56 protein-coding genes (2 of these 56 only partly in view) are annotated in these 54,788 nt (G+C 64.8%); 35 read left to right on the forward strand and 21 right to left on the reverse strand.

Going from position 1 to position 54,788, the window contains the following annotated elements:
- Positions 1–750: the start of a non-ribosomal peptide synthetase gene (locus CT676_RS24140; RefSeq protein ID WP_135215551.1), read on the reverse strand. Its footprint begins 5,694 nt before the window's first position; the window shows 750 of its 6,444 coding nt (coding positions 1–750); it begins with the start codon at positions 748–750; the stop codon falls past the left edge of the window.
- 135 nt (positions 751–885) lie between these two features.
- On the opposite strand from CT676_RS24140, the gene CT676_RS24145 reads away from it, so the two are divergent.
- The 3 genes from CT676_RS24145 (at position 886) to CT676_RS24155 (ending at position 6,196) form a co-directional block, all read left to right on the forward strand.
- The gene (locus CT676_RS24145) at positions 886–4,356 is read left to right on the forward strand and encodes an AAA family ATPase (RefSeq protein WP_085403248.1); all 3,471 of its coding nucleotides are present in this window, start codon (positions 886–888) and stop codon (positions 4,354–4,356) included.
- The gene (locus CT676_RS24150; protein ID WP_085403249.1) at positions 4,353–5,147 is read left to right on the forward strand and encodes an rRNA adenine N-6-methyltransferase family protein; all 795 of its coding nucleotides are present in this window, start codon (positions 4,353–4,355) and stop codon (positions 5,145–5,147) included. Before CT676_RS24145 ends, CT676_RS24150 begins: the two co-directional genes overlap by 4 nt.
- 95 nt (positions 5,148–5,242) lie before the next feature.
- Complete coding sequence (locus tag CT676_RS24155) at positions 5,243–6,196, forward strand: DUF6492 family protein (protein ID WP_085403321.1); 954 nt, start codon at positions 5,243–5,245, stop codon at positions 6,194–6,196.
- 9 nt (positions 6,197–6,205) lie between these two features.
- On the opposite strand, the gene CT676_RS24160 is transcribed toward CT676_RS24155, so the two are convergent.
- Entirely contained in the window at positions 6,206–7,273 is a 1,068-nt protein-coding gene (locus CT676_RS24160) for an endo-1,4-beta-xylanase (RefSeq protein ID WP_085403322.1), read from the reverse strand.
- A 353-nt stretch (positions 7,274–7,626) separates the two neighbouring features.
- Between CT676_RS24160 and CT676_RS24165 the strand changes: the two genes are divergently transcribed.
- Complete coding sequence (locus tag CT676_RS24165; protein ID WP_085403250.1) at positions 7,627–9,063, forward strand: oligosaccharide flippase family protein; 1,437 nt, start codon at positions 7,627–7,629, stop codon at positions 9,061–9,063.
- A gap of 9 nt (positions 9,064–9,072) precedes the next feature.
- Here the strand turns inward: CT676_RS24165 and CT676_RS24170 are convergent, their stop codons facing one another.
- Together CT676_RS24170 and CT676_RS24175 are read right to left on the reverse strand one after the other, a co-directional pair.
- Positions 9,073–9,807, reverse strand: coding sequence for an SDR family oxidoreductase (locus tag CT676_RS24170; RefSeq protein ID WP_085403251.1), 735 nt, complete (start codon positions 9,805–9,807; stop codon positions 9,073–9,075).
- A gap of 10 nt (positions 9,808–9,817) precedes the next feature.
- Positions 9,818–10,858 carry a LacI family DNA-binding transcriptional regulator gene (locus CT676_RS24175; protein ID WP_167768138.1) on the reverse strand — a complete coding sequence of 347 codons (1,041 nt, stop codon included), beginning with the start codon at positions 10,856–10,858 and terminating at the stop codon, positions 9,818–9,820.
- 192 nt (positions 10,859–11,050) lie between these two features.
- Here CT676_RS24175 and CT676_RS24180 point away from each other — a divergent pair, with 192 nt between their 5' ends.
- From CT676_RS24180 to CT676_RS24260, 17 genes are all read left to right on the forward strand, one after another.
- Positions 11,051–12,352: a sugar ABC transporter substrate-binding protein gene (locus CT676_RS24180; RefSeq protein WP_085403323.1), complete on the forward strand. Its 1,302-nt coding sequence runs from the start codon at positions 11,051–11,053 to the stop codon at positions 12,350–12,352.
- 61 nt (positions 12,353–12,413) lie between these two features.
- Complete coding sequence (locus CT676_RS24185; protein ID WP_063986668.1) at positions 12,414–13,301, forward strand: sugar ABC transporter permease; 888 nt, start codon at positions 12,414–12,416, stop codon at positions 13,299–13,301.
- A gap of 4 nt (positions 13,302–13,305) precedes the next feature.
- Complete coding sequence (locus tag CT676_RS24190; RefSeq protein WP_085403252.1) at positions 13,306–14,133, forward strand: carbohydrate ABC transporter permease; 828 nt, start codon at positions 13,306–13,308, stop codon at positions 14,131–14,133.
- 8 nt (positions 14,134–14,141) lie between these two features.
- Positions 14,142–15,146 carry a zinc-binding dehydrogenase gene (locus tag CT676_RS24195; RefSeq protein ID WP_085403253.1) on the forward strand — a complete coding sequence of 335 codons (1,005 nt, stop codon included), beginning with the start codon at positions 14,142–14,144 and terminating at the stop codon, positions 15,144–15,146.
- A gap of 6 nt (positions 15,147–15,152) precedes the next feature.
- Positions 15,153–16,226, forward strand: coding sequence for a sn-glycerol-3-phosphate ABC transporter ATP-binding protein UgpC (gene ugpC / locus CT676_RS24200; RefSeq protein ID WP_085403254.1), 1,074 nt, complete (start codon positions 15,153–15,155; stop codon positions 16,224–16,226).
- Positions 16,223–17,182, forward strand: a complete 960-nt coding sequence (locus tag CT676_RS24205) for a sugar kinase (RefSeq protein WP_085403255.1) — start codon at positions 16,223–16,225, stop codon at positions 17,180–17,182. Before ugpC ends, CT676_RS24205 begins: the two co-directional genes overlap by 4 nt.
- A complete protein-coding gene (locus tag CT676_RS24210; RefSeq protein ID WP_085403256.1) occupies positions 17,179–18,216 on the forward strand; it encodes a tagatose 1,6-diphosphate aldolase in 1,038 nt (345 codons plus the stop codon). The genes CT676_RS24205 and CT676_RS24210 overlap by 4 nt, the downstream gene beginning before the upstream one ends.
- Before the next feature lie 48 nt (positions 18,217–18,264).
- Positions 18,265–19,389, forward strand: coding sequence for a mandelate racemase/muconate lactonizing enzyme family protein (locus CT676_RS24215; RefSeq protein WP_085403257.1), 1,125 nt, complete (start codon positions 18,265–18,267; stop codon positions 19,387–19,389).
- A gap of 245 nt (positions 19,390–19,634) precedes the next feature.
- A complete protein-coding gene (locus tag CT676_RS24220; RefSeq protein WP_085403258.1) occupies positions 19,635–20,867 on the forward strand; it encodes a branched-chain amino acid ABC transporter substrate-binding protein in 1,233 nt (410 codons plus the stop codon).
- A 119-nt stretch (positions 20,868–20,986) separates the two neighbouring features.
- Complete coding sequence (locus CT676_RS24225) at positions 20,987–21,934, forward strand: branched-chain amino acid ABC transporter permease (RefSeq protein WP_038936438.1); 948 nt, start codon at positions 20,987–20,989, stop codon at positions 21,932–21,934.
- Positions 21,931–23,211, forward strand: a complete 1,281-nt coding sequence (locus tag CT676_RS24230) for a branched-chain amino acid ABC transporter permease (RefSeq protein ID WP_135215553.1) — start codon at positions 21,931–21,933, stop codon at positions 23,209–23,211. The genes CT676_RS24225 and CT676_RS24230 overlap by 4 nt, the downstream gene beginning before the upstream one ends.
- Positions 23,208–23,999 carry an ABC transporter ATP-binding protein gene (locus CT676_RS24235; RefSeq protein WP_085403260.1) on the forward strand — a complete coding sequence of 264 codons (792 nt, stop codon included), beginning with the start codon at positions 23,208–23,210 and terminating at the stop codon, positions 23,997–23,999. Before CT676_RS24230 ends, CT676_RS24235 begins: the two co-directional genes overlap by 4 nt.
- Entirely contained in the window at positions 23,999–24,694 is a 696-nt protein-coding gene (locus CT676_RS24240; protein WP_063985355.1) for an ABC transporter ATP-binding protein, read from the forward strand. The genes CT676_RS24235 and CT676_RS24240 overlap by 1 nt, the downstream gene beginning before the upstream one ends.
- Positions 24,695–24,929: 235 nt before the next feature.
- The gene (locus tag CT676_RS24245; RefSeq protein WP_167768139.1) at positions 24,930–26,144 is read left to right on the forward strand and encodes an ABC transporter substrate-binding protein; all 1,215 of its coding nucleotides are present in this window, start codon (positions 24,930–24,932) and stop codon (positions 26,142–26,144) included.
- Positions 26,145–26,232: 88 nt separating this feature from the next.
- On the forward strand, positions 26,233–27,426 hold the full coding sequence (locus tag CT676_RS24250) for a CoA transferase (protein WP_085403261.1): 1,194 nt from the start codon (positions 26,233–26,235) through the stop codon (positions 27,424–27,426).
- A 102-nt stretch (positions 27,427–27,528) separates the two neighbouring features.
- A complete protein-coding gene (locus CT676_RS24255; protein ID WP_085403262.1) occupies positions 27,529–27,747 on the forward strand; it encodes a hypothetical protein in 219 nt (72 codons plus the stop codon).
- 220 nt (positions 27,748–27,967) lie between these two features.
- Complete coding sequence (locus CT676_RS24260; protein ID WP_085403263.1) at positions 27,968–29,530, forward strand: L,D-transpeptidase; 1,563 nt, start codon at positions 27,968–27,970, stop codon at positions 29,528–29,530.
- A 93-nt stretch (positions 29,531–29,623) separates the two neighbouring features.
- Here the strand turns inward: CT676_RS24260 and CT676_RS24265 are convergent, their stop codons facing one another.
- Both CT676_RS24265 and CT676_RS24270 read right to left on the reverse strand, forming a co-directional pair.
- Entirely contained in the window at positions 29,624–30,028 is a 405-nt protein-coding gene (locus CT676_RS24265) for a hypothetical protein (RefSeq protein ID WP_063985350.1), read from the reverse strand.
- Positions 30,029–30,179: 151 nt separating this feature from the next.
- A complete protein-coding gene (locus tag CT676_RS24270) occupies positions 30,180–30,473 on the reverse strand; it encodes a hypothetical protein (RefSeq protein WP_135215554.1) in 294 nt (97 codons plus the stop codon).
- A 265-nt stretch (positions 30,474–30,738) separates the two neighbouring features.
- Between CT676_RS24270 and CT676_RS24275 the strand changes: the two genes are divergently transcribed.
- Positions 30,739–31,704: a helix-turn-helix domain-containing protein gene (locus tag CT676_RS24275; protein ID WP_135215555.1), complete on the forward strand. Its 966-nt coding sequence runs from the start codon at positions 30,739–30,741 to the stop codon at positions 31,702–31,704.
- Positions 31,705–31,714: 10 nt separating this feature from the next.
- Here the strand turns inward: CT676_RS24275 and CT676_RS24280 are convergent, their stop codons facing one another.
- The 5 genes from CT676_RS24280 to CT676_RS24300 form a co-directional block, all read right to left on the reverse strand.
- The gene (locus tag CT676_RS24280) at positions 31,715–32,527 is read right to left on the reverse strand and encodes a class I SAM-dependent methyltransferase (RefSeq protein ID WP_085403265.1); all 813 of its coding nucleotides are present in this window, start codon (positions 32,525–32,527) and stop codon (positions 31,715–31,717) included.
- A gap of 100 nt (positions 32,528–32,627) precedes the next feature.
- Positions 32,628–33,167, reverse strand: a complete 540-nt coding sequence (locus CT676_RS24285) for a VOC family protein (RefSeq protein ID WP_135215556.1) — start codon at positions 33,165–33,167, stop codon at positions 32,628–32,630.
- Between the two features lie 31 nt (positions 33,168–33,198).
- On the reverse strand, positions 33,199–34,167 hold the full coding sequence (locus tag CT676_RS24290) for a tripartite tricarboxylate transporter substrate binding protein (RefSeq protein WP_167768140.1): 969 nt from the start codon (positions 34,165–34,167) through the stop codon (positions 33,199–33,201).
- Positions 34,168–34,178: 11 nt separating this feature from the next.
- A complete protein-coding gene (locus CT676_RS24295; protein ID WP_085403268.1) occupies positions 34,179–35,072 on the reverse strand; it encodes an MBL fold metallo-hydrolase in 894 nt (297 codons plus the stop codon).
- 4 nt (positions 35,073–35,076) lie between these two features.
- Positions 35,077–36,288 carry an ABC transporter substrate-binding protein gene (locus tag CT676_RS24300; RefSeq protein ID WP_085403269.1) on the reverse strand — a complete coding sequence of 404 codons (1,212 nt, stop codon included), beginning with the start codon at positions 36,286–36,288 and terminating at the stop codon, positions 35,077–35,079.
- Between the two features lie 168 nt (positions 36,289–36,456).
- Here CT676_RS24300 and CT676_RS24305 point away from each other — a divergent pair, with 168 nt between their 5' ends.
- The 3 genes from CT676_RS24305 to CT676_RS24315 are packed head-to-tail and all read left to right on the forward strand — an operon-like array spanning position 36,457 to position 38,540.
- Positions 36,457–37,155: a TetR/AcrR family transcriptional regulator gene (locus CT676_RS24305; protein WP_085403270.1), complete on the forward strand. Its 699-nt coding sequence runs from the start codon at positions 36,457–36,459 to the stop codon at positions 37,153–37,155.
- On the forward strand, positions 37,133–37,684 hold the full coding sequence (locus tag CT676_RS24310) for a carboxymuconolactone decarboxylase family protein (protein ID WP_085403271.1): 552 nt from the start codon (positions 37,133–37,135) through the stop codon (positions 37,682–37,684). Before CT676_RS24305 ends, CT676_RS24310 begins: the two co-directional genes overlap by 23 nt.
- Before the next feature lie 10 nt (positions 37,685–37,694).
- On the forward strand, positions 37,695–38,540 hold the full coding sequence (locus tag CT676_RS24315) for an SDR family oxidoreductase (protein ID WP_085403272.1): 846 nt from the start codon (positions 37,695–37,697) through the stop codon (positions 38,538–38,540).
- A 57-nt stretch (positions 38,541–38,597) separates the two neighbouring features.
- Here the strand turns inward: CT676_RS24315 and CT676_RS24320 are convergent, their stop codons facing one another.
- A complete protein-coding gene (locus tag CT676_RS24320) occupies positions 38,598–38,897 on the reverse strand; it encodes a hypothetical protein (RefSeq protein ID WP_085403273.1) in 300 nt (99 codons plus the stop codon).
- A gap of 800 nt (positions 38,898–39,697) precedes the next feature.
- Between CT676_RS24320 and CT676_RS24325 the strand changes: the two genes are divergently transcribed.
- The 7 genes from CT676_RS24325 to CT676_RS24360 all read left to right on the forward strand — a co-directional run bounded on the left by CT676_RS24325 (position 39,698) and on the right by CT676_RS24360 (position 44,505).
- Positions 39,698–40,219 carry a hypothetical protein gene (locus CT676_RS24325; protein WP_135215557.1) on the forward strand — a complete coding sequence of 174 codons (522 nt, stop codon included), beginning with the start codon at positions 39,698–39,700 and terminating at the stop codon, positions 40,217–40,219.
- A gap of 101 nt (positions 40,220–40,320) precedes the next feature.
- Entirely contained in the window at positions 40,321–40,905 is a 585-nt protein-coding gene (locus CT676_RS24330) for a HutD family protein (protein WP_085403276.1), read from the forward strand.
- 126 nt (positions 40,906–41,031) lie between these two features.
- Positions 41,032–42,225, forward strand: a complete 1,194-nt coding sequence (locus CT676_RS24335; protein ID WP_085403326.1) for an adenylate/guanylate cyclase domain-containing protein — start codon at positions 41,032–41,034, stop codon at positions 42,223–42,225.
- A gap of 704 nt (positions 42,226–42,929) precedes the next feature.
- A complete protein-coding gene (locus tag CT676_RS24345) occupies positions 42,930–43,142 on the forward strand; it encodes a hypothetical protein (RefSeq protein WP_063985337.1) in 213 nt (70 codons plus the stop codon).
- Between the two features lie 79 nt (positions 43,143–43,221).
- The gene (locus CT676_RS24350) at positions 43,222–43,407 is read left to right on the forward strand and encodes a hypothetical protein (RefSeq protein WP_085403277.1); all 186 of its coding nucleotides are present in this window, start codon (positions 43,222–43,224) and stop codon (positions 43,405–43,407) included.
- 1 nt (position 43,408) lies between these two features.
- Positions 43,409–43,621: a hypothetical protein gene (locus CT676_RS24355; protein WP_014497603.1), complete on the forward strand. Its 213-nt coding sequence runs from the start codon at positions 43,409–43,411 to the stop codon at positions 43,619–43,621.
- An 86-nt stretch (positions 43,622–43,707) separates the two neighbouring features.
- A complete protein-coding gene (locus tag CT676_RS24360) occupies positions 43,708–44,505 on the forward strand; it encodes an adenylate/guanylate cyclase domain-containing protein (RefSeq protein WP_085403327.1) in 798 nt (265 codons plus the stop codon).
- A 53-nt stretch (positions 44,506–44,558) separates the two neighbouring features.
- On the opposite strand, the gene CT676_RS24365 is transcribed toward CT676_RS24360, so the two are convergent.
- The 6 genes from CT676_RS24365 to CT676_RS24390 all read right to left on the reverse strand — a co-directional run bounded on the left by CT676_RS24365 (position 44,559) and on the right by CT676_RS24390 (position 49,576).
- Positions 44,559–45,317 carry an amino acid ABC transporter ATP-binding protein gene (locus CT676_RS24365; protein ID WP_085403328.1) on the reverse strand — a complete coding sequence of 253 codons (759 nt, stop codon included), beginning with the start codon at positions 45,315–45,317 and terminating at the stop codon, positions 44,559–44,561.
- Between the two features lie 41 nt (positions 45,318–45,358).
- Positions 45,359–46,201: a transporter substrate-binding domain-containing protein gene (locus CT676_RS24370; protein ID WP_167768141.1), complete on the reverse strand. Its 843-nt coding sequence runs from the start codon at positions 46,199–46,201 to the stop codon at positions 45,359–45,361.
- Positions 46,202–46,223: 22 nt separating this feature from the next.
- On the reverse strand, positions 46,224–46,865 hold the full coding sequence (locus CT676_RS24375; RefSeq protein WP_063985335.1) for an amino acid ABC transporter permease: 642 nt from the start codon (positions 46,863–46,865) through the stop codon (positions 46,224–46,226).
- 9 nt (positions 46,866–46,874) lie between these two features.
- Entirely contained in the window at positions 46,875–47,543 is a 669-nt protein-coding gene (locus CT676_RS24380) for an amino acid ABC transporter permease (protein ID WP_085403278.1), read from the reverse strand.
- A gap of 100 nt (positions 47,544–47,643) precedes the next feature.
- Positions 47,644–48,723, reverse strand: a complete 1,080-nt coding sequence (locus CT676_RS24385; protein WP_094184291.1) for a Gfo/Idh/MocA family oxidoreductase — start codon at positions 48,721–48,723, stop codon at positions 47,644–47,646.
- Positions 48,724–48,784: 61 nt separating this feature from the next.
- Positions 48,785–49,576: a TIM barrel protein gene (locus CT676_RS24390; RefSeq protein WP_135215558.1), complete on the reverse strand. Its 792-nt coding sequence runs from the start codon at positions 49,574–49,576 to the stop codon at positions 48,785–48,787.
- Between the two features lie 204 nt (positions 49,577–49,780).
- Here CT676_RS24390 and CT676_RS24395 point away from each other — a divergent pair, with 204 nt between their 5' ends.
- Positions 49,781–50,464: a TetR/AcrR family transcriptional regulator gene (locus CT676_RS24395; protein WP_085403281.1), complete on the forward strand. Its 684-nt coding sequence runs from the start codon at positions 49,781–49,783 to the stop codon at positions 50,462–50,464.
- A gap of 43 nt (positions 50,465–50,507) precedes the next feature.
- Here the strand turns inward: CT676_RS24395 and CT676_RS24400 are convergent, their stop codons facing one another.
- The 3 genes from CT676_RS24400 to CT676_RS24410 all read right to left on the reverse strand — a co-directional run bounded on the left by CT676_RS24400 (position 50,508) and on the right by CT676_RS24410 (position 53,373).
- Positions 50,508–51,005 (reverse strand): DoxX family protein, encoded by a 498-nt coding sequence (locus CT676_RS24400; RefSeq protein ID WP_167768142.1) that lies wholly within the window; start codon positions 51,003–51,005, stop codon positions 50,508–50,510.
- 26 nt (positions 51,006–51,031) lie between these two features.
- On the reverse strand, positions 51,032–51,769 hold the full coding sequence (locus tag CT676_RS24405; protein ID WP_135215559.1) for an SDR family oxidoreductase: 738 nt from the start codon (positions 51,767–51,769) through the stop codon (positions 51,032–51,034).
- A gap of 197 nt (positions 51,770–51,966) precedes the next feature.
- Entirely contained in the window at positions 51,967–53,373 is a 1,407-nt protein-coding gene (locus CT676_RS24410) for a DHA2 family efflux MFS transporter permease subunit (RefSeq protein WP_085403282.1), read from the reverse strand.
- Between the two features lie 263 nt (positions 53,374–53,636).
- On the opposite strand from CT676_RS24410, the gene CT676_RS24415 reads away from it, so the two are divergent.
- Complete coding sequence (locus CT676_RS24415) at positions 53,637–53,945, forward strand: hypothetical protein (protein ID WP_071917696.1); 309 nt, start codon at positions 53,637–53,639, stop codon at positions 53,943–53,945.
- A gap of 20 nt (positions 53,946–53,965) precedes the next feature.
- A protein-coding gene (locus tag CT676_RS24420) for an RNA polymerase sigma factor (RefSeq protein ID WP_085403283.1) crosses the window boundary here: on the forward strand, positions 53,966–54,788 show its 5' portion. Its footprint extends 68 nt past the window's final position; 823 of the gene's 891 nt are visible here — the first part of the coding sequence; the start codon lies at positions 53,966–53,968; its stop codon lies off the right edge, out of view.

Here is a 54,788-nt window from a genome sequence, read left to right on the forward strand (position 1 = left end):
CACGCTGGAGCCCGCGGCAAGTGCCGTCAGCAGGCCGGAGATCAGACCATGGGCGTGAAACAGCGGCAGGGCATTGAGCAGGCGATCGTGGGCTGCGAGCGACAGCACGCGGCCGGCATTGTATGCGGACAGGCACACATTGCGCTGCGTCAGCGGCACCATTTTCGGCCGCGCCGCCGTGCCCGACGTCAACAGGATGAAGGCGTCATCGTCGCCGCGCGAGGCGCCGCTCGTGCTGGCGGGCCCGACTGCCGGGCCGATGAACGCGCAGCCGCCGAGATTGTCGTTCGGCCCCGGCACGAAATCGATCACCGCGATATCGAGCGCCTTGGCAACGTCACGACTTGGTGAATTCATGTCGGCCCGGGTGACGAGCGCGGTCAGCTTCAATTCGCTGAAATAGCGTTGCAGCTCGTCGGCCGTCAGATCGGGATTGACCGGGACGCAGGCGCCGGCCGAGGCGACCGCGATCAGCGCCAGCGCGCTGTCGGCGCCGCGCGGCAGCGCAACGGCGATCCGGTCGGCAGGCGCAATGCCGAGCCCCCGCAGGGTGCGGACCAGTTGCTGGACCAACTCACCCAGCTTGCCGTAGGTGAGGGCCGGCCGGCCCGGCGCGAGGAGAGCCGGTGCCGACGGCGTCTTGCGCGCATAAAAGTCGAGAAGGCCGCCGATATCGGCAAACGTCCTGGTTTCGGCGCCTGCGCTGTCCGAATCCTCTCCCGCCACGGATGCAATGTGGGACAATGCCATTCCCTTTTGATCTAATTGAGCTATTCTTCCCAAGACTTAGGGAGCGCGTCCAGTCTGAGGTGAAGTTCGGGCCCCAAAATCTGTGGTTGAGGGGCCTAAAGCCCTTCGACGGAGTGAAGGTCGGGCAGAATCACCATGCTGGAGAATGAGCCTGTTACGGGGACTGAAGGCGGGTTGAAGCGCTGGCTCGAAGGCGTCGGTCTTGGACATTACACCGATCTCTTCGCGCAGCACCGCCTCGATCTCGATGTGATGGGGGACCTGACGGAATCCGACCTGGTCGAGCTCGGATTGCCGCTCGGCGATCGCAAGCGGCTTCGGCGCGCGATGTCGGCGCTATTCCAGGCTGAGACCGCAGAGAAGCCCGATGCGGCGGCGCGCCCGCAAGTCCGGGCGGAAGTCGGTGCCGAACGGCGTCAGCTCACCACCATGTTCTGCGACATGGTGGATTCCACCTCGCTGTCGGTGCAGTTCGATCCGGAAGACGTGCGCGACATGATCGCGAGCTTTCGCGAGACCTGCGTCCGGGTGGTGAAGCATTACGAAGGGTTTGCCGCGCGCTTCGTCGGCGACGGTATCCTTGTCTATTTCGGCTATCCGACCGCGCATGAGGACGATGCCGAGCGATCGGTGCGCGCCGGGCTCGAGATCGTGCGGGTGCTGTCGACTGCGCGCGCGATCGAGCCGCGCGGTGCGCTGAGCCACGCCCCCGCCGTCCGCATCGGGATCGCAACCGGCCTCGTCGTGGTCGGCGACCTCGTTGGCCAGGGCACCGAGGAGCGCGATTCCGCGGTCGGAGAAACCGTCAACCTCGCCGCTCGCCTGCAAGGTCTGGCGCCACCCAACGGCGTCGTGATCTCGTCCTCGACACAGTCGCTGCTGAAGGGCAAGTTCGACTACCGCAATCTCGGCGTCCATGCGCTGAAAGGCATCTCGGAGAAGACGCAGGCCTGGCACGTGGTGCGCGCCTCGCGAGCGGAGACCCGCTTCGCCGCTGCCATGGGCGGGCGGTTGACACCGCTCGTCAACCGCGAGGAGGAGATCGCGCTGCTGATGGGACGCTGGCAGCAGGTCAAGGACGGCGACGGCCAGGTCGTGGTGAAGTTCGGCGAGCCCGGCATCGGCAAGTCGCGCATCATCCAGGAGATCTTCGACCGGATCGCGGGCGACCGCCATGGACACGTCTCGTTCCAGTGCTCGCCCTATTACACCTCCACGGCGTTCTATCCATTCTCCGAGCAGCTCAAATTCTCGCTCGGCCTCGACCGCGAGGATCCATCCGCGACCTCGCTGGCGGGTCTGGAGACCGCGATCGCGGCCGCCCATGGCGACATCGAGCAGGTCACGCCGCTGTTTGCCGCGCTGCTGTCGATCCCGACCGGAGACCGCTATCCGCCGCTCGACCTGTCGCCGCAGCAGCAGAAGGATGCGACCGTCGCGGCGCTGGTCAATCATTTCCTCGGCCTTGCGCGCGACATGCCGCTGGTGATCGCGCTTGAGGATCTGCACTGGATCGACCCGACCTCCCGCGAGGTGATCGACCTCCTCGTCGCCCGGGTGCAGAACCAGCCGGTCCTTGTCATCATCACCGCGCGCTCCGAATTCCAGCCGAGCTGGAACGCGCATTCGCACATCACCACGCTGGTGCTGAACCGCCTGAGCCGGCAGCTGCGCACGACGCTGGTCGAGCGCGTCGCGGGCCGCGAGCTTCCCAAGGAGGTGGTCGAGGAGATCATCGTCAAGACCGACGGCGTGCCTCTGTTCCTGGAAGAGCTGACCAAGACCGTTCTCGAATCCAACCTCCTGACCGAGCGGCACGGGCGCTACGTGCTGTCGGGTCCATGGCGGCAGCTCGCGATCCCGGCGACCCTCACCGACTCGCTGATGGCGCGGCTGGACCGGATGGGGCCGTTCAAGCGAATCGCGCAGATCGGCGCCACCATCGGTCGCGAGTTCTCCTACGCGACGCTGCACGCGGTCGCCAACACGCCGGCGGAGCAGATCGAGGCCGCGCTCAATCATCTGGAGGAGGCCGGGTTGATCATGCGCCGCGGCCATCCGCCCGGCGCGCTCTACTCCTTCAAGCACGTGATGATCCAGAACGCCGCGCACGACAGCCTGCTGCACAGCGAGCGGCGCAAGCTGCATTCGCGGATCGCGCAGGTGCTCGCCGAGATGTATCCGGAGAAGACCGAGCGCGAACCGGAGCTGCTGGCCCATCACCTCACCGAATCCGGCCAGAGCGAGGGCGCCGCCAGCTTCTGGCTCAAGGCCGGCAAGCAGGCGGCCAAGAGCGGCGCCAATCTGGAGGCGATCGGGCATTTGCGCCGGGGCTTGAGCGTCGTGCAGGCCAATGCGCGCATGCAGGGCGCCGACGAGATGGAGCTGGAGCTGCGCATCGCGCTCGGCAACGCATTGATTGCCGCCAAGGGCTACGCTGTGCAGGAGGTCGAGGAGAACTACATCCGCGCGCTCGAGCTCGGTCAGCAGCTCGACGACGACGAGAAGGCCTTCGCCGCCACGCGCGGGCTCTGGGTCTGCCATTTCATCCGTGCCGATCTCAGCCGCGCGCACGATCTCAGCGTCGAGCTGTTGAAGTTCGCCAAGCGCGAGCGGCTGAACGAGCGCACCCAGCCGGCACAGCAGACCGGCTATCTGATCGAGGCGCACCGCTCGATCGCGATGACGATGCTCTATCGCGGCCGTTTTGCCGCTTCCCAGCACCATCTGCACCGCTGCATCAACCTCTACAGTCCTGATCTGCACTCCGATCTGATGGAGCGGCACGGCACCGATCCCGGCGTCGTTTCGCTGTCCTATCTCGGCTATCTCCTCTGGTTCCTCGGCCGGCCCGACGCGGCGCGCCAGCACAGCGAGCAGGCGATCGCGAATGCCGAGAAGATCCGCCATCCCTTCACGCTCGCCTTCGCGCTCGTGTTCGGCGCCTATCTGTGCCAGCATTTGCGCGACGTCGAGGGCACGCGCGACCACGCCAACCGCGCCATGATCATCGCCACCGAGCACAATTTCCTGCATTGGAAGCAGCAGGCGGCGATCCTGCGCGGCTGGGCGCTGGCCCAGCTCGGCGACGCCGACGAAGGTCTCAGCCAGATGCGCCTCGGCCTCGACGAATACGAGGCGATGGATTCCTGGCTCGCCGGCTGCTGGTTCCGCTGCCTCCTTGCGGAAGCCTATGCCAAGGTCGGGATGCGCGATGCCGCCTTGCGCGCGCTGGACGGCGCGCTCGCGACCGCGAGACGGACCGGCGATCACTCCTATCTCGCCGAGGTCTATCGCCTGCAGGGCGAGATCACGATGTCGGACGGTGATCCGGCATCGGTGCAGGAGGCGGAGGACCTGTTCGCCCTGTCGCTGGAGACCGCGCGCAAGCAGGGCGCGCTGTCATGGGAGCTTCGGACCGCCGTCAGCCTTGCGCGCCTGTCGCACCAAGCCGGCAAGCGCGAGCACGCAAGCCTCCTGCTTTTGCCGATCGTCGGCAAGTTCAGCGAGGGCTTTTATACCCCGGACCTGAAGCAGGCGATGCAGCTCCTCAGCGAGCTCGGCGGAGACGTGCCCGTCCTTGAACAGGCCGATGCGATGAAATGAGCGATCTTGCCGCCGCGCGTGCGCGCTACGTCGAGTTGATCGCGAAGCGAGAGCGGATCGCCTCGCCACGCCTGCTCGAAGCGCTCGCCGCCATCCCGCGCGAGGATTTTCTGGCGAAGGGACCCTGGCGCATCAAGAGCGAGGCGGCGCGCAGCTACCGGCTGACGCCGGATCCCGATCCCGTTCATCTCTACGACAATGTGCTGGTCGCGATCGATGCGCGCCGCAGGCTCGACACCGGGCTGCCGAGCCTGTGGGCGCACTTCATCGATCTGCTCGACGTCGGGGAGAAGGACCGCGTGGTCCAGATCGGCTGCGGTCTCGGCTATTTTTCGGCGGTGTTGTCGAAGATCGTGGGGCCCAGGGGCAGGGTGCATGCAATCGAATGCGACGGGCGGCTTGCGGCGCGTGCCGCGAACTACCTTCGCCCCTATCGCAATGTCGAGGTCGTGCATGGCGATGGATGTGAGGAGATCGGCGAGCCGGCCGACGTGATCATCGTGCATGCCGGCTTCCCGCACCCGCATCCGCTCTGGCTTCAGTCGCTCCGCCCGCGCGGCCGCCTCCTGGCGCCGCTGACGCAGCGCGACCGCGAGGGCGCCGCCCTCAAGATCACGCGCAAGGGCAGGGGGTTCGAGGCCGAGGCGGTGCAGCAGATCAGGATCTTCCCCGGCCAGGGTCGCGGCGTGACCGCGCTCGACGACCGCGTCGCCGACTGGTGGCAGCGCGCCGCCGCGCTGGCGCCACTGCGTTTTCGCGGCATCGAGCAGGGGCTGCCGTCGGATGGCTAATGCTTCGTTTCGTTTTACCTTGATTCCGTTTGTGAGTTTCCAGCATCTCGCGGTGCGGCTATGAGTGCGGCTTGATGGCCATTCGAGCGCGCTCCATGCATTCCGTTGCCCTGCTGACCGCCAGCTACGCCAAGGATATCGAACGCTTTTCGCTGCTCAGCGAGAGCATCGACACCTGGCTCTCGGGATACACGCGGCATTATGTTCTCGTTAACGATGAGGACGTGCCGCTGTTCGCGCCGTTTGCATCCGACAAGCGCGTCATCGTTCCGGCCTCGAATTATCTGCCGAAATGGCTCTGGGCGCTGCCGCCCTCGCTTCAGTTCCTCAGCAAGCGCCGGGTCTGGCTGTCGCTGCTGTCGTCGCCGGTGCATGGCTGGCACATCCAGCAGATCCTGAAAATCGCCGGCGTGCTCAACGCATCCGAGCAGCGCGTCTGCATCCTGGATTCGGACAATCTGTTCTTCCGCGAATTCGACGCCGGCCAATATGCCGGCGGAGAGAAGACGCCGCTGTTCGTCACCCCGAAGGACATCGGCGCTGACCACCCGTTGCATGGGCTGTGGCTGCGCACAGTCGATCAGTTGCTCGGCATCAAGGACCGGTCCTTCCCCGCCGATGACTATGTCGGCAACGCGCTGGTCTGGGACAAGGACACCGCGCGCGCGATGACCGACGCCATCAAGTCGGCAACGGGATTGAACTGGGTTCTGGCGTTGTGCCGGAAGAAGAAGTTCTCGGAGTATCTGATGTACGGCCATTTCGTCGCGAACTCTCCGGCGCATCTGGCCACCCATCGGGTCACCGAGGACAGCATCGCCGTCTCGCATTGGGATGAGACGCCCCTCGACCGTCCGGCCATCGAAGCGATGATGCGCGCGGCCTCGCCCGAACAGGTCGCGCTCTGCATCCAGTCCTATTCGTCGACCTCGATCGACGACATCCGCGACGTGTTCCGCCTTAGCTCGCGGGATCGACGCAGCCCGAGCCTGTCTCCTGAAGATATGGGTGATGCGGCCGAATTCGAAGTGCCGGCGAAGACGCGCTAAGGCCGCGTCTCAGGCGTCCCTCGTGAACTTGCTGATGACGTCCATGAACGGCTTCGGCTTGAACTCGCCGTCAAGCGGCAAGGGGCGGTTCGGCTGCTTGTCCGCGCGGGCGAAGGTGCCGTTGATCCAGCTATAGCGATCCGAGAGGCCCCAGGTCAGGATCGAGCGCACCGGCCCGCTGGTCGAGATCGCGGTCAGGAGATCGTCGACGCGCTTGGCGACGATGGCGTCGCGCTCTGCCGGATTGCCCGTCAGTTTCTGGTCGTCGACATCGAGCTCGGTGACGAGCACCTCGAGGCCCCAGGAACGCAGCTCGGTGACGAACTCGGCGAGCCCATGCGTGTCGATCTCGAGCTCGGCGTGCAGATGCGATTGCAGGCCCACAGCGTGCAGCGGCACGCCCTGGTCGAGCAGGTCCATGATCAGGTTGCGGTACGCCGCGCGCTTGGCAATGAACGAGTCCTTCGCCGACTCGATGTCATATTCATTGATCGCGAGCTTGACGAAGGGATCGGCCGCGGCCGCCGTGCGGAAGGCCAGCGGAATCCAGCGGTTGCCCAGATGCTGCGTCCAGAACGTGTCGCGCCGGTCGGTGATCTTCTTCGGATTGTCCGGGATCGGCTCGTTGACGACGTCCCACGACGTCAGCTTGTCCTTGTAATAGGACACGACGGTGCCGATGTGGTCGACATAGGCGCGCTCGACGCCCTTGGAATCCTTGATCTGCTTGGTCCAGTCCGGAATGTCGTGATACCAGGCGAGCGCGTGACCGCGCATTGTCAGATCGTTCTCCCTGGCGAAATCCAGGATCGCGTCGGCGCGCTCGAAGTTGAACGTGTGCGCGTTCGGCCGCAGCATCGGCCATTTCAGCTCGAGCACCGGCACCACCTGGGTGCAATAGGTACTGATGGCTTCGCCGAGCCTGGGATCTGCTTGCAGGTCCCAGAGCGTCGCAGCAGCGCCAAAGCCCGGACGGCGCTGCGCGAGTTTTGATGCCGGCGCGGCGGACGCCGCTGCCCCCACCGCGAGTGCTGCGGCGCCGCCAAGGAGAAATTCGCGTCTGTCGAGCCTGGTCACGGTGGGACGTTCCTTTTGGAACCAACGCGCCATCGTACCAAGCGGCGCCTTGCGACGCCGGGGTTTCCTGTCGTTGGGTTAACCTTTGCGGATGTCCGGTGCGCAACGCGCGTGGCGCTGCATCGCTGTTCCAGTCTGGATCAGGGTTTCGTGTCGTGATCGCTCGAACCGCCCCAGGGAAAGGGCAAATTTAACGCTAACGCGCGAAAGCGGCCTCTCAGCCTCATTCGCCGCCCGATCTGCAGACTTATGTGACACTCTTGAGAGATGCTGCGGCGCAGTTCGTTCGCCCCGCCAAGGTCATTGATTAACGGCCGTCACCATCGCAACACCGTTGCCGGTCCTGTGCTCGCATGCTGAACCGCCATTTCTCGATTTATCTCGTCGCCTACATCCTGCCCGCAGCGGTGGGTTTCTTCGCGGTCACGGCCTACACGCGGCTGCTGACGCCGGCCGAGTACGGCGTCTATGTCGTCGGCATCAGCCTCGCCGGCATATTGGGCGCGATCTTCTTCGCCTGGATCAAGCTGTCGGTGTCCCGCTATCAGGCGATGTCGGCGGAGGTGGATTTTCGCGGCACGGCGATGGTCGCCTTCGGGCTGACGGCCGCGGTCCTCTGCGCCACCACGCCGCTGGTCATTCTGTTCCGCAGCGACCTCAGCGTCGAGCTGCTGCTCGCCAGCATGTTCGTCGCGATCATGGCCAATGCTGTCGATGTCGGCCAGGAATTCGAACGCGCCAAACTGCGCCCCTACAGGTTCGCGGCGATCTCGATCGTCCGCAGCGTGTCGAGCGTCGGCTTTGGCCTGCTCGGCATCTGGCTCGGCTGGGGTGGATTGGGACTGCTCGCCGCGTTCGGCCTGGGCTCGCTCACCGGCATCATTCTCAATCTCGTCGGCGACCGCACCAAGATCGCGCGCTTCGAGCGCAGCCAGTTCATGCAGCTGGCGCGCTACGGCCTGCCGCTGACGCTGGCCGGATTGTCCGTTGCGGTCTATTCGGCCTGTGACCGGCTCATCGTCGCTTATCTGCTCGGCAAGGACGCCGCCGGCATTTTCGGCGTCGCCGCCGATCTGCCGCGCCAGTTCATGGTCATGATCGCCTCCAGCGTCGCCGCTGCGACCGTGCCGCTGGTGTTCCGGTCGCTGTCGGAGAAAAACAGCGAGACGACGCGGGAGCGGCTGAGCGAGAGCCTTGAGTTGCTGCTCGTCGTCGTCGCACCCGTCGCCGTCTGGCTCGCGCTCGCGGCCGACCAGGTCGCGGGCACGCTCGTCGGCGTCGATTTTCGCGCCGGCGTATCGGCGCTGTTGCCGACGCTGGTGCTCGCGCGCTTCTTCGGCATCGCCAATCAATTCTATGTGCAGATCAGCTTCCAGCTCGCCGAGCGGCCGTTCATGCTGGCGGCGCAGTCGTTCCTCACGCTCGTTTTGAGCGTGGCACTGATGTTCGCGCTGGTCGCGGGCTACGGCCTTTACGGCGCGGCGCTCGCCACGCTCGCCACCGAAGCGCTCGGCTTCGTCGTCGCCGTCGCCCTGATGCGCCGCGCCCATCCCGTGCCGTTCGACGTCAACCGCCTCGCCGGCGTTGCGGCTTCGGCTGCGGCGATGGCGGGCGCTATCCTCGTTGCGCGGACGCAGGTCGGCGGTACCGGTATCGTGGCGTTGATGGTCGTCAGCTCCGCGGGTGGGGTTGCTTACGCCGCTGCGGCCTGGCTGCTCAACGTCGCGAATGTGCGGACGTTGTCGCTGCGCTTCCTGCGGACGTTCAACCGCAAGGCGCTGGGCGTATAGACCCGCGCGCTACCCCGCCAGAAAGCCGCCATCCACGGCAACGACGGTGCCGGTCGCATATTGCGAAGCCGGCATGCAGAGGAAGGCAACGGCGCCGGCAATGTCCTCCGGCTGTCCCCAGCGCTTGAAGGCGGTGCGATCGGCGATGCGCTGATAATGCGCAAGGTCGCTGCGGCCGGCGGCGTTGATCGCGGTTTCGATATAGCCGGGCGCGACCGCGTTGACGCGGATGCCTTCTTCGGCCCACTTCAAAGCCAGCGCCTTGGTCAGCATCACGACACCACCCTTGCTGGCGCAATAGGCGGGAATCCGCGGCAGCGCCAGCGTCGCGTTCATCGAAGCGATGTTGACGATCGATCCCGTCTGCTCCGCGAGCAGGGAGTGAAAGGCCATGCAGGTGCGGAACGTGCCGGTGAGATTGACGTCGAGCACCTTCATGAAGGTCTCGATCTCAAATTCCTTGTCGCGCGCGAGAATGCCGGCGCAATTGATCAGCGCGTCGACGCGCTTGTGCTTCCGGGCGAAGGACGTGACGGCTTCGTCATCGGTGACATCGAGCGTTGCGAGCGTGAGGCCCGCGCGCGGTTTGAGGAGGGTGCGGGCAAGATCGGCCTCGTTCGCGCCCGTTGCAGACACCGTCGCACCCAGATCGCAGAATTGATTGCTGATGGCGGCACCAATGTCGCCGGCGCCGCCGATCACGACGGCATGGAAGCCGGGGGCGAGGGAAAAGTTCGGATTCATCGGGAGTGTCTCACTTCAGGGATTTCGGAGGCGCAGCCGTCGACTCGCGGACGACTAGCGAGAAGTCGATCTCGCGATGCATGATGGTCTGCTCGCCGGCGAGGCTGCGCACCAGATATTCACCGGCGCGCTGCCAGGTTTCTCCGGTCGGTACGTGGATCGTGGTCAGGCTCGGCCGCAAATGCCGGCTCCAGTCGAGGTCGTCGAAGCCGACCACCGAGAGGTCACGCGGCACCGAAAAACCGCTGCGCTCGGCTTCGAGCAGCACGCCATAGGCGATGACGTCGTTGCCGCACACCACGGCTGTCGGGCGGTCCTCGAGGCTTAGGAGATAGCGCGCCGCCTCGCGCGCGTCGTCCAGCGTATAGGGCACCTCGACATGCCATTGCGAAGGCAATTCGAGCCCGTTCTCCGTCAGCGCGCGGCGAAAGCCGGCGACGCGGGCGCTGGCGCGGTCGTTGTTGCGCTGGAGCGCCGAGACGATCCCGATGCGGCGGTGGCCGAGCTCGATGACATGCGCGGCGGCGCGATGGGCGGCGGCTTCGTTGTCGGTGCCGACGCAAGGATAGGGCCGGTCGGGCTGGTAGATGCCGACATTGATGAACGGTACGGCATTGTCCGCCAGCAGCTTGCGTAATCCGTCGTGATGGCAATCGCCGCGCAGCACCAGGCCGTCGACACCGCGGCTGATCAGATTGCGCGCCTGCTGCAATTCGACGTCGAGATCGTAGCCGCTCGTTGTGAGAAACAGCATGTATCCGACCGACGACAGATATTGCTGCAGCGAGGCGATGCCGCGTGCGAACATCGTGTTGTCGATCGTCGGTACGATTGCGCCAAGCGTGCGCGAGCGTCGTGACGACAGGATGCGCGCCGGCGCGTGCGGGATGTAGCCGAGCGCGTCGATGGCCTGCTCGATGCGCGCCCGTAAGGAAGGGCTCACCGCGTCGGGGTTGTTGAGGGCGCGCGAGACCGATGCCGTCGAGACGCCGGCGCGGGCCGCCACGGCGCGGATGCCCTGTTTCACAGACTTGGCGTTGGTCAGTCTCATGAATGTAACGTTACATCGGGCATAGCGAACCGCATGGTAGCGGCAATGTCGCAAATCTGCCGCAGATTGTGCGGCTTGTCCATCGCTTGACACGGCGAATGCGAGGTCTATTTTGTAACCGTTTTCAAGCGCTGCTCAAACGTGTTCAAAATGGTCCGCCAGCTTAAGGCGGCCAGCCGGGAGGAGAGTTCGATGAAGGCCAGGATGCTCGCGACCCACGTCGCGTTGCCCGTTCTCGCGATTGCTGCGGCGACCGCGCAGGCGCACGCCGCCGATTTCGACTGGATGAAGTTCAAGGGCAAGACCGTCACCTTTCTCGCCAACAACAATCCGGTGTCGCAGGCGCTGCTGACTTACAAGGCCGATTTCGAGAAGCTGACCGGCATGACCCTCAAGGTCGACGGCTATCAGGAACAGCAGATGCGCCAGCGTCTGGTGACCGTCATGAATGCGAACAGCGACGAGGTGGACGTGTTCATGACGCTGCCCTCGCGCGAGGGCGAGCAGTTCGCCGCCGCCGGCTGGTACGGCGATCTCACCGCGATGGCCAAGAACGAGGTGGCCAGGGAATACGACTCCAACGGGTTGAGCCAGGCCCTGCTGAAGGCCGCGACCTTCGGCGGCAAGCTGACCAGCATGCCCATGAACATCGAAGGCCCGATCTTCTATTACCGCACCGACATCTTCAAAAAGTGCGGTCTCGAGGCGCCGAAGACGATCAAGGACGTCGAGGCCGCTGCCGAGAAGATCAAGAGCTGCGACAGCACCGTGACGCCGTTCGTCTCGCGCGGCCTCAAGCCCGCGATTGCCTATACCTTCAGCAACATGCTGCACAATATCGGCGGCAGCTATGTCGCAAACGGCAAGTCGAACCTCTGCTCGGCCAAGGGCAAGGAAGCGCTCGACACCTATAGCCGGCTGCTGCGCGATTTCGGACCGCCTGGCGTCGTCAACTACAGCTTCCAGCAGATTTCGGCGCTCTACCGCAGCGGCCGCGCCGCGATGGCGTTTGAGTCGTCGAATGAGTTGCGCACGGTGATGGAAGGCGGCGCGCGCCTGAAGGACACCGGCCTGCTGCCGTTCCCGGCGGGCGATGCCGGCCAGGTGCCGACCACGATCGGCTGGGGCATGGCAGTGTCCTCGCACAGCAAGCAGCCGGATGCGGCTTGGTACTTCGTGCAATGGGCGACCAGCCCAGAGGTGCAGAAGAAGATGGCGCTTCAGGGCATTGCCCCGCCGCGTCCGTCGGTCGCCAAGGATCCCGAATATCGCAAGTGGATCGACGAGGAGCCGGTCCGCAAGGAATGGCAGGCCGCGCTCGACGTGCTCGCAACGAAGGGCTCCTCCGAGGTCGGCTATCCCATCGTCGCCAATCCGCAATCGCGCGAGTTCATCGGGCAGGCGGTACAGGATCTGATCCTGAAGCAGAAGACCGTCGATCAGGCCTGCGCGGATGCCGACAAGGCGCTGGATGCGCTGATCGCGCTGAACTAACGGCCTCATTCCGGCAGGCTTGCTGCCTGCCGGCACCCAACTCGATCGAGGACACGAACGCATGTCTGATACGGCTGCGACACTCACGCAGGACCGGCAGAAGCTGGAGATGGCGGCCCTCTCGGCGCCGGCCGTGGTCTTCACGGTCGCGATGATCGCGTTTCCGGTCGTCTATACGATCTGGCTCGGCTTCCAGACCTTCTCCTCGACCGGCAAGCAGTCTTTCGCGGGCCTCGCCAATTATTCGAAGCTGATCTCCGATTACGAATTCTGGCACGGGCTGTGGATCACCATTGCGCTGTTCGTGCTGTCCTTGGTGCTGCAGCTCGTCTTCGGCGTCTGGCTGGCGCTGGTGCTGTTCCACGCCAAGCGGCTGCCAGGCATCGTGCGCTCGCTGTTCATCTCGCCCTTCATGATGCCGCCGGTGGTGGCGGGTATGATGTGGCTGGTGATCCTCGATCCGTCGCTCGGTGCTGCCAACTATATCCTTCAGTCGTTCGGCCTGCCGCCGTCGGACTGGCTGGCCTCGCCGACCTGGGTCATTCCGACCGTGGCTCTGATCGACAGCTGGCAGTGGACGCCTTATGTCGCCCTGATCGTGCTGGGCGGCCTGCAATCCCTGCCGCCGAGCGTCTACGAGGCGGCGCAGATCGACGGCGCGTCTCCATTCAGGACTTTCCAGCGCATCACGCTGCCGCTGCTGCTACCGACCATCGTCACCGCGGCGATCCTGCGGAGCGTCGATCTGCTGCGCTTCTTCGACATCATTTACATCACGACCCAGGGCGGCCCGGGCAACGCCTCGAACACGCTCAACATCTACGGCTTCAGGGTCGGCTTCGAATTCTTCAACATCGGCTATGCCAGCGCCCTGATGCTGACGCTGACGGCGATCGTGTTCGGCGCCGTGCTCGCCTTCAACCGCTTGCGCGGCGCAGTGGCCTGGTGATGTCATGAACGATGCCGCCAACACCGACCGCTGGATCCGCTGGCTCAACACGGTGCAGCTCCTGCTCGCCGGCGTGCTCATCATGGCGCCGACGGTCTGGATGGTGCTGTCCTCGTTCAAGCCGTCGTTCGAGGTCACCGCCTATCCGCCGACGCTGAGCTTCTCGCCGACGCTGGAAAACTATGTCGAGCTGACCAGGACCACACCGTTCCTCAGCTACGCGCTCAACAGTCTCATCGTCACCGTTGGCTCGACCGCACTCGGTCTGCTGTTTGGAATTCCTGCTGCCTTCGCCGTCTCCTGGACGCGGATTTCGTGGCCGGCCATCCTGACCCTCGCCGCGCGCATGGCGCCCGGCACGTTGTTCCTGCTGCCGTGGTACGTGATGTTCCGGCAGGTCGGCATGATCGGCTCCTACACCGCGCTGATCCTCAGCCATGCCGTCATCACGCTGCCGATCGTGATCTGGGTTTTGCTGCCGTCCTTCGACGGCATTCCGCGCAGCGTGTTCGAGGCGGCGCAGGTGGATGGGTGCAGCGTCACGCGCATCCTCTGGCGCATCGCGCTGCCGCTGGTGGCATCAGGCGTCGCCGTCTCGGCGATCCTCGCCTTCGTGTTTTCGTGGAACTACTTCCTGTTTGCGCTGGTGCTCTCCAACGGCGACACCAAGACGCTGATCGCGGCGGCCTTCAACTTCATCGGTGAGGGCTCAACGCAATGGGGCGCTCTCATGGCTGCGGCGACGCTGATCGCGTTGCCGCCGCTGGTGCTGGCGGCCCTGGTTCAGCGCTGGCTGGTGTCCGGACTGACGCTCGGTGCGGTGAAAGGCTAGGTATCGAAATGAACGTGTCGCCCCGTCCGAACTCGATCATGCAGGCCGCGGTCTTCCACGGCAATGACCGCATCACCATCGAGCGCGTCGCGATGCCCGATGTCGGCCCAAGTGAAGTGCTCGTCCGCGTCTCGCGCACCGCGCTGTGCGGCTCCGACTTCAAGCTCTGGCACAAGGGCGCCGAGTTCACCGCCGGCCATGAGATCTTTGGTGTCGTCGAACAGCCCGGTCATCGCCTGCATGGCCGCCGCTGCGCCGTCTATATCCCCTTGCACTGCGGCCACTGCCCCGCTTGCAAGCGCGGCGATACCCAGATGTGCCTGGAAGTCTCCAGCCTGATCGGTTGGAACAGGCCCGGCGGCTATGCCGAATATGTGCCGGTGCCGGAAAACTGCCTGCTGCCGGTGCCTGATGATATCGAGGACAGCCTTGCGCCGCTGCTGCTCGACACCATCGGCACCTCAGGCCACGCCGTCCGCTTTGTCAGCCGCGTGGTGCCGCCGAGCGAGGCCGGTCCAGTTCTCGTCATGGGCGCGGGGCCTGTCGGCCTTGGCGTCGTGCTGGCGCTCCGCGCGCTCGGCTACGACGACATCCACGTTGCCGATCCCAACGCGGCACGGCTGAAGATCGCACAGTCTTTTGGCGCAAAGGCGCACCCGGTCGGAGATACCTCGAAGCGCTTCGCCCTCATCATGGAATGCTCCGGCGCCCATGCGGCGCGCAACCTCGGCATCGAGCTGGTCCTGCCGCGCGGTGCGCTGGTGCTGGTCGGCGAGAACGCCGCGCCCTGGACCATCGAGGAAGGCAAGGTCTTCCGCCGCAAGGACTTTTACATGATCCGGACCTTCTATTTCCCGGTCTCGGATTTCGAGCCGAATGTCGAGCTGCTGCGCAAATACAAGGACGAGTACCGCGTCCTGGTCGATGGCGAGTTCGGCCTGTCGGCTCTGCCAGAGAATTTCGCCCGCTTCGCCAAGGGCGAGCTGATCAAGCCCGTGCTGGCACTGGACTGAGCGATCATGGCTTCGATCTCGATCCGCAACCTCACCAAGCGCTACGGCAATTTCACCGTGATCCCCGATCTCAATCTGGAGATCGCGGACCACGAATTCGTCGTGTTCGTCGGCCCGTCCGGCTGCGGCAAGTCGACCTTGCTGCGGATCATCGCGGGCCTCGAGCCGATTTCGTCGGGCGATCTCTACATCGGCGACAGGCGCGTCAACGGCGTCCAGGCTGCGCAACGCGATATCGCGATGGTGTTCCAGGATTACGCGCTCTACCCGCACATGCGGGTCTACGACAACATGTCGTTTGCGCTGGAGCTGAGAGGCACACCGAAGGCCGAGATCGACGCCCGCGTGAGGCGTGCGGCCGCACTGCTGCACATCGAGCCCTATCTCGACCGCAAGCCGAAGGAGTTGTCCGGCGGCCAGCGCCAACGCGTCGCCATGGGCCGCGCCATCGTGCGCAATCCCAAGGCCTTTTTGTTCGACGAGCCGCTCTCCAATCTCGATGCGAAGCTGCGCGGGCAGGTGCGGGCGGAGATCAAGGCGCTGTCGCAGGAGCTGAAGACCACCATGGTCTTCGTGACACATGACCAGATCGAGGCCATGACCATGGCCGACCGGATCGTCGTGCTCCAGAGCGGCACGATCCAGCAATACGATACACCGGAGACGGTTTACGAGCGGCCCGCCAACCAGTTCGTCGCCGGCTTCATCGGCTCGCCCGCGATGAATTTCTTCCCGGTCGAATGGCGTCAGGAGCGCGCGATCCTGTCGCAAGGCGGAACGGTGGTGCCGCTGGACGGCGAGACCGCTGGCTGCCTGAGCAAGGCCGGCAACGCCGTGCTGGGCATTCGCCCCGAACATTTTGCTGTGGCTGCGGATGCCGCTGATGGCATCGCGATCAACGTCAGGCTGGTCGAGCCGCTCGGCTCGGACACGCTGATCCATTTCGATCTCGCCGGCGGCTCCGCCATCGCGCGGGTCGATCCGGCGCTGCGGCCGAAGGTTGGTGATCGCATCAATCTGCGCCCACAGTCGGGCAAGACGCATTTGTTCGCTGCATCCAACGGACAGGTCTTGCGGTGAGTGCGTCGGCAAACATCGGCGATCTCTCGGCGCTGGCGGACCTCGCGTCCGGCACGAAGCCCGTGCACGTGATCTGCCTCGGCCTGTCCGCGCTCGACCAGGTCTGGCGCGTCGATCGGCCGTTCGCGGGTGGAAGCGAGAAGATCAAGGCGGTCGAGTACGGCACGCTCGGCGGCGGCATGGCCGCCAACGCTTCTGTTGCGGTGGCAAAGCTCGGCGCATCCGTCGCGTTCTGGGGGCGGGCAGGGAATGATGCCGCGGGCCATGAGATGAAATCGGCCTTCACCGCTGAAGGCGTCGATGTCGAGAATTTCCGGCTGTTCCCCGATGGCCGCTCGTCGGTCTCCGGGATCATCGTCGATAGCAGCGGCGAGCGGCAGATCGTGAATTTCCGTGGCCTTTACCCAGAGACCGCAGACTGGCTTCCGCTCGAAGCCGTAGCGCGCGCGTCCTCCGTGCTGGCTGATCCGCGCTGGGTCGAAGGCGCCGCGACGTTGTTTCGGGAAGCGCGATCGCGCGGCATTCCGACGGTGCTCGACGGCGACATGGCCGATGCTGAGGTATTCGAGCGGCTGCTGCCCTTAGCCGATCACGCCATCTTCTCCGAGCCCGCGCTCGCCGCCTTTGCCGGCTCGGCCGAAGATAGATCTCTCGCAGCCCTTGCGCGCTTCGGCTGCCGCGTCATCGCCGTTACGCGCGGCGAGGGCGGCGTGAGCTGGTACGAGAACGGCCAGCTGCACCGGCAGGCCGCCTACGCCGTCGACGTCGTCGACACCACGGGCGCGGGCGACGTCTTCCACGGCGCCTATGCGCTCGCGATCGGCGCCGGCCTCGATGTGCGCGCCGCCATGGCGTTTTCGGCGGCGACGGCCGCCATGAAATGCCGCCACGCCGGCGGCCGGAACGGAATCCCCGATATCAACGAGTGTCTTGTATTCATGAGGACGAAGCCATGAGAACGATTGGAAAGAACCGCGGCCTGGCACGGCTTGCTGACGCGGATGGCCATTTTCGCATGGTCGCGCTGGATCAGCGGCCGCCATTGTTCGATGCCATTGCGAAGGCAAAGGGGATCACGCGGGACCAGGTCGAATATTCCGACGTCACGGCGGCCAAGCGTCTCTTGGTCGAGAACCTCGCGCCGCATTGCAGCTCGATGCTGTTCGACCCGAACTTCGCAGTGCCTGCCGCGATCGACCTGCTGCCGCCGCGCTGCGGTCTGATCATGACGCTGGAAGAGCACCGCGTTGAGGAAACCGCGGGCGGCCGCAAGTCGCGCGCGATCACCAATTGGAGCGTGGAGAAGATCCGCGCCATGGGCGGCGACGCCGTCAAGGTGCTGGCCTGGTACCGGCCGGACGCCGATGCCGCGGTGAACGAGCACCAGAAGCGTTTCGTGCGCGAAATCGGCGAAGACTGCGCCCGTCACGATATCCCGTACGTGCTCGAGTTGCTGGTCTACCCGTTCCTCGGCAGCGCCAATCACACGGCCGATTACGTGGAATCGCCCGGCAAGCTCCCGGGCCTCGTCATCGACAGCGTGCGTGAATTCGCAAAGCCTGAATACGGCGTCGATCTTCTCAAGCTGGAGAGCCCGCTTGCAGCCAACAGCCTGCCGGCGCGTGACGGCAGCACGGAAGCAAAGGCGGCGCAGAAGGAGTTCGATGCGATCGGTGATATCTGCCGCGAACGCAGCATCCCCTGGGTGTTGCTGTCGGGCGGCGCTGCGCCTGAAAAGTTCGAGCGCGTGCTCGACTACTCCTATGCCGCAGGCGCAAGCGGTTTCCTGGCGGGCCGTACCATCTGGCTGGATGCCGTCCTGAAGAACTTTCCGGACCGCGCAGCGGTGTCGGCCAGCCTGCGCAAGGATGGCCTCGGGGTGCTGGAACGGCTCAATCAACTGACCACGGCCAAGGGCACGCCGTGGAAGGCGCGCTTCCCGGTGTTCGCTGATATCAAGCAGGAAGGTGACTTCGCGCGCGCCTACTGAGATGGTAACGGTCCCGCGTGGTCTCAACTCGATCGCAGGATCTGCAACATGACTGACAGCTTCACCATCCGCTCGATCGAGGCCTTCTGCTATCGCTATCCCTTGGCGACGCCGGTGGTGACGTCGTTCGGCAAGATGCTCAACCGTCCGGCCGTCTTCGTTCGCGCGCTCGACGAGGACGGTGTCGAGGGGTGGGGCGAAGCCTGGTCCAACTTTCCTGCACCGGGCGCCGAGCACCGCGCCCGGCTTGTCAATGAAGTGCTGGCTCCGGGGCTTGTCGGGCGCAGGTTCGACAGTCCCGCCCAGGCTTTCGAGGTCCTGACGAAGGGGACCGAAGTGCTGGCGCTTCAATGCGGCGAGCCCGGTCCGTTCGCGCAGGCTGTTTCGGGCATCGATCTCGCGCTGTGGGACCTCTCCGCGCGTCGGCGGCGCTTGCCGCTGTGGCGGCTTCTCGGTGGGCAGTCGCGCAGGATCAAGGTCTATGCCAGCGGCATCAATCCGGGCGGCGCCGCGCAGACGGCCGAAGCCGCGCTCGCGCGTGGCCATCGCGCGTTGAAGCTGAAGGTCGGCTTCGGTGCCGAGACCGACCTCGCCAATCTGGCCGCGCTGCGCGCGATCGTCGGTGCAGGCATGCTCGCTGCCGATGCCAATCAGGGCTGGTCGGTCGATCAGGCGCTGGAGATGGTGCCGCGGTTGGCCGCGTTCGATCTGCGATGGCTGGAGGAGCCCATCCGCGCCGACCGGCCGCGCGAGGAATGGCGCCGGCTGCGGGCAGCCGCGAAAATGCCGATTGCCGCGGGCGAGAACATTTCGAGCGTCGAGGGATTCAAGGACGTCCTGGCCGAAGACGTGCTCGGCGTCGTTCAGCCCGACATCGCGAAATGGGGCGGACTGAGCGCATGCGCTGGCGTCGCGCGCGACATTCTGAAGGCGGGCAAGACGTTCTGCCCGCATTATCTCGGCGGCGGCATCGGACTGCTCGCCTCGGCGCATCTGCTGGCGGGCATCGGCGGCGACGGTTGGCTCGAGGTCGATGCCAACGACAATCCGCTGCGCGACCGGTTCTGCGGTGCCGTTGCCAGTGTCACGGATGGTACGATCGTCCTCGGCGAGGAACCGGGGCTCGGATTCACGCCCGACCTGTCGGGAATCGCGAACTATCGCAGCCTGTAGACGGCTGCGACACCTGCGTCGTCAGGCGCCGCGCAGGCCAGTTTCCCCTTGCGTTCTATTCCTCGTCGCGGAAAGCTGCCGGCGAGACGGGTAGCCGCCTTCACATTTCATAACGATGGCCGGAGCCATGTCTCGCCGAGCTTGAAAATCAAAGTTCGTTCTGCTCATTAGGGATCTGCAATTGCGCTGCAACATGCGCAAAAAGCCCATCGACTAAAGTCGATAGCCAGCGAGGAAACGAAAAAATGCGCAAGCTCACTTTGGCCATTGCCGTGATCGCCCCGATGCTCGGTCATGCCGCGTCGGCTGAGGACACCCTCAAGATCGGCTACATCGATCCGCTCTCCGGCGGTGGTGCCAGCGTCGGCGAGGGTGGTCTGAAGACATTCCAGTATCTGGCCGACGAGCTCAACGCCAAGGGCGGCATTCTCGGCCACAAGATCGAGATCGTGCCGCTCGACAACAAGACCAATCCGCAGGAAAGCCTGGTGCAGGCCCAGAAGGCGATCGACGCCGGGGTCCACTACATCACGCAAGGCAACGGCTCGTCCGTCGGCGCGGCGCTGTCGGATTTCGTCACCAAGAACAACACGCGCAATCCCGGCAAGGAAGTGCTGTACTTCAACTACGCCGCCGTCGATCCCAGCCTGACCAACGAGAAGTGCAGCTACTGGCATTTCCGCTGGGATGCGAGCTCCGACATCAAGATGGAGGCGCTCACCAACTACATGAAGGACACCGCCTCGATCAAAAAGGTGTACCTGATCAACCAGGACTATTCGTTCGGTCAGTCCGTCCGCTCCGACGCGCGCAAGATGCTCGGCGCCAAGCGGCCCGACATCCAGATCGTCGGCGACGAGCTGCATCCGCTGCTGAAGGTCACCGATTTCTCGCCCTATATCGCCAAGATCAAGGCGTCCGGCGCCGACAGCGTCGTTACCGGCAACTGGGGCCAGGACTTCGCTCTGCTGCTCAAGGCTGCCGCTGACGCCGGCCTGAAGGTCAACTGGTACACTTATTATGCCGGCGGCGCCGGCGGCCCCACTGCCGTCAAGCAGACCGGTCTCGATCATCAGGTCTTCCAGATCACCGAAGGCTTTGCGAATTCCGGCAACAAGGTTGCGATGGATTACGAGAAGGCGTTCCGCGCCAAGGTCAATCTGTCGCTCTGGTACCCGCGTGCGGTCAACGAGATGCGCATGTTCAAGGCGGCTGCCGAGAAGGCCAACTCGATCGACCCCGTGAAGGTGGCGGCGGCGCTCGAGGACCTGAAGTTCGAGGTTCTGGACGGCGGCACCGGCATCATGCGCAAGGACGACCACCAGTTCCTTCAGCCGATCTACATTTCCTCCTTCGGCAAGCTGACCGAGAATGAGCCCTTCGACGAGGAAAACACCGGCTGGGGCTGGCACCTCGTCTCCAAGGTCGACACGGCGCAGGCCATGGTCCCCACGACCTGCAAGATGGCGCGGCCGTAATCACGACATCCGTCGTTTTCCCGCGGCCGACATCGGTCGCGGGAAGGCGGTGGCCGGACTATTCTTGATTGGGCGATGTTCACCGGGGCCATCAGGCCCCGGACAGAGACGAGTGCGCTGTGCTTGAACTCATTGTCATTTCGACCCTGAACGGCGTGCTGTTCGGCATGCTGCTCTTCCTGCTGTCGAGCGGGCTGACCGTCATCTTCAGCATGATGGGCGTGCTCAACTTCGCGCATGCCAGCTTCTACATGCTCGGCGCCTTCTTCGGCTTCCAGCTCACCAAGTGGATCGGCTTCTGGCCGGCGCTGGTGCTGGCGCCGCTACTGGTCGGCGCCATCGGCATGGCGGTGGAGCGCTACGGCCTGCGCAACACCCACAAGCACGGCCATGTCGCGGAATTGCTGCTGACCTTCGGTCTGGCTTTTGCGATCGAAGAAATCGTGTCGATGATCTGGGGCAAGAGCCCGGTCGACTATCGCGTGCCGGCGCTGCTCGACTTCCCGGCCTTCACGATCTTCTCGACCAACTATCCCGCCTACAAGATCTTCATGCTGGCCGTGTCGGTCGTGATCTTCGTGGCGCTGCTGGTCGTGCTCAAGCGCACCCGCGTCGGCCTGATCGTGCAGGCGGCGCTGACGCATCCGCACATGGTCGGGCATCTCGGCCACAATGTCGGGCGCGTGTTCATGGTGGTGTTCGGCGTCGGCAGCGCGCTCGCCGGCATTGCCGGCGTCATTGCCGGACCGGCCCTGGTGACGCAGTCGGACATGGCCGCAGCACTCGGGCCCATCCTGTTCGTCGTCATCGTGTTCGGTGGCCTCGGCTCCTTGCCCGGCGCTTTCATCGCCTCGCTCGTCATCGGACTGGTGCAGACCTTTGCGGTGGCGCTGAACGGCTCGCTGGCGAGTGCGTTCGGACCGCTCGATCCGTCGACGGGACCGTCGGTCCTCACCGACATCTGGAACGTCACGATCGCGCAGGTCGCGCCGATCGTTCCCTATATGCTGCTGGTGCTCATTCTGATCGTTCGCCCCATGGGCCTGATGGGGACGCGCGAGTCATGACCGCCAAACCGATTTCGACATCGAAGCCCGCCGGCGACGGCCTGCGCTTCTACGGCGTCTGGCTGATCGGCATCGCAGCGCTGATCGTCCTGCCGCTGATCTTCTCCTCCGGCGGCTCGCTGACGTCGTTCAGCCTGATCGGCATCGCGATCGTCTTCGCGCTGTCCTACAACATCCTGCTCGGCCAGACCGGACTGCTGTCGTTCGGTCACGCCGTGCATTACGGCCTCGGCGGCTTCGCGGCCTGCCACATGATGAATGCGGTGGTGTCGCACGGCTGGCCGATCCCGCTGCCGTTCATTCCGCTGTTCGGCGGGATCGGTGGTCTCGTCTTCGCTGTCATCATCGGCTGGGTCATGACCAAGCGCGCCGGCACCGTGTTCGCGATGATCTCGCTCGGCATCGGCGAATTGGTGGCGTCGTCCTCACTGATCCTGCGCTCGGTGTTCGGCGGCGAGGCCGGCATCACCACGGATCGCACGGCGTTGCCCAAGATGTTCGGCTGGTCGTTCGGGCCGCAGCTTCAGGTCTATTATCTGATCGCGTTCTGGCTGGTGCTGTCGGCCATCGTGATGTACGCGCTGACCCGGACGCCCCTGGGACGGATCAGCAATGCCGTCCGCGACAATCCCGAGCGTGTCCAGTTCATCGGCTACGATCCTCACGTCGTTCGCTATCTCGCTTATTGCTTTGCCGGGTTCTTCGCGGGCGTCGCCGGCGGCCTGACCGCGATCAATTTCGAGATCGCGAACTCCGCGCTGCTCGGTGCGATCCAGTCCGGTCTGGTGCTGTTCTCCACCTTCATCGGCGGCATCGCCTATTTCTTCGGGCCGATCCTCGGCGCGATCCTGGTGACCTATCTCCAGCTCGGGCTGACAGGCCTCACCAGCGTCTGGCAGCTCTATTTCGGCATCATCTTCATCGGCATCGTGATGTTCGCGCCGGGCGGTATCGCCGGCCTGTTGATGATGCACCGGCCGCTGGTTCGCGCCGGAACGCTGTGGACGGTGATCCCGTCCTATCTCGTCGCTATTGTGCCGACCCTGGCGCTCGCCTGCGGCGTCATCCTCACCATCGAGACGGTCGCGCGCTATTCCGGCGGCGACCCGATCAACCTGTTCGGCATTCCCTTCAATGCGAAGTCCCCGGTGACGTGGATTTCCGCAGCAGTTCTCGTCGTCGGCGGTGCGTTCGTCGCGCGGCTGAGCTGGCGGAGGATCGCGGACGCGTGGGACAGGGCTGCGACGGTCGCCCGTGACCGGGGGTATCTGGCATGAGCGGAGCGGTATCTGGCACGAGCGGAGCGGTATCTGGAAAGAACGCAGCCATCGAAGTCCGCGCCGTCGAAAAGCGCTTCGGCAATGTCGGCATCATCCGCGACCTCAACCTCAGCGTCGCGAAAGGCGAGCGTCACGCCGTCATCGGCCCGAACGGCGCCGGAAAATCCACGACGTTCAATCTGATCAGCGGCCACATCAAGCCGACCTCGGGCGAGGTGAAGCTGAACGGCGATGTGATCTCCGGCCTGCGGCCGTTCGAGATCAACCGGCGCGGCCTGTCGCGCTCGTTCCAGGTCACCAACGTGTTCGCCCGCATGTCGGTCTGGGAGAACGTCCGCTGTGCCGTGCTGTGGGCGACGGGGCATCGCTACGCCTTCTGGAAGAACGTCGACAGCCTGCCGGAAGTGCGCGAGCGCACGGCCCAGATCCTGGACGACATCCATCTCACCCATCGGCGCGATGTTCCGGCGGGACTTCTGACCTATGCCGAGCAGCGCGAGCTCGAGATCGGCATCACCATCGCGAGCGGGGCCACGGTCGTCATGCTCGACGAGCCGACCGCCGGCATGAGCCACGCCGAAACCGACCGCGCGGTGTCGCTGATCCGGCGACTGACCGAGGGCAAGACCCTGGTCATCGTCGAGCACGACATGAGCGTCGTATTCGGCCTTGCCGACCGCATCTCCGTGCTGGTCTACGGCCACATCATCGCCTCGGGCACGCCGGAAGAGATCCGGCGCGATCCGAAGGTCAAGGAAGCCTATCTCGGCGAGGAAGCGCATTGATGCTCGAGGTCAGGGATCTCCACGCCTATTACGGCAAGAGCCACATCCTCCAGGGCGTCGACCTTGACGTCGCCGCGGGCGAGGTCGTGAGCCTGCTCGGCCGCAACGGTGTCGGCCGCTCGACCACGGTCAAGGCGATCATGGGCGAGGTCGCGCCGCAAGGCACGATCCGCTTCAAGGGCAAGGACATCGCCGGCCTTCCCAGCTACAAGATCGCGCACCTCGGCCTCGGCTATGTGCCCGAGCATCGCGATATCTTCCCGAGCCTGACGGTTCGCCAAAACCTCCTGCTCGGCGTCAAGGACACGCGCCGCCCCGGCAAATGGCGGCTTGAGGACATGCTCGAGATGTTCCCCAATCTCGCCGCGCGTGCCGATACGGCCGCAGGCGTGCTGTCGGGCGGCGAAAAGCAGATGCTCACCACCTGCCGGACGCTGATGGGCGATCCGGACCTGATCATGATCGACGAGCCGACCGAGGGTCTCGCCCCGCTCATCGTGCAGCAGGTCGGCGATCTCATTGCGCGCATCGCGCAGGCCGGCGTCGCAATCCTGCTGGTCGAGCAGAAGCTCTCGATCGCGATGCGGATCTCGAAGCGCGTCTACATCATGGGTCACGGCCGCGTCGTGTTCGAGGGGACGCCGGACGAGCTCAAGGCCAATGCCGCCGTGCGCCAGGAATGGCTTGAAGTCTGACGCATGGCTCGAGGTCTGACGCTCACATTGCCGTGTAACGAGCGCGCAAAATAGAACGGCTGCAAGCCGCGCATACGCATCTGAATTCTTCGCTACATCTCACGCTTCATAATCCTTGTATCGTCGCGCTCGCCGGCATCGCAATCGATGCGGCCGATGATAACCAAGAAGAAAGTGGAGGGCGCCGGCGGCAGCCTGTGAGCTCGCGCGTCGATGCGTCTTGCCTGGGAAGGAGATGCCGAGCATGTCGGGAAGACAACTGGTCCGTGGAGTCGTTGCTCTGCTTGCGGCGCTGGGCGCCGCTTCGGCCGCGACGGCCGGAAACTACGACACCGGCGCGACCGACACGTCGATCAAGCTCGGGCAGACCATGCCCTACTCGGGACCGGCCTCCGCCTATTCCGCGATTGGCCGCGCCGAGATCGCCTATTTCAAGATGCTCAACGACAAGGGCGGCATCAACGGCCGCAAGGTCGAGCTGCTCAGCATGGACGACGGTTATTCGCCGTCGAAGACGGTCGAGCAGATTCGCCGCCTCGCCGAGAGCGACGAGGTGCTGGCGATGTTCTCGATGCTCGGCACCGGTCCCAACATCGCCGCGCAGAAATACCTCAACGCCAAGAAGATCCCGCAGCTGTTCCCGTCGAGCGGCGCCAGCCGCTGGAACGATCCGCAGCATTTTCCCTGGACCACCGGTTCGCAGCCGACCTACCGGACCGAAGGCCGCATCTATGCCAAGTGGATTCTTGCGAACAAGCCGAATGCCAAAATCGCCGTCATCACGCCGAACGAAGATCCCGGGCGCGACTATCTCGCCGGCTTCAAGGAAGGGTTAGGGGAGCACGTCAACCAGATCGTGTCCGAGGCCACCTACGAGACATCGGATCCGACCGTCGACTCCCAGATCGTCAAGTTCAAGGCCGCCGGCGCCGACGTTGTTTTCAACGAGTGCACGCCGAAATTCGCGGCGCAAGCGATCAAGAAGATCGCCGAGCTCGGCTGGAAGCCGCAGATCATCCTTCCCGCCGTTTCCAACTCCGTCGGCTCCGTGCTGGTGCCGGCCGGGCTCGACAATTCCGTCGGCATCGTCACCGGTGCTTTCCAGAAGGATCCCGGTGATCCGCGCTGGGAGAATGATTCCGGCATGAAAGCCTGGCGCGAGTGGATGAAGACGTACAATTCGAGCGCCGATCCGGCCGACGTCTTCAACGTCACCGGCTACACCATGGCGCAGATCATGGAGCTGGTGCTGCAGCGCGCCGGCAACGACCTCACCCGCGCCAATTTGATGAAGCAGACGCAGTCGTTCAAGGACGTCGAATTGCCGATGCTGCTGCCGGGCATCAAGCTCAACACCTCGGCCGAGCAGGTGACGCCGATCCGGCAGTTGCAGATGGCGCGCTTCAACGGCAAGTCCTGGGAGCTGTTCGGCGACGTGATCGGCGAATAGGATCGACGCAGTGTGACGGGCGGGCTGGCACAGCCTTGCCCGCCCGTCTTATCCCACAGTTGCTTCCTCCAACGACAGTGAAACGACGATGACACCGACCGGTCCCCTCAGCGGTATCCGCGTTCTCGATCTGACGAGCGTGCTGTTCGGCCCCTACGCCGCGCAGATGCTCGGCGACTGGGGCGCCGATGTCATCAAGGTCGAGCCGCCCGCGGGCGATACCTGGCGCTACACCGGCGTGTTCCGGAACCGCGGCATGAGCGGCCAGTTCATGGCCGTCAACCGCAACAAGCGCAGCCTCGCGCTCGACCTGAAGCATCCTGACGGCAAGGCCGCGCTGGCAAAACTGATCCCGACGGTCGATGCGCTCGTCACCAATGTGCGACCCGCGGCGATGGCGCGGCTCGGCTTCGGTTACGAGGCCTGCGCAAAGCTCAATCCGCGGCTGATCTATGCCGCGGCGACCGGCTTCGGCCAGGACGGGCCGTGGGCGGCGCGCCCCGCATTCGACGAGATCATCCAGGCGGCTTCAGGCCTTGCGTCATCGATCGGATCGGACGAGGAGCCGGAATTCGTTCCGAGCCTGATCGGCGACAAGATCTGCGCGATGGCGATGGTCGGCGCGGTGTCCGCGGCCTTGTTCCGGCGCGAGCGCAGCGGGCAGGGCCAGATGGTCGAAGTCCCCATGCTGGAAACCATCGCCGGCTTCAACAGCATCGAGATGCTGGGCGGACACGCGTTCGATCCGCCGATCGGCCCGACCGGCTACAAGCGGATGAAGAACCGGCGCCCGGTGCAGACCAAGGACGGCTGGCTGACGATGCTGCCTTACTCCGGAGACAATTGGTGCGCCTTCTTCGAGGCTGTCGGCCGTTCCGAGCTGATCGAGGAACTCGGGGTGCGCGATCCCGTGCTTCGTTCCCAGAACATCGACAAGGTCTATGACCGCATGAGCGAGATCGGGCCGACCCGCACCACCGCGGAGTGGGAGGAATTGCTGCTGCGGCTGGACGTGCCGCACACCGCCTTCGCCCGGCTCACCGAGATCGGCGAGCAGCCGCATCTCGCCGCCGTCGCATTGTTTGCGGATATCGATCATCCGACCGAAGGCCGAATCCGGCAGGCGCGGCCCGCGACGAAATTCTCGGAAAGCCCGGCCGGCATCCATCGCATGGCGCCGCGCCTCGGCGAGCATTCGCGCGAGGTGTTGCGCGAGGCCGGCCTGAGCGATGCGGAAATCCAGGCGGCGGTCGACAGCAAGGCGGTTGGTGTCGCGTCCTGAGCCGGCCGGCGTTCGGGAACCGACTCTCTGTGATGACGGTCACATCCTGCTGTCGCGGGCGGGTCTAGCGTAGGTCTGTTCATCTTCGCCCCGGATGCGGTCATGACCACCGCCGACTTTGCCTTCGTTCTGCGCAGGCTGGGCCTTGCTGCCGCCCTCATCTGCGTCCTCCTGAGCCTGACCGTGTTCGCGGTCCTGCTAATCGTGGAGCACGAACCGGTCGGGCAGGCTGCCGCGCACGCTCTGCCGCTCATGGTGTATGCGCTGTTCGGCCTGTTCGGCGCTGCAATGACCCGGCTGATCGGGCGCCGTACCCACTAACCGGACATTGTGCCGCAGCGATTCGTGACCAGCCCCGGGCCAGCTCCGGCCCCAGCCCATCTTCCGCCCGCGCGAGCCCTCGTATATGAGAGATTTGCCGCCTGATAGGTCCGAATATTGCCGGATACGGAACGCAAGGTGGCTGCGAATTCTTAATTCAAAGATCGCAATCTGACGTGATCGACGTAAGGCGCGGACTGGTACTGGACCGGGGAATGGCATGAAAGACCTGATGACGACGGCGCAATCCACCACGGCGATGCGGCGTTGGCGGCCCCCCGGACTTGTTGCGCTCGCAACGGCCGTTGCCCTGACGGCGCTGAGCGGAAGCGCCGAGGCGGCCAAGCAGGCCCGCCAGCCGGCCGAGGCGGTGGCGCCGCGCGAGGCCGGCGAGCCGATCATGGCGATCGTGTCGATCAAGAGCCAGCAGGTCACCTTCTACGATGCCGACGGCTGGATCCTGCGTGCGCCGGTCTCGACCGGCACGACGGGACGCGAGACGCCGGCCGGCGTCTTTGCCATCGTCGAGAAGGACAAGGACCACCGTTCGACCATGTATGACGATGCCTGGATGCCCAACATGCAGCGCATCACCTGGAACGGCATCGCGCTGCATGGCGGGCCGCTGCCCGGCTATGCCGCTTCGCACGGCTGCGTGCGGATGCCCTTCGGCTTTGCCGAGGGCCTGTTCGACAAAACCAACATCGGCATGCGCGTGATCATCTCGCCGAACGACGCGGCCCCGATCGATTTCACTCATCCCTCGCTGTTCGTGCCGAAGCGCGAGGCCATCGCGGCCGTGCCGAACCGGTCCGACAAGCTCTCCGCTGAAGCCGAGGAGGCGATACAGGCTGCCGCCGAGGCCAAGAAGGCTGCGGCCGCGGCCGCGAAGGAGGCCGCGTCGCTTCCCGCATCGCTGCGCAAGCTGGAACAGCAGAAGGCCAAGGCCGACGCCGAGCTCGCTTTCGCCGACAAGAAGATCGCGGCCGCCAAGACCGATCAGGCGCGGGCGCAGGCCGAGGAACTGAAGCAGAAGGTTGCGACCAAGGCCGCCGACGCTGCGTCGGCGCTCGATGCCGCCAAGGCCACCGCGCAGCCGAAGCGCGACGCCGTTGCCGCCACCAAGGAGGCCGCAAAGGTCGCGGCAACCAGGAAGGCCGATGCCGTGACGGCTGCGACCGACGCCAAGCTCGCGCTTGAGCCGGTGTCCGTTTACATCAGCCGCGCGACGCAGAAGCTCTACGTGCGGCGGAACACGCACAAGCCGGCGCCGGATGGCGGCGGCGAAGTGTTCGACACCAGCATCGAGGTGCCCGTCACCATCCGCAATCCCGACCAGCCGCTCGGCACGCATATCTTCACCGCGATGGCGAAGGCCGATACCGGCCTGCGCTGGAGCGTGGTCACGATCGAGAACGGCGACGACGCCAAGGACGCGCTCGACCGCATCACCATTCCGCAGGACGTCTGGGATCGCATCGGGCCGACGGCATTGCCGCGTTCGTCGATCGTGATTTCGGACGAGCCGCTGAGTGCCGAGACCAACTACCGCACCGAGTTCGTCGCGGTGCTGAGCAATCATCCGCAGGGCGGCTTCATCACCCGCAAGCCGACCGCGCCGCCGCCGATGGAAATGGCAAGCGATGACAGCTGGGGCAATGGCGGCAACGGCTTCGGCTTCTTCTTCCAGCCGCAGCCGAACCCGCAGCCCGTCAATCCGCGCCGCCGCGGCCAGTATCAGTATTATCAGCCGGCGCAGCCGATGCAGCGGGGCTTCTGGTAGGACGGCGCGCCGCGCTGGGCCGCGTCATCGCCTGAGCTGAAGATATTTGTCGTCGGCGACCGCAGCGGCGCCGACGACGGGCATACCGGCTGTCTACTGTGGACCCGTCGACATGCCCTGCAACTGCCGAAGCGGATTGAGCGGGCCAAGCGGGATCAGCTCGAAGCTCATGAGATGAGCCTGCCCCAGGGGCAGCTTTTCGAGCATGTCATGAGCGGCCGCGATATCCGTGACGTTCAGGATGAACGCGACGCCGACACGATTTTGCAGCGAGTACCACTGGTCGATTTTGCCATCGAGATAGAGCTTCACCGTCTCGCGCACTTCCATCGGCAGGATGGCGCGCGCAGCGGCGACATCGGCGCCGGGGTTTACCGTGCCGATCGCGAGAATTCGGGTGGTCGGTGTCGGTGGCGTGGGTGATTGCGCTCGTCCGGGGACGGCGGAGGTCAGGCACAGGGCGAATGCCAGGAGACCGGCAGCGAGTGTAAGCTTCATTTGAAATCCTCCATGTTCCGAGGTTTACGCTCTTCATTTAGTCATGCTTCGCCGGCAGCGATTGCCGCACGTTGCATCGCCGCCGTGGAACGGCGGCGATGCGGGCCGGTTCGGAAGGTTGGTGGAAGCGTCGCGTCGGTCTGACGCGCGGTCACCTGCCCTGGATGAGCATGCCCAGCGGCGCGAGCGGACCGACTTGCATCAGCTCGTAAGTGGCGAAGCCGTGGGTGACGAGCGGCAGTGCTTCCACGGTCGCCTTGGCCTGTTCGAGGGATTCGACGTTCATCAGGAAGATCACGCCGGGCTTGTCCTGGCGAAACCAGAACTGCTCGATCTTCCCGTCGAGACAGAGCTTGAGCGTGGCCGGCACTTCCCTCGGCATGATCTGCTGCCGCTGCTCGGGTGTCGGTGCCTTGCCGATGTTACCGATGGCGATGACTTTCATGTGGGCTCCTTTGGATTGCTGCTTGTCAGTGGACGGTATCGGATCAAGGGCCTCCTGCAATGTTGGCAAAAACGCCATTTTTAGAGGCGTTTACGCCATCGATTCCTCGAGCGAACATCTGGAATAGCTTTGTTTGTTCAGATGATTGCTCTTATCTATCGATCGCGATGAAGGCCTTCGTTCCGGTTGCCGTTGCATCGCAAGCTAGGCTTGCTTCCGTTCGAACGGTAGTGTCGTAAACGACAACTTTGAGAGCGTTTCCGCCATGCGCATTCAATTGCTCGCCCTGGAGGGATTTTGGGACACCGGGCTGACCGTGACGCTCGATGCATTCACCATCGCCAACAATTTCGCAGCCGCTCAAACGGGCGGAGCGCCCCACTTCGATGTCTCAATTGTCGGCGTGCGGAAGAAGGTCCGATCCGGGCAGGGCTTTGCGATCCCCGTCAAATCGGTAACATCCGATCTGAAGCCGGACTGGGTCATCGTGCCGGCGTTGAATACGAGCCGGCCGGAACAGCTGATTCCGGCGCTCGACCGGCGCGATGTCAGAGAGGCAGTGAAACAGCTCCAGTCCTGGTACGCCGAGGGCGCGCGCATCGCCGCGTCCTGCATCGGTACCTTCGTGCTGGCGGAGGCGGGGCTGCTCGATGGACGGGACGCGACCACCACGTGGTGGCTGTCACCCTTGTTTCGCCAACGCTACCCCAATGTTCGTCTCGATGAGGCACGCATGCTGGTGACATCGGACCGCGTCGTCACGGCGGGCGCTGCGATGGGGCATCTCGATCTTGCGCTGTGGTTCATACGCCAGGCGAGCCCCGAGCTCGCGGCCGTCGTGTCGCGCTATCTGCTCGCCGACCTGCGCTCCCTGCAGGCGCCCTTCATCATTCCCAATCACCTCGCGCAGGCCGATCCGCTCATCCAGCGTTTCGAGCGCTGGGCGCGCGAACATCTCAAGCAAGGGTTTTCGCTGCAGGAGGCCGCCAGTGCGCTCGCGACGAGCGCACGCACCTTGCAGCGCCGGTGCGAGTCGGTGCTCGGTAAGTCTCCGCTCTCCTACTTTCAGGATCTGCGAGTCGAGCGCGCGCAGTCACTGCTGCATGGCAGCGGTCTCGACGTCGATGCGATCGCCGCCGAGGTCGGCTATGAGGACGGCGCGACGCTCCGGACGCTCTTGCGGGAACGGCTCGGACGCGGCGTGCGCGAGCTTCGCGCAAACCTGCGCTGAGGGTCCGCACCTACGGCCGAGCCTCGATCACGATCGCCTGAATCTTGCCTTCGACCGCTCCGGACCCATGGCGCGATCGGAGTGCCTCGGCGACGAGGTCGGTCGCAGCCTGAAGCTTGCTGGCATCCCTGGCCTCGATCTCGCTCCGCAGCGGCGTACCCTGGCAGAGCGCGATCGCGACATACTCGGCCGACGGCGCGCGGCTCACCGCAGCAAGCGTTTGGATCGAGATGTGGCGGAAGCCCGCTTGTTCCAGATCGGCTCTGATAATGGCCTTGTCGTGATAGCCATGCGGCGTCCGCACCATGAAACGGGGCGGATCATCGGGAAACATTTTTCCGAGCGCGGCGGTGGCGTCGTCAGCGAACACGTTCTCCTCGATGCGGTCCCAGACGTTGAATACGAACGTGCCTTCCGGTCGCAACACCCGCTTTGCCTCGGCATAGCCTTTGACGCGGTCGGGAAAGAACATGACACCGAACTGGCAGCAGACCGCGTCGAACGCGGCTTCGTCAAAGGGCAGGGCGGTGGCATCCGCCTGACGCCATGTCATGCGCGGGTCCTCACCCTGGCGCTGCGCCGCGATCGCGAGCATCGGCTCGTTGAGATCGGTTGCGACGTAACGGATGCCGGGAGGCAGCGCCGCGGTCACGGCCCGCGTAACGGCGCCGGTACCTGCCGCGGTTTCCAGTATCGTCGACGGGGAAAGAGCCGCGATACGCTTCGCGATGTCGGCGGCGTAGTGGGCAAAGATCAGCGGGACGAGATACTCGTCGTAGATTTTCGGAATCGAGCCGGCGAAAACCTTGTCAGTGTTGGACATGCTTGCCTCGCTGAAGGTTCGGACACGAGGTTCATGCTACCATGGATCGCGGTCGTACCGCATCTGCGGCCTCTTCCGGTCGCAATCCTGCGGTCGGATTTTAAGGTTTCGCTCCGCCGACTTCGCGGATCGGCCGCGTCCCGTCCCAGGTCATCGCCGCCTGCCGGACCTTCTCGAAGAACGGCCCCTTGGTGCCGCTGATGTCGGAGATTTCGATGATGGTTCCTGGATGGGCCTGCGTGTCGAAATAGGCAAAGCGTCCCTTGTCTCCGCCGATCTGGCCTTCATGGCCTATCCTGTAGCCGAGCCCGAGTGCCTTGTCGTAGAGCGCCTGATAGTCGTGGCTCCAGTAGGACATGTGCTGGAGGCCCTCGTGGCCGGCGTCGAGGAATTCCTTGTACAGCGAGGGCGCATCGTTGCGCTGCTGGATCAGCTCGATCTGGAGATCGCCGGAATTGGCCAGCGCAATGCTCATCTCGACCGCGGAGTCCTGGCCGCGATGGCGGAACCAGTCGGTCTTGACGCGGTCCATGTAGTACCAGGGGCCGACGCCCATCACCTCGATCCAATGCTTCATCGCGGCCCGGATGTCCCGCACGACGTATCCGTTCTGGCGCACCGCGCCGAAAATGCGGCTCATGCCCGCGCTCCCTTCTGATCGCTCGCGATCGTCACTTGACTTCGATGCCTGCGTCCCTGGCAACCTGCTTCCAGGCCGCGATGTCGCGGGCGTTGATGTCGCGCTGCTCGTCGCCAGGCACGTATTGCGGCGTGATGCCGAGCCCCAAAAGCTTCTCCTTCACCTCGGCATCGCCCAGCGCGTCCTTCAACGCCGCCGACAATTTCTGTGCGATCGGCGGCGCGAGGCCGGCGGGACCATACATCGCCCAGGACAGGCTGCGGTCGAACGGCACGCCCTGTTCCTTGTAGGTTGCGACGTCAGGCAGGCTCGGCGAGCGCTCGCCGCAGGCGGCCAGCGCCTTGATAGAGCCGTCCTTCACCAGCGGCGTCGCGGTCGCCATGTCGAGCGTCGCGAGCGAGATGTGGCCGCCAAGCAGGTCGCCCGCGAGTTTGGCGATGCCGTTGAACGGCACGTGATCCATCTTGATGCCGGTCTGCTGCATCAGGATTTCCGCACAGAATTGTCCGGTCGAGCCGACGCCCCAGCTGCCGTACTGGATCGGCTCGCCCTTCTTGGAAAGCGCGATCAGGCCCTTGATGTCATTGGCAGCAAAGTCTTTGGTCGCCACCAGCATGATCGAGGACGTCCCGATGCGTCCGATCGTCGTAAAATCCTTGATCGAATCGTAGGGCAGTTTTGGATAGATCGCCGGCGCCAGCACATGCGTGGTCACGCCGCCGACGGTGATGGTGTAGCCGTCGTTCGGCGACGCCGCGACCATCTGCGTGCCGAGTGTGCCGGCAGCACCCGTGTGGTTCTCGATATAGACGCCCTGTCCTAGCGTCTTGCCCATCTTGTCGGCGAGCAAGCGGCCGATCACGTCGCCGCCGCCGCCGGCCGCATAGGGCAGAAGCATTTTGATCTTGTGGGTGGGGTAGGCGGCAGGATCCTCGGCGCGTGCCGGCAGCGCCGCCGACAGCAATGCGAGCAACGACAGCGTGACGGTGCGCAGCATCATGATGGCTTCCCCTAATCCTCGAAATGAAATCTGTAGGCCTCGCCGTGCCGGATCACGCGCCCGGCGGTCGGCGCCGGAAAATGGCCGGTGAGCAGATAGCTCGGCGTGTCCGCGAGCTCCTCCAGCAGCGCCATCCGCGTCGCGACCGCCGCGGCCGGATCGATGTCGGCGGCATTCGACAGCCACGGCGCGGCGCACTGGATGGGATGGTGGATGACGTCGCCCGACATCACCGCATGATCGTGGCCGCCATTGAGGTGGATCTGCATGTTGCCGGCGGTGTGGCCCGGCGCTGGCGCAAAGCGTAAGCCTGCGTCGCGATCGCTGAACACGCGATGATCGGTCTCGACCAGCTCGGCGAGGCCGGCGGCGACGACCGGCAGCACGGAGTCCTCGAAAGAGCCGTGGTTGACCGGGCGTTTCGGCGCGGCATTGTGCGCGGCCTCGAAGTGGCGGTACTCCTCGCGTCCCATCAGATAACGTGCGTTGGGGAAGGTCGGCACCCAGCGGCCGTCGAGGAGCCGCGTGTTCCAGCCGACGTGATCGACATGCAGGTGCGTGCACATCACGAAGTCGACCTCTTCAGGGGCAACGCCCAGCGCCTGCATGTTGTCGAGGTAAGGCCGGTTGAGGTTGTCCCACGCCGGCACGCGCGGCCGCGGCTTGTGATTGCCGCAGCAGGTGTCGACGATGGCGGTCCAGCGCGGCGTGCGCACGAGATAGGAGTGGTGGCTGAGGATGAAGCGTCCGGTCTCCGGTTCGATATAGCGGTGATCGAGCCAGCTCCGGTTCTCCGCGATCACCTCGTCGGTGACGTTGGCGAACAGCCAGGTCTTCTCGAAGGCAAGCGAAGGGATCTCGCTGACGAGATCGATCCGCATGCTGCCGATCCTGACCTGCCGCATGGGCTCAGTTCTTCAGGAGATCGCCGAACGGCACCCAGCGCGTGCCGTCGAAGCGGATGAGCTGGAGGCTCGTCATCGGCGTGTAGTGCTCGGGCGAATTGTTCACCGCGGTGCCGTTGATCAGCATCGGCAGCTTTACGTCCTTGAGCGTCGTGGCCTGCTTCAGCACATTGGCGCGGGTGAGGTCGTTTCCGGACGCCTTCAGCACCGTCACCAGCGTCTGCGCGATAGTGTAGCCGTAGACGTTGAGCCAGTCGTTCTTGTTGGCATCCGGCAAATACTTGTCCATGAACGCCAGCCATTCCTTGTAGCCGGCATCGTCCTTCGATGCGGGATCGGTGGCGTCCTTCAGGTACTGGCTGGAGATCACGCCGGTGGAATTGTCCTTGCCGGCCGGCTCCAGCACGCCGCTGATCGAGGCCGAGACATTGGAGATGATGGTGACAGGCTTCCACCCGATCTCGCCGATCTTGCGGATCGCCTGCGCCGCGAATTTTGGCGTTGCCGCCACCAGCACGATTTCTGCGCCTGCGGTCTTGAGCTGCAGGATTTGCGTATCGACCGTCGGCGCCGAGGTCTCGTAAGCCGCACGCGCGACAATGGCCTCGCCGCTGCCGAGCCCTTCCTCCAACGCCTTCAGATAATCCTTGCCGAGATCGTCGTTCTGGTAGAGCACGCCGATCTTCGCGTTGGCATGGCTCGCCTTGATGTACTTCGCGTAGGCGATCGCCTCGTCGCGATAGGTCGGCTGCCAGCCAACGGTCCACGGAAAGTTCTTGGGATCGTCCCATTTCGCGGCGCCAGAGCCCAGGAAGAGCTGCGGCACCTTGCGGTCGTTGAGATATTTGTGCACGGCGCTGTTGGTCGGCGTGCCGACGCCGCCGAAGATCAGCAGCACCTCCTCGCTCTCGACCAGCCGCCGGGTCTGCTCCACCGTCTTCGGCGGGCTGTAGGCATCATCGGCGATGATCATCTGGATGCGCCGGCCGTTGACGCCGCCGTCGTCGTTCACCTTGCGGAAATAGGCCTCCGCCGATTTCGCGATCTGCGCGAAGGCGGACACTGGCCCGCTCAGCGGCGCGGTGGTGCCGATCTTGATGGTCTTGTCGTCGGCGCCGGGATCGTATTTCGCGCTTTGGGCCTGAACGGCACTGGCTGCGAGCAGCGGCAACAGGATGCAGGCCGCACGAAGGCGAAGGCGGGCAAAGCGCGCCATGAGGTCGTCTCCCCAAAATTGCTCTCCGCCTCTCATTGGAGCGGAGTTGAAACGCGAGAACAGCGCCCGAAGCGGACTTGCGGGGCCGCGACCGCTGCCGCCAGACTGGCGAAACGAACGATCGTTCGTACGGTTGACTAGCGAACGATCGTTCGTTAGTCAAGCCAAATGGCTGTCCACACCTCCAGCGCGGCGGAAGCGGCTGCGCCCACGACCCGCGAGCGCATCCTCTCCGAAGCGCTCAATCTGTTCGCGCAGAGCGGCTATGGCGGCGCCTCGATGCGCGAGCTTGCGCGCCGCGTCGGCATTCGCGAAAGCAGCCTCTACAATCATTTCTCCGGCAAGGCCGCGATCCTCGAAGCGATCGTGGCCGAGCACGGCCCCGCCAGTTCGGCGAGCCGGTTGGAAGAGCCGCGCTACAAGCAGCTGGCGCGCCAGCCGGCCGCGTTCTGCCGTCAGTTCGCGCTTGATCTCGTCGAGCAATGGTCCGACCCGCGCGAGCACCAATTCCAGAAAGTAATCACCGCCGAGCGTAACCGCGTGCCCGGCATCCGCGCCAAATTCGCCGACCATTTTTACGCGCGCGAGCAGAGCATGATGACGGATTACTTTCGCGGTTTTGCGCTCGCCGGCTTGGTCTCGACACCCGATCCGCGCGAGACCGCGCGGCTGTTCGCGGCCGGCCTGATCTACATCCGCCTCGAGCATTACGTGATGGGCGCAGCACCTTCGCCGCGGCCGAAGGTGATCGAGGCGATCGACCGCTATCTCGCCTTTTTCCTGTCGCTGATCGCGGCGGGCAATGGCGAAGACAACAAGAAACGAAAACCCAAGGGAGAAACGCGTGGCAAGGCTGCCCCTGATTGATCCGGAGACGACGAGCGGCGATATCCGCGCCTCGTTCGACCGCATGCCGGTCAAGCTCAACATCTTCCGCATGATGGCCCATGCCGAGGCCAACATGATCCCGGCGATGCGGCTCGGCAATTCGATCCTGCACAAGCAGAAGCTCTCAGCCGTCAACCGCGAGCTTTTGATCTTGCAGGCCGCCCAGCTCGAGGGCGGCGCCTATGAATGGCGCCAGCACGTGCCGATCGCGATCGGGGTCGGCTGCACGCAAGGACAGATCGATGCGGTGGAGCGGGCTGACTACGATGCCGCCGGCTTAAGCGATGCTGAGCGCGCGTTGCTGAAGTTCGGCCGCGAGGTGGTCGAGAATGTTCGGGTGCCCGAGGCGACCTTCGCTGCCGCGCGAAGACACTTCAGCGATCAGGAGATCGTCGAAGCCATCGTCGCGCTCGGCTTCTATATGATGATGGCGCGCCTGACCGAGGCAACCGAAACCGATCTCGATCCCGCGGCCGGCATGAAGGTCTATGACGGCGGCAAGAAGTAGGGCGGCTGAGATGGCGGAAATCGATAGCAAGCCGGAACGTTACGTCCGTCCACCAAGCGCGGAGTCATTGGGCGAAGCGCCGGGCAGGGGACGCCTGAAGGGACGCCGTATCCTGATCGTCGGCGGCGGCCAGCGCGTGTTCGACGCCGCCACCGATCCAATCGGCAATGGCCGCGCCATGAGCATTTTGTGCGCACGTGAGGGCGCGAAGGTGGCGGTGGCAGATCTCAACCGGACGTCCGCACAGCAGACCGTCAAGCACATCACCGACGAAGGCGGCGAGGGTTTTGCCATCACTGCCGACGTCACGTCGGAGCCTGACGTCCAGCGCATGATCGAGGAGGCGCATCGCGCCATGGGCGGCCTCGACGGCATGGTGCTGAACATCGGCACCTTCGGCAAGACCGGCCTCGATGCCGTCAGCCCCGAGGAGTGGAACAGGATCTACGACGTCAACGTTCGCGGTCCCATGCTCTGTTGCCGCGCAGCGATGCCGAAATTCGACAATGGCGGTGCCATCGTCTTCATCTCCTCGATCGCCGCGCTGAAAGCGGGATCGCAGATGGCGGCGTATGATTCTTCAAAAGCCGCGCTCGGCGGCCTGATGCGCAACATCGCCCATCTCGGCTCGCGCCGCGGCATCCGCGCCAATCTCGTCTATCCCGGCCTCGTCGACACCCCCAACGGCCGCGAAGCCGGCGCCGGCCGCCCCAGCCGCGGCAAGGGCCACGTCCCCTTCGGCCGGCAGGCCACCGCCTGGGAGATCGCCTATGCCGTGCTGTTCTTTCTGTCGGATGAAAGCGTCTACGTCACCGCACAGTCGCTCGCGGTGGATAGCGGCCTGAGCGGAATGTAAGACGCCAGTACAATCCGGCGGCGCGGAATTCGATGCCCCGGCGAGCAGAGTCTCTCTTCATTGCGGCGAGGACGCAATCTTCGGCGTTTGCGATTCGCTCATCTGCTCAAGTGCCTCCAGGACGGCCTCGCAGGCCTTCTCGGCTTCGGCGAAGGTACTGAAGGGGGAGCCGCCAAGCTTGATCGCGGACTTGTTTTCTTCGACCGGTCGCCATGAGGCAACCAGGCCCGGCTTTCCGTGAAGGCCAGGACCGGTGCGGTTTTCGTTACTGATCACGAACGAAAATCCGCCGCTGCACGCCATCCAGATTTCAAGTTCATGCACCGGAGTCTCGACGCGCGTAAAGTGCAGGGTCATGTCTCTCTCCAGAGTTTGCTCCGCAGAATGGGCCACGGGCGCAAGCCGTCAGTTGTGCGAATCCCGGATAGCCGCAAGGTCCGAGGTCTCTGATCCCTCGTCTCTCCATGCCGTCAAATCGCCCGGGAGCAGAATGGGATCGCTCTCAACCCGCCTGTTGCGGCTGACCCCTAAGCCAATGAGCCCGCCCAATACCAACGCGGAGCCTGCAATGATCAACCAGTACGGCAAGTCCAACACGGGCATTGCAATTCTCCCACTGAGAGGAGCGCGTTACGCAATTGCCTGGCCGAGGCGCGAGCGGGTTACCTTTGGATAAGTGTCTGTATTATGCGGCGCTTCAAGCTTCGTGCAAGGTACCCAAAAGGGGTAGATTTCTGACCTAAGTTGCCGCCGGCGGGGGCAAGGGGAAGCGATCCGTCCCCCCAAATCTCGTCAAATCCGTCACCGAGAAGATAGGCAAGTTCGACAGCAAGGCTTTTGGTGCGGCCATGAAGGCTGACGGCCAACAATGCCCCTGACAAAGAGTGAGGTGCGCGGCCGGATGGAGCGAAGCGTCATCCGGGAGCACAGCCTCATCGCGCGAGCTGCCCCCGGCACTGCGTTGCGCTTCATCCGGGCTACGAACTGAGGCGCAAGCTCCGCACAATCGCGCGACGGGATGAAACTGCCGGGCAATTTTTGCAGCGTTGTGCGAAGTCCGCGCGCTACGACAAGGAAAGCCGACAGGAATCAACTGCGCTTTCGCTGGCACAAAAATGGCTGAATGTTTCCGCGCAATGATCACAGGAATTCGCGCCGTGACCAACGTCAGCTACACCGTTCCGCCGAACTGGACCGCAGGCTCCGACAAGACAGGCGCGAGCAAGAACAAGAATCCGAACGATCCGAACATGCTGACGACGGGCGCCTATGGCAGCGCGTTCGAACTGTTGCTCGACAATCGAACCAACAGCGACGGCACCACCACGGAGACGCTGACCTACAAGAGCTACAGCGGCAAGACCAACGGCACGTTCTCGGCGACGGCCGAGACGGGGACGGGAGCCGATCTCGGCAGTGCCTCCCAGGCCTTGCTCGCCACGCTTCAAGCCAATGGCGAGATGGACGACAAGACCGCCGCGCAGCTCGACGACGCCATGGGCAAGCTCGATACCCAATCCGAGAGCGGTGCCAAGGATGCCGAAGTGTCCGGCGGCGGCCTGCTGGTGCAGTCCGGCGGCCCGGTCTATTTCAACGGCATCTCGGCCTATCAGAACCAGATCGTGGATTCGCTCGTCAACGAGCTGAGCACCAGGCTGAACCTCGACGCCAAGGCGTGACGGCAGTTCATCGCTGGTGAAACCGGTTGGCAAAGCCGGCCCAACCCGCGCATGATGCGCGGGCGATCTCGGCCACATGCTTTCCCGGATAAATTCAAGACATGAAAACCACGCTGCTGAAGTCCGAAGACTACACCCGCTCGCCCTGGAAGAACGGCGGCGGCATCTTCACCGATATCGCGGATGCCCATCGCGCCGACGCGCCGGCGAAGGATTGGGACAGCCTGCTCTGGCGTTTTGCCTCGACGCCGATCGTGGCGCCCGGGCCCTTCTCCTACATGCCCGGCATCGACCGCCTGCAAATGGTCGTCGGCGGGCGTGGGCTGGTGCTGAAGTCGCCCACGCAGGATTTTGACGAGCGTGAACCTTTTACAACGGTGCGCTTCACCGGAGAGATGGAGATCGTGACCGCGCTCGAGGCGGGTCCCGTCGAGGTCGTCAACCTGATGGCCCGGCGCGGCGCGGCCGAGATCGAGTTGCTGGCACTCAGGGAACCCGGCGATCGGCCTTTGTCCGCCGGCACGCACCTGGTTTACGCGGTTTCCGGCGAATGCAGCATTCGTCTCAATAGCGAGGATATTGTCATTCCCGACGGCAGCACGCTGAAGGTCGAGCTGACCGAGGCGTCCAGATTGGGACTCGTCTCAGGGCTGGCGGTACTGGGCTCGATTCAGCTCGTCGGCTAGATGGCAACCGCCCGGCGGATGCGCATAATCCATGCACCTGGCTAGGTTGACGCAGCGGCGCCGGAACACGATATCTGCCCCGACAATGCCGACCGCCGCGCAAGGCACGATATGAACAGGCAGGGTATGACCGCGCCAGACCAAAATCGCCCCACCACGCTATCCGACGGCGTCGTCGACTGGCTGACCAACGGCACGAGCGACGAGCGCTTCATCGACAACATCTTTGCCGAGATGTGCATCCGCCTCCAGCAGGCGGGCATTCCGCTCAAGCGGTCGACGATGCACGTCCGGATCCAGCATCCGCAATGGCTCGGCGCCGCCTTCATGTGGTTGGATGGCATGCGCGAGGCGAAGATCTCGCGGGTCGACTTCGATGTGCTCGAGCGATCCGAGTTCATCGGCAGCCCTGTCAGCGAAATGCTGGACGGTGCGAGCGAACTCCGCGAGAACCTCGAAGGCGATCCGTCGCTCGGCCGCAGGCACGCGGTCTATGACGAGATGCGCGCGAAAGGTCTGACCGACTACGTCGCCTGGCCGCTCCACCACACACTCGGTAAGCGCCATCTCGTCACCTTCGCGACCGATCGCCCCGGCGGCTTCGACGACGCGCATCTGGTTGCGCTCAAGAACGTGCTGCCGGTGCTGGCGCTGGTCAGCGAGATCCGCGTCAAGAACCGCCTGGCGCGAACGCTGCTCGAGACCTATGTCGGCTCCCATGCCGGCGAGCTCATCCTGGCCGGGGCCACGCGGCGCGGCACCGGCACGACGGTGCGTGCCGCGATCATGATCTGCGACCTCCGTGACTTCACGAAGATCTCGGACAACTGGCCGCGCGACGACGTCATCGATCTCCTCAACGACTACTTCGACGCGATGTCGGAGCCGATCGCGCGGCACGGCGGCGAAATCCTGAAATTCATCGGCGACGGCCTGCTCGCCATTTTCCCGCTCAGCGGGCCCGGCGCCTGCGCAAACCTGCTGCGCGCCGTGACTGAAGCCCGGCAGGCTATGGCCGCGCTGAACGAACGGAACAACGGGACCGGCCGCGCGCCGCTGAACTACGGCATCGGCGTCCACGTCGGCGACGTCATGTACGGCAATATCGGATCGTCCAGCCGGCTCGACTTCACTGTCATCGGTCCCGCCGTCAACATGGCCTCCCGTCTCGAAGCCCTGACCAAGCAGCTCGGACGACCGGTGCTGCTCTCGCGCGCCTTCGCCGAGCTGGTCGAGCGGGAGTTCGAGCTCGAGCATGTCGGCAAATACGAGGTGCGCGGCTTCAGCGATCCGATCGAGCTGTTTGCGTTTCACGGCTGAGGCGGCATGCTCGCCGCAGCCGTCCGGTTGAAATCTCGCTGACGCAAGATTGCCGATGACCCGCGCGCCACCGATTGCGCGGCGTGGCGGAGAAATCCTGATCCTCATCGGCCACGGCCAGCTTGCCATCGTCCCGCACACCCCGGCATCTCCGAACGACGGTCGCCATCGCCGCCCGTCATGGCCTCGATGTGCCGTGATTGACGGTGCATGCGTGCGTCGCCGTGACGTCGATCCAGTTCCGGAATCGGGCGATCGCGCAAACGCGCAATCGTCGGGGTGCGTCCCCTGCGCGCGATGGAAGTCGTGCTTATGGGCAATATCGGACGCGTTGTTGAAAGATATGTTCGCGCAGGACGCCTAGGTTGGGTTCACTGGCGGCGTTGCGAACGGTGCCGCAAGATTTGGTCGAGGACAGTCGATGCGGCTGCCTCGATGCAACAGAAAAGGTGATCGACACATCGGACGCGACCACAAGAGGAGACGACAATGCCAAACTGTTCCCAAGTTTCTGGAAGTCGAACCGCTCGCTGTGCCGCGTGCGACGGTAAGTTTGGCCTAGTCCGCTACTACTCTTGGCGAAAGCCCCTTTGCTCGAAAAAGTGCGTCGAACGTTTGGCGACGCGCCGGCAGGGTGAGCGCGACTGGTTCGGTCGATTTCCGTCGGTTGTCGACATGTTTTCAGAAAACCGCGCGAGGCGCCTATGACCATGCAGATGTCACGACGAGGAAAGGAATATCTCGAGACGGCGCAGAGCCTGCTGCGCGCGGCCCGGACCATGACGGACATCGTGGTCGCGACCCGTCTCGAGATGCTGGCCAATGACTATCAGCGGCGCGCCGAAAAGGCATCAAGCGTCGATGCGGCGAGGTCATCGGCGCGTTCGGCCGGCACGCGATACGAATCGTACCCGTGATTGCGGGTTGCGCGGTGAGCCGGTCGCCCAATCAGGGCCGTCTGGTCAGTTTCCTCTCTTGCCACCCCGTGGAGCCGATATGGGCGAAGTTGTTCGACTGGTCACAAGAGCCGAGCGCGAGCGTGCGCGGCTGATCCGCGAAGCGCGCGCTAACTATGACGCCGTGTTTCCGCGGGCCGATCCCGACGGCGAGCGGCCCGTCGAGCCGCGGTCGACCACTCGGGCGGCGACGCAGAGCCCGAGTACGTCGAAGGAGCTCTCGTGACATGATCAAGATCATTGCCGTGCTCTGCAGCCTCTCGTCGCCGACAGATTGCCACGAGCAGATCGTCACGACCTCGGATTTCGCTGACGTGACGATGCAGTCCTGTCTGATGGGAGCGCCGCAGCTCGCCGAATGGATGGCGCAGCATCCGGCCGAACGTCTCGCGGCGTGGCGCTGCTCGATCGGCAAGCAGGAGGCTCGCCGGGGAGCGTAGGTGCGAGGAGCCCTGTTGCCAATGCAGGCATGTGCGAATACGTTGGCCCGAGGTCCGCCCACGTTCCTTCGACTGGCCGCGCGTTCATGCCAAAATTCCTTCGCATCGGAGTCCATCAGTCGAACGTATCGGGATACACGTCGAAGGCGTGGTGTGTCAGGCGCGTCGGCTCGGCGGTTTTCCTGAAGTGGGGCGGCGTGGAGGTCCAAGGCACCGGTGCCGGGCGCAAGGTCTACTGGACGCGCTCGCCGCAGGAGAAGACAGTTCGGTGCGGCACGGCGCAGCGTGCCCAGGATTACGCAAAGGCCGCGATCGCGCGGCGCCGCAGCCATCGCTATGAGCCGCTGGCCGGAGCTATCGCGCTCCGGCGCCCCCCCGCCGAGCGCGGCACCGATCTCAAGCGGGCGCTCGCCACCATCCTGATCGTCGATATCGTCGGCTCCACCGCCAAGGCCGCGAAGCTCGGCGATGCGCGCTGGACCAAGGTGATGGGCCATTATTACGCAGCCGTCCGCAAGGAGCTGAAGAGCTCGCGCGGAAAGGAAGTCGTGACGACGGGCGACGGCGTGCTAGCGACGTTCAAGGCGCCGGCTGCCGGGATCAGTTGCGCGACCGCGATCCAGAAGGCGGTGCGCACGCTGGGGCTAGAGATCAGGGTCGGCCTGCATGCGGGCGAGTATACGATCAGCGGCGGCGAAATGGTCGGTCTCGCCTTCCACATCGGCACCCGCGTCGCCGCGAAAGCGCGGGCCGGCGAAGTCTTGGTCTCGAGCGCGGTCAAGGATTTGCTGAAGGCACCATCGACGATCAGCTTCAGGGATCACGGCATGCACCAGCTCAAGGGCGTGCCGGAGCGGTGGAGGCTGTATCGGGTGGAGGCGTGAGGCGTCCGGCAAGGGTGGACACCGGACCGCCTTCGCGCCGCGCCGGCACGGCTTCAATGATGCGGCAGAATCTCGCCGAGGAATTTTTTGGTGCGCTCGTGCTGCGGGGCCCTGAAGAAGACTTCCGGCTCCGCCTCCTCGACGATCCGTCCCTCCGCCATGAAGATCACGCGGTCGGCGACCTGCCGGGCGAAGCCCATTTCATGGGTGACGCAGATCATGGTCATGCCGTCGGTCGCAAGCCCGATCATGGTGTCGAGCACCTCCTTGACCATTTCCGGGTCGAGCGCCGAGGTCGGCTCGTCGAACAGCATCACCTTGGGCTCCATGCACAGCGCCCGCGCGATCGCCGCGCGCTGCTGCTGACCGCCGGACAATTGCGCCGGGTATTTGTCCGCCTGGTTGAGGATTTTGACACGGTCGAGCAGCCGCCGCGCGGTCTCCTCGGCCGCCGGGCGCGGAATGCCGCGAGAGCGGATCGGCGCCAGCGTGCAGTTCTCCAGCACCGTCATGTGCGGGAACAGGTTGAATTGCTGGAACACCATGCCGACCTCGCGGCGCACCGCATCGACGGCCTTGCCTTGGCTGCCGAGATGGACGCCGTCGACGACGATCTCGCCCTTCTGGTAGCTCTCGAGCGCATTGATGCAGCGGATCAGGGTGGATTTGCCCGATCCGGACGGCCCGCACAGAACGATCTTTTCGCTCGCACGGACCGCCAGGTTGATGTCGGTGAGCACCTGGTAGGTGCCGTACCATTTGTTGACACCGCGCATCGCGATCATCGTGTCCGCCGTGGCTGCGACCGGCATGGCTGCGACCGACATGGCTGTGACCGACATGGCACTCTCCCTCAGCTGACGGTGAAGGGGATGCCGGGAATGCTGTCGGGGAAAGCCGGCAGCGGGTTGTTGATCCACTTCGGATAGATCCTGGCCCATTCGCCGCTGGCGATGATCTTGTCGATGAAGCCGTTGACGAAGGCGTTGATCTCCTTCTCGCCGAGCCGCGTGCAGGCGCCGTTATAGAGTTTGGTGAATTCGAGCTTGTTCTCGTAAGTGCCGGGTTTGGATTCGTTGAGGCGCGGAACGTAGAAGATGTTGCCGCCCACCGCCTGCACCTGCCCGGACAGCAGCGCCTGCATGGTCGGCGCATCGCCGTCGAAGCGGCGGATGGTGGTGCCGGGAGGCGCCGCCTTGGTCACGTCGGTGTCCTGCACACTGCCGCGCGCGACACCGATGACATATTTGCCCATGTCGGCCGGCGATTTGATCTCGATCTCCTTCGGCGCGATGAAGGTGATGATGTTGGCACCATAGGGCCTTGAGAACTGCACCGCCTTGGCGCGCTCCGGCAGCATCGCCATGGTCGCAAACAGGATGTCGACGCGTCCCGACGTCAGCGCCGGGATGCGATTGGCGACGGCCAGCGGTGTAAATTCCGCGGCGACGCCGAGCTCTTTTGCGAACAGCTCGGAGAGGTCGGCATCGAGGCCCTCCTGCTTGCCCGAGGAATTGACGAACCCCCAGGGCGGATTGTCGCCCTGGATCCCGATCAGCACCTTGCCGCGCGCCTTGATCTCCGCGGGCGTCACCGCGTAAGCGGCGCGCGACAGCACGAACGGCGAGGCGATCGCGGCGGCGCCGAGCGCCAGCATGTGGCGGCGATTGAACTGGATTGTCTTTTTGGTCATCATTCCCTCCTCTGTGTTGAATTCATCATCGTGCCGCGGTGACGAGCCGCCGCTCCAGCCAGGCGCCATAGAGCGAAAGCGGCCAGCACAGCGCGAAATAGAGCGCGCAGACCAGGCCGAGCACGAGCAGCGGCTTGAAGTTCTGGTTGGAGACGATGGTCCCGGCGCGCATCAGCTCGGTGAAGCCGATGATGGCGGCAAGCGAGGTGCCCTTGATCAACTGCACCAGGAACCCGATCGTCGCGGGCAGCGAAATGCGGATCGCCTGCGGCAGCACGACGTCCTTCATCCGGTCGAGATAGCCGAGGCTGAGCGCCTTGGCGGCCTCGACCTGGCCGCGCGGCACGGCCTCGATCGAGCCGCGCCAGATTTCGCCGAGGAAGGCGCCGGCATGCAGGGTGAAGCCGATCGAGACGGAAACCCAGGGATCGAGCTTCAGCCCGGCGAGCGCGAGGCCGTAATAGACAACGAACAGCTGCATCAGCAGCGGCGTGCCCTGGAACAGCGCGATGTAGGCGGCCGCGCCACGTTCGAGCCAGCGCCGGCCCGAGGTGCGCGCCAGTGCGACGCCGAGGCCGGCGACCGAGCCGAGCGCGAAGCCGATCGCGGACAGCGCCAGCGTCCATTTCAGGCCGCCGAGCAGGAACAGGAACTGGTTCTTGTCCATGCGCCGTCCTCACTTCACGGGATAGAGCAGGAAGCGCGCGTTGATCCGCGCGAACATCTGCATCAGCATCCACGACATCGCGAGATAGAGCAGCGTGACGACGCCATAGACCTCGAAGCTGCGGAACGTATTGGTCTCGATCGCCTGTCCGACCGAGGTCAGCTCATAGGCCGAGATCGCCGATGCGATGCTCGTCGTCAGCGTAAGCATGATGAACTGGCTGGTCAGCGACGGGAAAATCGCGCGCAGCGCCGGCTTCAGCACGATCAGGCGGAAGATCAGGGTCCGGCTCAGGCCGAGCGCCAGTCCCGCCTCGACCTGCCCCTTGTTGATCGACTGCACGCCGCCGCGGATAATCTCGATCGCATAGGCGCCGCCGTTGACGCCGAGCGCGATGATCGCGGTCAGCGTGGGATCGAGGCGGATGCCGACCATCGGCAGCGCGAAGAAGACGAAGTAGATCTGGCCGAGGAATGGCGTGTTGCGGATCGCCTCGACGAACGCGATGACTAGCCAGCGCAGCGACGCAAGCCGGGAATCGCGCAGCAGCACGCCGCCGATCCCGATGATCAGCGCCAGCACCATGCCCGACAGCGCCAGGCCGAGCGTGCCGGCACAGCCCCAGAGCAGCTCCGGCAGGCCCTCGATCACGGGTCCGAAATCGAACTTGTAGTTCACCTCGCTCCTCCCTCCGGGCCGCCCTCTTGGCGTGGCCGGGCCGCCCTCTTGGCGTGGCTTGGCCCGTTCGCGTCTGTCCGACGGCGGTGAAAGCCGTGCTCTAGGTCGTTGCCTGCTCGCCTTGTCCTAGCCCCGCGTAGCGCTCGCGCAGGTCGATGCGCCGTCGCGCCGTCGCGGCCTCTGCGATCGCGAGCGTCACCAGCAGGCTTCGCGCGCCGTCCTCGACCGGTTGCAGCGACGGCGTCACGCCCCGGACCACGTCGCGGAAATGATCGAGCTGGGCGACATAAGGATCGGTCGACGCCGCATGATTGGCCTGCGCCTGGATCGGCCTGTTCCAGTCCTGCGCGCCGCCTTCCTGCGTCCATTGATCGAGACTTGGGAATTCGATCGCGCCGCGGCGGCCCATCAGGCGGTAGCTGCTCTGTCCGCTGAACGGAAACTCCGGCGCCTCGCCGAGTCCCTGCTCCATCGTCCAGGGCGTCACCGCGCAGTCGCTGAGGAAGAACGTGCCGAGCGCGCCGTTCTCGAATTCGAGCAGCGCGGCGGCGGTATCCTCGACCGCGAAGCCGCGCTGCCGGTTCGCGGCGATGGCCTCCACGGCGACGATCTCGCCGACCGCGAAGCGCAGGAAGTCGATCTCGTGGATCAGATTGATCAGGATCGGCCCGCCACCGGCTTGCGAGCGCCAGGGCGCAGCCTTGAAATAGTCGGCCGGCTTGTGCGTGGCCCAGATCGCCGAGACGCCGACGACATCGCCGATACGGCCCTCGCCAAGCAGCGCCTTGAGCGCCTTCACCTGCCTATGATGGCGGCGGTGATGCCCGACCAGCGACCGAATGCCGGCCTTGCGGACTTCCGCGATCAGGCCGGCGGCGGTCTCCAGCGTATCGGTGACCGGCTTTTCGATCAGGATATGGATGCCGGCCCGCGCGCATGCGATGCCGTTCTCGGCGTGGAGCTGATTGGGCGACGCGATGATCACGGCCTCGGGCCGCGCCTCGTCGAGCAGCTTCCGGTAATCCGCGAAGACGCGTGCGCCGGGCTGCTCGGCCGCGACCTGCTCGGCGTTGACGTCGGCGATGCCGGCGAGCTCGTAGTCGCCATGCTCGGCCAGCTTGCGCAGATGTTTGCGCCCGATCAATCCTGCGCCGATCACGCCAATCCTGATTTTTGTCATCTCGTGCATTCCGTTGGGTTTAGGCCCAGCCGTGGCAGTCGCGGCGTCTGGCGCCGCGGGCCTAGCCTTCGAGCAAGTTCCTGGTCGCGTTGAACGCCGTGGCGATCCGCTCTCTCGCGTCGAGCGCCGGCAACGGCATCTCGACGCTGAGGGCGGCATCAGTGGGCAGCGCCTCCAGCAGTGCGCCGAGCGGCAGAGCGCCGTCGCCGGGCGGCAGCCGTCCCGCGCGCGCCTCGGCAATGATGGCCGCGTCCGTTGCCGGCGTTTCGGCGACGGCATCACAGAGTTGCGCGGCGCGGAGCCAATGGTCGGGAAGCGGGATCAGGTCGGCGGCGCGGCCGCCGGAGCGCGCCAGGTGCAACGCGTCGACCAGGATGGCGCCGTTGGTCTGGCCTGCGTCGCGGATGACCGCCGCGGCCTGCGCCAAATTGCCGATCGCGCGCCAGCGCATGAATTCGAGGTCGACGCGCAGTCCGAACGACGCGGCGAGTTGGCAGAGCTCGGCGAAACGCGCGGTGAGCCGGGACCGATCCGGATCGTCGCCCGAAGCGATGATCGCTGTGGCGCCGAGATCGGCGCCGGCTTCGATACAGCCTGCGAGCGAGGAGATGTCGATGGCGGGCTTGAGCTGGACCAGCTCGATGTCGCTGACCCGCACGCCCTCGCCGTCAAGCACGCGCTTCAGCGCTCGGTGGGCCTCGGTGCCGACCTGCGTCGGATAGGCCGGCCCGTCGCTGGTTGCCGGGATGAAGCGTAGCGCGACGGCTGCAAACCCGGCTCGCGCCGCCTCGGCAACCAGCGCCGTGGGCGCAAGCTCCAACGCGGTGAGATGGGCAAGGCCGAGCGCGGTCATGGCCTGCTCGCCCGCACAGGCAATCGCGGCAGTCGGGAGCTGGCGCGGCGGTCGCCGGTCAGGCGCATGTGTCTCCTCCCTCTTAATTAATCCATAGGTTAATTGATAATTACCCAATGGGATAATTGATGTCAAGGGCCCGCGATTGCGCTATGGAGGGAGGGCGATGCCGCGACCGGCCGCCGTGAAGGACCGAAGGGCCAGATGCCAGGTGTGAAGAAGCAGCCCGTCCGGGCGGCGAAGCCGGTGCCGATCAAGCGGCGCGACCGCGAGCGGACGCGGCAGGAGATCCTCGACATCGCCTTCGAGGAGTTCGCCGAGAACGGCTTGTCCGGCGGCAACACCGACGCCATCGCCGCCCGCGCCAACATCACCAAGCGGCTGATCTTCTACTATTTCAACTCGAAGGAAGAGCTGTTCACCGCGGTGCTGGAGATGGCCTATGCGGAGATGCGCGCCGCCGAGGAGGATCTGCATCTCGAGGCGCTGGAGCCGGAGGCCGCGATCCGCCGGCTTGCCGAATTCACCTTCGATTTCCACCAGGCCCATCCGCAATTCGTCCGCCTCGTCAGCATCGAGAACATCCATCGCGGACGGCACATGGCCATCAGCCGCAGGCTCAAGGAGATGACGCAGCCGAGCATCAGCCAGATTGCCAAGGTGCTGGAGCGCGGCGCGGCCTGCGGCGCGATCCGGCCCGGCATCGATCCGGTCGAACTGCATATGACGCTGAATGCGCTGAGCTTCTTCGCGGTCGCCAACCGTCACACGTTCGAGGCGCAATTCGCCTTCGACATGTCCTCGCCAAAGGCGAGGGCGCAGCGCCGCGCCGAGATCGCCGATCTGCTGTGGCGTTGTGTGCGGGGGGATCGAACGGCGGCGGTGTGAAGACCTCGCGCGGCCGGAGCGGGCAGGGCCCTCCGGCGCGCCTTCAAAGCTCCCGTCCGATCAAGCGGTCCGCCGAGAATCGCCCGCCGCCTCGAAACGACATGTGCAGGGCAACGAGGCCCATCAGGAACGGGTACTCCATGCCGCGATCGATCCAGGCCCATTTGGGGTAATGGATAAGGCAGATCATCGCCATCTGCACGGCGACCATCGGCGCGACGAGGCGGGTGAACAGCCCCGCGGCGAGCATGATGGCCCCGATGGTTTCCAGCAGCATCACGAAATAGCCGAACGCCACCGGGGCCGGAAAATGCAATGAATTGGTGATGAAATTGATGGAGCTCGCGAACGGATTGGCCATGGCGCCGTGGGACTCGCCGAGCAATTTCGGCAAGCCGTGCGTGAACAGGATCAATCCGAAGGCAACGCGCAGAAACGCATAGGAAACGGGATTGGCGATCTCGTAGAAATTTCGCAAGCCAGGCAACAGCAGGGACGCGGGGCTGTGCCGTGGGGCCCCGCCCGTGATCGCATCGCTCATGGTCATGATCTCCAGACGATGCGGCTTCAGATGATGCCGCCATTGGCGCGCAGGATCTGGCCGTTGATCCAGCCGCCGTCGGGCCCGACCAGGAACGAGATCGCGCGCGCGATGTCGTCGGGTTCGCCGAGACGATGCAGAGGCGTCCGATCGATGATCGGCGAGATGTCGTGCTGATTGGCGTTGTGGAATAGCTCGGTGTTGACAGGGCCCGGCGCGATCGCGTTGACCGTGATCCGCCTCACGCCCAGCTCCTTCGAGAGGATGTGGGTGATCGCCTCGATGCCGGCCTTGGTCGCGGCGTAAGCCGCATAGGACGGCTGATAAAGCCCGACCACGCTCGTTGAGAAATTCACGATCCGGCCGCCCTCGCGCAGCCGCTTCGCCGCTTCACGCAGCGCATAGAAGGTGCCCGTGAGGTTGATCGCGATGGTCTGGTCCCACACCTCGTCGGTGGTCTGGGCCAATGGGGCGACCTTCATGATCCCGGCATTGTTGACGAGCACGTCGACGCCGCCGAACGCCGTCTCGGCCGCGTCGAACAGCGCGCGCACGTCAGCCAGCTTGCTGATGTCGGCTTTGACCGCAATCGCCGCTCCACCGGCGGCCTTGATCTTCGCCACCAGCGCCTCGGCTGGCGCAGCGCCGCTCGCATAGTTGACGACGACGGCGAGGCCGTCCCGCGCCAGCCGCTCGGCGACCGCCGCGCCAATGCCCTTCGAGCTGCCGGTGACGATGGCTGTGCGTGGGTGCTGGGTGGTCATGGTGGGGTCTCCCTGTTTGATGGGGAGATAATAGGCAGGGAGGTTGGCTGGATAATCCCGCTGGAATTGGCTTCACTGTTCGGGTGGGGCGAACAGTGAATGGTGCGGTATCCGCCGCTGACGGCTTGGCGGCCCTTACCTTGGCATGAGGGAGGTCACCACCTCAACGTCACCGCAGCCCCGTGCCTGTGTCAGCGTCACGCATCCTGTGGCGCGGCTGCACTGGCGGTCCGTCGCCGTGCCGGCAGGAAAAGCCCCGCAATCGCGCCGGCCAACGACAGCATTGCGGCGAGGCGCATCGCCGCAGCAAATCCGCTCTCGAAATGTGCGGCCGAGTAGGCCCCGCCGTTGGCCGAGAAGCTCGCCACCAGCGCAGCGATGCCGAACATGCCCCCGAGGAAGCGGCCCATGTTGAAGACGCCGGACGCCTTGCCCATTTCAGCCACCGCGACCGAGCTCAGGATCGCGTTCTGCGCTGCCGGCATCGCCATCGAGACGCCGACGCCGGCCAGCACCAGCGGCGCGACCAAGGCGGAGTAGGCGACCGTGGGGCTCACGATCTCCGCGATCCAGCCAAGGCCGATCGCCTGCATCAGCAATCCCGTCACCACCAGCGGCCGCTCGCCGAACCTGTTGACGACCGCGCCGGCGATCGGGGCGGTGACGAACAGCGTCGCGGTCCAGGGCAGCAGGCGAAGTCCGGCGCCGAAGGCGTCGAAGCCCAGCGTGGTCTGCAGGAACTGCGGCAGCAGGAACAAGACGCCATACATCGCGGCGTAGAACAGGACGCTTGCGGACATGCCGGAGGCGAGGGCGCGCGATGCAAACAGTCGCATCGGCACCATCGGCGCGGCCGCGCGCAATTCCCAGAGCACGAAGCCGGCTGTGAATACCAGGCCTGACATCAGCGTGCCCATGACCTCGGCGCTCGCCCACCCCACGGCGTTGCCGCGCAACAGGCTCCAGACCAGCGCCAGCGCCGCGAGGGCGACGAGCGCCAGTCCGGCGATGTCCAATGCGGAAGCCGGTCCGAAGCTTTCGCGCAAGCGTGCCAGCACCAGGGCGATCGCGATCAGGCCGATCGGCAGGTTGATCCAGAACACCCAGCGCCAGCCGAAATGTTCGGTGATGAAGCCGCCGATGGCGGGGCCGATGATCAGCGCGCAGCCGGTGATGCTGGCGAAAATGCCAAGCGCGCGGGCGCGCTCCTCGCGGCCGAACGTGCCGCTCAGGATCGCCATCGCCAGCGGCATCACCAAAGCGGCGCCGGCGCCCTGCAGCGCGCGGGCGGCGATCAGCGCGGTGGCATTGCCGGCGAGCGCACAGGCCGCCGATGCAACGACGAACAGGGCGATCCCGGCCGCGAACATGCGGCGGCGACCGAAGCGGTCGCCGAGCGCGGCGCCGGTCAGGAGCAGCACGGCAAAGGTCAGGTTGAAGGCGTTGACGGTCCATTGCAGCGTCTCGACCGGGCTGCCGAATTCGGCGCGGATGGTCGCGAATGCCGTCGTGATGATCATGGCGTCCAGCGCCATCATGAAGGATGCCAGCGCGGTGACGCCAAGCACCCAGTTCTTCTCGGCGCGATTGGTCGGGGTCTGCATCGCCCTCTCTCCGTGTGTCGAGCCACCCTGTCGCGGCGCGTTCTGTGGGCTAGACGAGGTCGGAGGGGCAAAGGATGCGCCCGGAAATAATTTTTCCCCGGCTGCATCCTTCGCCGGCCGCCAAACGTCCTTGGGGATGACGCGGCCATTGACGCGAGCTTGATCCGGAAAGCGGGGCACCGGTTTTCCGGGAGGGTCATGCCGAAATGGAAAGATGGCGCGCGATGGGCGAGCCAGGTCGCGAGATGAGCAAGGAGAGCGCGATGAAAAGGACGTTGATCAGGTACAAGGCCAAGCCCGAGCTGGCCGACAGGAACGCCGAGCTGGTTTCGGCGGTATTTGCCGAATTGAAGGCGGCCGGGCCGGACGGCGTGCGCTATCTGACGCTGCGGCTGGAGGACGACACCTTCATCCATCTGGTCGAGGCCGCGGCCGAGGACGGCTCGAGCCCGATCCCGAAACTCAGGGCGTTTCAGGCGTTCCAGGACGGCATCCGCGACCGCTGCGCCGAGCCGCCGCTGGTTCGTGATGTGAGGATCGTCGGCAACTACCGTATGCTGAACGAGTCCTGACCAGGCGAGGCGGAGGAACAATGGCGCCAGAGCCACTGGCCACCATCGATATCGAGGCGCTGCTGGCGCAGATGCGGCCGAAGCTGCATCGCTACTGCGCGCGCATGGTCGGCTCGGTCATCGACGGTGAGGATGTGCTGCAGGATGCGCTGATCAAGGCGATGGGAGCGCTGCAATCGGTCACGCCCGTCGTCAATACGGAGGGCTGGCTGTTCCGCATCGCGCACAACACCGCGCTGGATTTCCTGCGCCGCCGCAACCGACAGGAGGCGCTTCATTCGGCTGAGGAGGTGGAGATGATTGCCGACCAGCTCGATGATGTGGAAAGCCGCCAGATCGCTGCGACCAGCCTGCGCACCTTCATGCGGCTGCCGGTGGCGCAGCGGTCCAGCGTGATCCTGATGGACGTGCTCGGCTGCTCGCTTGCCGAGGTCTGCGACATCATGGATTTCAGCCTGCCGGCGGTGAAGGCCGCGCTGCATCGCGGGCGCACGCAGCTGCGTGAGTTCGCCGAGGAGCCTGACGATGTGCCGCAGCCAGGCCTGTCGGAGGCCGATCGCACGCGGCTCAACGCCTATGTCGGCCATTTCAATGCGCGCGACTTCGACGCGATCCGCGCCATGATCGCCGATGACGTCAGGCTCGAGCTCATCAACCGCACCAGGCTGAACGGCAAGGCCGAGGTGTCGCGCTATTTCGGCAATTATTCGAAGATCAGCGACTGGCACCTGGTGACGGGGCAGGTCGACGGACGTCCCGCGATCCTGGTGTTCGATCCGAATGAGCCGAGCGGGCGGGCGAAATATTTCATGCTGTTGAACTGGTCCGCCGACAAGCTCGCCA

This window comes from Bradyrhizobium sp. MOS001 (assembly GCF_004634465.1).
Classification (GTDB): domain Bacteria; phylum Pseudomonadota; class Alphaproteobacteria; order Rhizobiales; family Xanthobacteraceae; genus Bradyrhizobium; species Bradyrhizobium barranii.

Bases quoted from the DNA above. Each gene is read 5' to 3' on its own strand.
- CT676_RS24255 (WP_085403262.1), top strand. From the start codon at position 27,529: ATGACCACCGCCGACTTTGCCTTCGTTCTGCGCAGGCTGGGCCTTGCT.
- CT676_RS24250 (WP_085403261.1), top strand. From the start codon at position 26,233: ATGACACCGACCGGTCCCCTCAGCGGTATCCGCGTTCTCGATCTGACG.
- CT676_RS24350 (WP_085403277.1), top strand. From the start codon at position 43,222: ATGGGCGAAGTTGTTCGACTGGTCACAAGAGCCGAGCGCGAGCGTGCG.
- CT676_RS24415 (WP_071917696.1), top strand. From the start codon at position 53,637: ATGAAAAGGACGTTGATCAGGTACAAGGCCAAGCCCGAGCTGGCCGAC.
- CT676_RS24355 (WP_014497603.1), top strand. From the start codon at position 43,409: ATGATCAAGATCATTGCCGTGCTCTGCAGCCTCTCGTCGCCGACAGAT.
- CT676_RS24285 (WP_135215556.1), bottom strand. From the start codon at position 33,167: ATGAGCCGCATTTTCGGCGCGGTGCGCCAGAACGGATACGTCGTGCGG.
- CT676_RS24210 (WP_085403256.1), top strand. From the start codon at position 17,179: ATGAGAACGATTGGAAAGAACCGCGGCCTGGCACGGCTTGCTGACGCG.
- CT676_RS24290 (WP_167768140.1), bottom strand. From the start codon at position 34,167: ATGATGCTGCGCACCGTCACGCTGTCGTTGCTCGCATTGCTGTCGGCG.
- CT676_RS24235 (WP_085403260.1), top strand. From the start codon at position 23,208: ATGAGCGGAGCGGTATCTGGCACGAGCGGAGCGGTATCTGGAAAGAAC.
- CT676_RS24315 (WP_085403272.1), top strand. From the start codon at position 37,695: ATGGCGGAAATCGATAGCAAGCCGGAACGTTACGTCCGTCCACCAAGC.
- CT676_RS24365 (WP_085403328.1), bottom strand. From the start codon at position 45,317: ATGCCGGTCGCAGCCACGGCGGACACGATGATCGCGATGCGCGGTGTC.
- CT676_RS24375 (WP_063985335.1), bottom strand. From the start codon at position 46,865: ATGGACAAGAACCAGTTCCTGTTCCTGCTCGGCGGCCTGAAATGGACG.
- CT676_RS24145 (WP_085403248.1), top strand. From the start codon at position 886: ATGCTGGAGAATGAGCCTGTTACGGGGACTGAAGGCGGGTTGAAGCGC.
- CT676_RS24360 (WP_085403327.1), top strand. From the start codon at position 43,708: ATGCCAAAATTCCTTCGCATCGGAGTCCATCAGTCGAACGTATCGGGA.
- CT676_RS24370 (WP_167768141.1), bottom strand. From the start codon at position 46,201: ATGATGACCAAAAAGACAATCCAGTTCAATCGCCGCCACATGCTGGCG.
- CT676_RS24195 (WP_085403253.1), top strand. From the start codon at position 14,142: ATGAACGTGTCGCCCCGTCCGAACTCGATCATGCAGGCCGCGGTCTTC.
- CT676_RS24330 (WP_085403276.1), top strand. From the start codon at position 40,321: ATGAAAACCACGCTGCTGAAGTCCGAAGACTACACCCGCTCGCCCTGG.
- CT676_RS24245 (WP_167768139.1), top strand. From the start codon at position 24,930: ATGCCGAGCATGTCGGGAAGACAACTGGTCCGTGGAGTCGTTGCTCTG.
- CT676_RS24295 (WP_085403268.1), bottom strand. From the start codon at position 35,072: ATGCGGCAGGTCAGGATCGGCAGCATGCGGATCGATCTCGTCAGCGAG.
- CT676_RS24190 (WP_085403252.1), top strand. From the start codon at position 13,306: ATGAACGATGCCGCCAACACCGACCGCTGGATCCGCTGGCTCAACACG.
- CT676_RS24175 (WP_167768138.1), bottom strand. From the start codon at position 10,858: ATGAGACTGACCAACGCCAAGTCTGTGAAACAGGGCATCCGCGCCGTG.
- ugpC (WP_085403254.1), top strand. From the start codon at position 15,153: ATGGCTTCGATCTCGATCCGCAACCTCACCAAGCGCTACGGCAATTTC.
- CT676_RS24215 (WP_085403257.1), top strand. From the start codon at position 18,265: ATGACTGACAGCTTCACCATCCGCTCGATCGAGGCCTTCTGCTATCGC.
- CT676_RS24260 (WP_085403263.1), top strand. From the start codon at position 27,968: ATGAAAGACCTGATGACGACGGCGCAATCCACCACGGCGATGCGGCGT.
- CT676_RS24395 (WP_085403281.1), top strand. From the start codon at position 49,781: ATGCCAGGTGTGAAGAAGCAGCCCGTCCGGGCGGCGAAGCCGGTGCCG.
- CT676_RS24170 (WP_085403251.1), bottom strand. From the start codon at position 9,807: ATGAATCCGAACTTTTCCCTCGCCCCCGGCTTCCATGCCGTCGTGATC.
- CT676_RS24220 (WP_085403258.1), top strand. From the start codon at position 19,635: ATGCGCAAGCTCACTTTGGCCATTGCCGTGATCGCCCCGATGCTCGGT.
- CT676_RS24385 (WP_094184291.1), bottom strand. From the start codon at position 48,723: ATGACAAAAATCAGGATTGGCGTGATCGGCGCAGGATTGATCGGGCGC.
- CT676_RS24305 (WP_085403270.1), top strand. From the start codon at position 36,457: ATGGCTGTCCACACCTCCAGCGCGGCGGAAGCGGCTGCGCCCACGACC.
- CT676_RS24405 (WP_135215559.1), bottom strand. From the start codon at position 51,769: ATGACCACCCAGCACCCACGCACAGCCATCGTCACCGGCAGCTCGAAG.
- CT676_RS24270 (WP_135215554.1), bottom strand. From the start codon at position 30,473: ATGAAAGTCATCGCCATCGGTAACATCGGCAAGGCACCGACACCCGAG.
- CT676_RS24265 (WP_063985350.1), bottom strand. From the start codon at position 30,028: ATGAAGCTTACACTCGCTGCCGGTCTCCTGGCATTCGCCCTGTGCCTG.
- CT676_RS24185 (WP_063986668.1), top strand. From the start codon at position 12,414: ATGTCTGATACGGCTGCGACACTCACGCAGGACCGGCAGAAGCTGGAG.
- CT676_RS24335 (WP_085403326.1), top strand. From the start codon at position 41,032: ATGACCGCGCCAGACCAAAATCGCCCCACCACGCTATCCGACGGCGTC.
- CT676_RS24300 (WP_085403269.1), bottom strand. From the start codon at position 36,288: ATGGCGCGCTTTGCCCGCCTTCGCCTTCGTGCGGCCTGCATCCTGTTG.
- CT676_RS24230 (WP_135215553.1), top strand. From the start codon at position 21,931: ATGACCGCCAAACCGATTTCGACATCGAAGCCCGCCGGCGACGGCCTG.
- CT676_RS24155 (WP_085403321.1), top strand. From the start codon at position 5,243: ATGCATTCCGTTGCCCTGCTGACCGCCAGCTACGCCAAGGATATCGAA.
- CT676_RS24275 (WP_135215555.1), top strand. From the start codon at position 30,739: ATGCGCATTCAATTGCTCGCCCTGGAGGGATTTTGGGACACCGGGCTG.
- CT676_RS24150 (WP_085403249.1), top strand. From the start codon at position 4,353: ATGAGCGATCTTGCCGCCGCGCGTGCGCGCTACGTCGAGTTGATCGCG.
- CT676_RS24180 (WP_085403323.1), top strand. From the start codon at position 11,051: ATGAAGGCCAGGATGCTCGCGACCCACGTCGCGTTGCCCGTTCTCGCG.
- CT676_RS24165 (WP_085403250.1), top strand. From the start codon at position 7,627: ATGCTGAACCGCCATTTCTCGATTTATCTCGTCGCCTACATCCTGCCC.
- CT676_RS24345 (WP_063985337.1), top strand. From the start codon at position 42,930: ATGACCATGCAGATGTCACGACGAGGAAAGGAATATCTCGAGACGGCG.
- CT676_RS24400 (WP_167768142.1), bottom strand. From the start codon at position 51,005: ATGAGCGATGCGATCACGGGCGGGGCCCCACGGCACAGCCCCGCGTCC.
- CT676_RS24320 (WP_085403273.1), bottom strand. From the start codon at position 38,897: ATGACCCTGCACTTTACGCGCGTCGAGACTCCGGTGCATGAACTTGAA.
- CT676_RS24390 (WP_135215558.1), bottom strand. From the start codon at position 49,576: ATGACCGCGCTCGGCCTTGCCCATCTCACCGCGTTGGAGCTTGCGCCC.
- CT676_RS24240 (WP_063985355.1), top strand. From the start codon at position 23,999: ATGCTCGAGGTCAGGGATCTCCACGCCTATTACGGCAAGAGCCACATC.
- CT676_RS24280 (WP_085403265.1), bottom strand. From the start codon at position 32,527: ATGTCCAACACTGACAAGGTTTTCGCCGGCTCGATTCCGAAAATCTAC.
- CT676_RS24410 (WP_085403282.1), bottom strand. From the start codon at position 53,373: ATGCAGACCCCGACCAATCGCGCCGAGAAGAACTGGGTGCTTGGCGTC.